General features: G+C 71.0%; 47 protein-coding genes and 1 tRNA gene (1 of these 48 only partly in view). 24 read left to right on the forward strand and 24 right to left on the reverse strand.

Annotation, left to right across the window (positions count from 1 at the left end; all coding sequences use genetic code 11):
• Together ACK4UM_RS03040 and ACK4UM_RS03045 are read left to right on the forward strand one after the other, a co-directional pair.
• A protein-coding gene (locus ACK4UM_RS03040) for a hypothetical protein (RefSeq protein WP_409795442.1) crosses the window boundary here: on the forward strand, positions 1-1,274 show its 3' portion. 553 nt of this gene lie to the left of the window's left edge; 1,274 of the gene's 1,827 nt are visible here — the last part of the coding sequence; its start codon lies beyond the left edge, outside the window; the stop codon is at positions 1,272-1,274.
• Positions 1,271-3,919 (forward strand): helicase-related protein, encoded by a 2,649-nt coding sequence (locus tag ACK4UM_RS03045; RefSeq protein WP_409795444.1) that lies wholly within the window; start codon positions 1,271-1,273, stop codon positions 3,917-3,919. The genes ACK4UM_RS03040 and ACK4UM_RS03045 overlap by 4 nt, the downstream gene beginning before the upstream one ends.
• A gap of 161 nt (positions 3,920-4,080) precedes the next feature.
• On the opposite strand, the gene ACK4UM_RS03050 is transcribed toward ACK4UM_RS03045, so the two are convergent.
• The 6 genes from ACK4UM_RS03050 to ACK4UM_RS03075 all read right to left on the reverse strand — a co-directional run bounded on the left by ACK4UM_RS03050 (position 4,081) and on the right by ACK4UM_RS03075 (position 11,190).
• Positions 4,081-5,142 (reverse strand): LacI family DNA-binding transcriptional regulator, encoded by a 1,062-nt coding sequence (locus tag ACK4UM_RS03050; RefSeq protein ID WP_409795447.1) that lies wholly within the window; start codon positions 5,140-5,142, stop codon positions 4,081-4,083.
• Positions 5,139-6,317 carry a carbohydrate ABC transporter permease gene (locus tag ACK4UM_RS03055; RefSeq protein ID WP_409795449.1) on the reverse strand — a complete coding sequence of 393 codons (1,179 nt, stop codon included), beginning with the start codon at positions 6,315-6,317 and terminating at the stop codon, positions 5,139-5,141. Before ACK4UM_RS03055 ends, ACK4UM_RS03050 begins: the two co-directional genes overlap by 4 nt.
• Positions 6,318-6,321: 4 nt before the next feature.
• The gene (locus tag ACK4UM_RS03060; protein ID WP_409795452.1) at positions 6,322-7,350 is read right to left on the reverse strand and encodes a carbohydrate ABC transporter permease; all 1,029 of its coding nucleotides are present in this window, start codon (positions 7,348-7,350) and stop codon (positions 6,322-6,324) included.
• Positions 7,351-7,669: 319 nt separating this feature from the next.
• Positions 7,670-8,884, reverse strand: a complete 1,215-nt coding sequence (locus ACK4UM_RS03065; RefSeq protein ID WP_409795455.1) for an ABC transporter substrate-binding protein — start codon at positions 8,882-8,884, stop codon at positions 7,670-7,672.
• 19 nt (positions 8,885-8,903) lie between these two features.
• Entirely contained in the window at positions 8,904-10,004 is a 1,101-nt protein-coding gene (locus ACK4UM_RS03070; protein WP_409795458.1) for an ABC transporter ATP-binding protein, read from the reverse strand.
• Positions 10,005-10,107: 103 nt separating this feature from the next.
• Positions 10,108-11,190 carry an ester cyclase gene (locus ACK4UM_RS03075; RefSeq protein ID WP_409795461.1) on the reverse strand — a complete coding sequence of 361 codons (1,083 nt, stop codon included), beginning with the start codon at positions 11,188-11,190 and terminating at the stop codon, positions 10,108-10,110.
• Between the two features lie 146 nt (positions 11,191-11,336).
• On the opposite strand from ACK4UM_RS03075, the gene ACK4UM_RS03080 reads away from it, so the two are divergent.
• The 5 genes from ACK4UM_RS03080 (at position 11,337) to ACK4UM_RS03100 (ending at position 15,136) form a co-directional block, all read left to right on the forward strand.
• Positions 11,337-11,831 carry an ester cyclase gene (locus ACK4UM_RS03080; RefSeq protein WP_409795464.1) on the forward strand — a complete coding sequence of 165 codons (495 nt, stop codon included), beginning with the start codon at positions 11,337-11,339 and terminating at the stop codon, positions 11,829-11,831.
• A gap of 281 nt (positions 11,832-12,112) precedes the next feature.
• A complete protein-coding gene (locus tag ACK4UM_RS03085) occupies positions 12,113-13,102 on the forward strand; it encodes an ester cyclase (protein WP_409795467.1) in 990 nt (329 codons plus the stop codon).
• Entirely contained in the window at positions 13,099-14,079 is a 981-nt protein-coding gene (locus ACK4UM_RS03090) for a cupin domain-containing protein (RefSeq protein ID WP_409795470.1), read from the forward strand. Before ACK4UM_RS03085 ends, ACK4UM_RS03090 begins: the two co-directional genes overlap by 4 nt.
• Before the next feature lie 13 nt (positions 14,080-14,092).
• Positions 14,093-14,812: an alpha/beta fold hydrolase gene (locus ACK4UM_RS03095; protein WP_409795473.1), complete on the forward strand. Its 720-nt coding sequence runs from the start codon at positions 14,093-14,095 to the stop codon at positions 14,810-14,812.
• A gap of 42 nt (positions 14,813-14,854) precedes the next feature.
• A complete protein-coding gene (locus ACK4UM_RS03100) occupies positions 14,855-15,136 on the forward strand; it encodes a hypothetical protein (protein ID WP_409795476.1) in 282 nt (93 codons plus the stop codon).
• A 205-nt stretch (positions 15,137-15,341) separates the two neighbouring features.
• Here ACK4UM_RS03100 and ACK4UM_RS03105 read toward each other — a convergent pair whose 3' ends face one another.
• Positions 15,342-16,652: an HlyD family type I secretion periplasmic adaptor subunit gene (locus ACK4UM_RS03105; RefSeq protein ID WP_409795479.1), complete on the reverse strand. Its 1,311-nt coding sequence runs from the start codon at positions 16,650-16,652 to the stop codon at positions 15,342-15,344.
• A complete protein-coding gene (locus ACK4UM_RS03110) occupies positions 16,649-17,170 on the reverse strand; it encodes an ATP-binding cassette domain-containing protein (RefSeq protein ID WP_409795482.1) in 522 nt (173 codons plus the stop codon). Before ACK4UM_RS03110 ends, ACK4UM_RS03105 begins: the two co-directional genes overlap by 4 nt.
• A gap of 876 nt (positions 17,171-18,046) precedes the next feature.
• Between ACK4UM_RS03110 and ACK4UM_RS03115 the strand changes: the two genes are divergently transcribed.
• The 4 genes from ACK4UM_RS03115 (at position 18,047) to ACK4UM_RS03130 (ending at position 19,127) form a co-directional block, all read left to right on the forward strand.
• Entirely contained in the window at positions 18,047-18,238 is a 192-nt protein-coding gene (locus ACK4UM_RS03115) for a hypothetical protein (RefSeq protein ID WP_409795485.1), read from the forward strand.
• 72 nt (positions 18,239-18,310) lie between these two features.
• Positions 18,311-18,703: a hypothetical protein gene (locus ACK4UM_RS03120; protein ID WP_409795488.1), complete on the forward strand. Its 393-nt coding sequence runs from the start codon at positions 18,311-18,313 to the stop codon at positions 18,701-18,703.
• The gene (locus tag ACK4UM_RS03125; RefSeq protein WP_409795491.1) at positions 18,700-18,885 is read left to right on the forward strand and encodes a hypothetical protein; all 186 of its coding nucleotides are present in this window, start codon (positions 18,700-18,702) and stop codon (positions 18,883-18,885) included. Before ACK4UM_RS03120 ends, ACK4UM_RS03125 begins: the two co-directional genes overlap by 4 nt.
• Positions 18,882-19,127, forward strand: a complete 246-nt coding sequence (locus ACK4UM_RS03130; protein ID WP_409795494.1) for a hypothetical protein — start codon at positions 18,882-18,884, stop codon at positions 19,125-19,127. Before ACK4UM_RS03125 ends, ACK4UM_RS03130 begins: the two co-directional genes overlap by 4 nt.
• On the opposite strand, the gene aac(3) is transcribed toward ACK4UM_RS03130, so the two are convergent.
• Positions 19,076-19,903, reverse strand: coding sequence for an aminoglycoside 3-N-acetyltransferase (gene aac(3), locus ACK4UM_RS03135; RefSeq protein ID WP_409795497.1), 828 nt, complete (start codon positions 19,901-19,903; stop codon positions 19,076-19,078). The two genes, ACK4UM_RS03130 and aac(3), sit on opposite strands and share 52 nt — an antisense overlap.
• 167 nt (positions 19,904-20,070) lie before the next feature.
• Entirely contained in the window at positions 20,071-20,952 is an 882-nt protein-coding gene (locus tag ACK4UM_RS03140; RefSeq protein ID WP_409795500.1) for an NAD(P)H-binding protein, read from the reverse strand.
• Positions 20,953-21,048: 96 nt separating this feature from the next.
• Here ACK4UM_RS03140 and ACK4UM_RS03145 point away from each other — a divergent pair, with 96 nt between their 5' ends.
• A complete protein-coding gene (locus ACK4UM_RS03145) occupies positions 21,049-22,002 on the forward strand; it encodes a LysR family transcriptional regulator (protein WP_409795503.1) in 954 nt (317 codons plus the stop codon).
• Between the two features lie 253 nt (positions 22,003-22,255).
• On the opposite strand, the gene ACK4UM_RS03150 is transcribed toward ACK4UM_RS03145, so the two are convergent.
• Positions 22,256-22,471, reverse strand: a complete 216-nt coding sequence (locus ACK4UM_RS03150; protein WP_409795506.1) for a hypothetical protein — start codon at positions 22,469-22,471, stop codon at positions 22,256-22,258.
• 302 nt (positions 22,472-22,773) lie between these two features.
• Here ACK4UM_RS03150 and ACK4UM_RS03155 point away from each other — a divergent pair, with 302 nt between their 5' ends.
• Entirely contained in the window at positions 22,774-23,343 is a 570-nt protein-coding gene (locus ACK4UM_RS03155; protein ID WP_409795509.1) for a GNAT family N-acetyltransferase, read from the forward strand.
• Between the two features lie 35 nt (positions 23,344-23,378).
• Here ACK4UM_RS03155 and ACK4UM_RS03160 read toward each other — a convergent pair whose 3' ends face one another.
• The 3 genes from ACK4UM_RS03160 to ACK4UM_RS03170 all read right to left on the reverse strand — a co-directional run bounded on the left by ACK4UM_RS03160 (position 23,379) and on the right by ACK4UM_RS03170 (position 24,694).
• A complete protein-coding gene (locus tag ACK4UM_RS03160; protein ID WP_409795512.1) occupies positions 23,379-23,594 on the reverse strand; it encodes a hypothetical protein in 216 nt (71 codons plus the stop codon).
• A gap of 10 nt (positions 23,595-23,604) precedes the next feature.
• Entirely contained in the window at positions 23,605-24,462 is an 858-nt protein-coding gene (locus tag ACK4UM_RS03165) for an endonuclease/exonuclease/phosphatase family protein (RefSeq protein ID WP_409795515.1), read from the reverse strand.
• 61 nt (positions 24,463-24,523) lie between these two features.
• Positions 24,524-24,694 (reverse strand): hypothetical protein, encoded by a 171-nt coding sequence (locus ACK4UM_RS03170; RefSeq protein ID WP_409795518.1) that lies wholly within the window; start codon positions 24,692-24,694, stop codon positions 24,524-24,526.
• Between the two features lie 230 nt (positions 24,695-24,924).
• Here ACK4UM_RS03170 and ACK4UM_RS03175 point away from each other — a divergent pair, with 230 nt between their 5' ends.
• Together ACK4UM_RS03175 and ACK4UM_RS03180 are read left to right on the forward strand one after the other, a co-directional pair.
• Complete coding sequence (locus ACK4UM_RS03175) at positions 24,925-25,416, forward strand: MarR family winged helix-turn-helix transcriptional regulator (protein ID WP_409795521.1); 492 nt, start codon at positions 24,925-24,927, stop codon at positions 25,414-25,416.
• Between the two features lie 115 nt (positions 25,417-25,531).
• On the forward strand, positions 25,532-26,449 hold the full coding sequence (locus tag ACK4UM_RS03180; RefSeq protein ID WP_409795524.1) for an alpha/beta fold hydrolase: 918 nt from the start codon (positions 25,532-25,534) through the stop codon (positions 26,447-26,449).
• A 51-nt stretch (positions 26,450-26,500) separates the two neighbouring features.
• Here the strand turns inward: ACK4UM_RS03180 and ACK4UM_RS03185 are convergent, their stop codons facing one another.
• Positions 26,501-27,337, reverse strand: coding sequence for a helix-turn-helix transcriptional regulator (locus ACK4UM_RS03185; RefSeq protein WP_409795527.1), 837 nt, complete (start codon positions 27,335-27,337; stop codon positions 26,501-26,503).
• An 86-nt stretch (positions 27,338-27,423) separates the two neighbouring features.
• Between ACK4UM_RS03185 and ACK4UM_RS03190 the strand changes: the two genes are divergently transcribed.
• The 6 genes from ACK4UM_RS03190 to ACK4UM_RS03215 all read left to right on the forward strand — a co-directional run bounded on the left by ACK4UM_RS03190 (position 27,424) and on the right by ACK4UM_RS03215 (position 34,310).
• Positions 27,424-29,061: an MFS transporter gene (locus ACK4UM_RS03190; protein ID WP_409795530.1), complete on the forward strand. Its 1,638-nt coding sequence runs from the start codon at positions 27,424-27,426 to the stop codon at positions 29,059-29,061.
• Positions 29,062-29,079: 18 nt separating this feature from the next.
• A complete protein-coding gene (locus ACK4UM_RS03195) occupies positions 29,080-29,400 on the forward strand; it encodes an ArsR/SmtB family transcription factor (protein WP_409795533.1) in 321 nt (106 codons plus the stop codon).
• Positions 29,401-29,482: 82 nt separating this feature from the next.
• Entirely contained in the window at positions 29,483-30,211 is a 729-nt protein-coding gene (gene arsH / locus ACK4UM_RS03200) for an arsenical resistance protein ArsH (protein WP_409795536.1), read from the forward strand.
• An 88-nt stretch (positions 30,212-30,299) separates the two neighbouring features.
• Positions 30,300-31,610 (forward strand): serine hydrolase domain-containing protein, encoded by a 1,311-nt coding sequence (locus ACK4UM_RS03205; RefSeq protein WP_409795539.1) that lies wholly within the window; start codon positions 30,300-30,302, stop codon positions 31,608-31,610.
• Positions 31,611-31,789: 179 nt separating this feature from the next.
• A complete protein-coding gene (locus tag ACK4UM_RS03210; protein WP_409795542.1) occupies positions 31,790-33,097 on the forward strand; it encodes a hypothetical protein in 1,308 nt (435 codons plus the stop codon).
• A 79-nt stretch (positions 33,098-33,176) separates the two neighbouring features.
• Positions 33,177-34,310, forward strand: a complete 1,134-nt coding sequence (locus ACK4UM_RS03215) for an autotransporter outer membrane beta-barrel domain-containing protein (RefSeq protein WP_409795545.1) — start codon at positions 33,177-33,179, stop codon at positions 34,308-34,310.
• Between the two features lie 99 nt (positions 34,311-34,409).
• On the opposite strand, the gene ACK4UM_RS03220 is transcribed toward ACK4UM_RS03215, so the two are convergent.
• The 3 genes from ACK4UM_RS03220 to ACK4UM_RS03230 form a co-directional block, all read right to left on the reverse strand.
• Positions 34,410-35,597 carry a S8 family serine peptidase gene (locus tag ACK4UM_RS03220; protein ID WP_409795548.1) on the reverse strand — a complete coding sequence of 396 codons (1,188 nt, stop codon included), beginning with the start codon at positions 35,595-35,597 and terminating at the stop codon, positions 34,410-34,412.
• Between the two features lie 390 nt (positions 35,598-35,987).
• Entirely contained in the window at positions 35,988-36,653 is a 666-nt protein-coding gene (locus tag ACK4UM_RS03225) for a hypothetical protein (RefSeq protein WP_409795551.1), read from the reverse strand.
• Positions 36,650-37,210 (reverse strand): sigma-70 family RNA polymerase sigma factor, encoded by a 561-nt coding sequence (locus ACK4UM_RS03230; protein WP_409795554.1) that lies wholly within the window; start codon positions 37,208-37,210, stop codon positions 36,650-36,652. Before ACK4UM_RS03230 ends, ACK4UM_RS03225 begins: the two co-directional genes overlap by 4 nt.
• A 195-nt stretch (positions 37,211-37,405) precedes the next feature.
• On the opposite strand from ACK4UM_RS03230, the gene ACK4UM_RS03235 reads away from it, so the two are divergent.
• The gene (locus ACK4UM_RS03235) at positions 37,406-39,520 is read left to right on the forward strand and encodes a hypothetical protein (RefSeq protein ID WP_409795557.1); all 2,115 of its coding nucleotides are present in this window, start codon (positions 37,406-37,408) and stop codon (positions 39,518-39,520) included.
• A 147-nt stretch (positions 39,521-39,667) separates the two neighbouring features.
• On the opposite strand, the gene ACK4UM_RS03240 is transcribed toward ACK4UM_RS03235, so the two are convergent.
• The 3 genes from ACK4UM_RS03240 to ACK4UM_RS03250 all read right to left on the reverse strand — a co-directional run bounded on the left by ACK4UM_RS03240 (position 39,668) and on the right by ACK4UM_RS03250 (position 41,628).
• A tRNA-Gly gene (locus tag ACK4UM_RS03240) sits at positions 39,668-39,742 on the reverse strand.
• Between the two features lie 53 nt (positions 39,743-39,795).
• Positions 39,796-40,887, reverse strand: a complete 1,092-nt coding sequence (locus ACK4UM_RS03245; protein WP_409795560.1) for a 2'-deoxycytidine 5'-triphosphate deaminase — start codon at positions 40,885-40,887, stop codon at positions 39,796-39,798.
• A gap of 72 nt (positions 40,888-40,959) precedes the next feature.
• On the reverse strand, positions 40,960-41,628 hold the full coding sequence (locus ACK4UM_RS03250; RefSeq protein ID WP_409795562.1) for a CDP-alcohol phosphatidyltransferase family protein: 669 nt from the start codon (positions 41,626-41,628) through the stop codon (positions 40,960-40,962).
• A gap of 125 nt (positions 41,629-41,753) precedes the next feature.
• Here ACK4UM_RS03250 and apaG point away from each other — a divergent pair, with 125 nt between their 5' ends.
• Complete coding sequence (gene apaG, locus ACK4UM_RS03255; RefSeq protein ID WP_409795565.1) at positions 41,754-42,146, forward strand: Co2+/Mg2+ efflux protein ApaG; 393 nt, start codon at positions 41,754-41,756, stop codon at positions 42,144-42,146.
• Between the two features lie 42 nt (positions 42,147-42,188).
• Entirely contained in the window at positions 42,189-43,349 is a 1,161-nt protein-coding gene (gene argE / locus ACK4UM_RS03260; RefSeq protein ID WP_409795567.1) for an acetylornithine deacetylase, read from the forward strand.
• Between the two features lie 12 nt (positions 43,350-43,361).
• On the opposite strand, the gene ACK4UM_RS03265 is transcribed toward argE, so the two are convergent.
• From ACK4UM_RS03265 to ACK4UM_RS03275, 3 genes are all read right to left on the reverse strand, one after another.
• Entirely contained in the window at positions 43,362-44,099 is a 738-nt protein-coding gene (locus ACK4UM_RS03265) for a pyridoxine 5'-phosphate synthase (protein WP_409795570.1), read from the reverse strand.
• 344 nt (positions 44,100-44,443) lie between these two features.
• Positions 44,444-45,796: a sigma-54-dependent transcriptional regulator gene (locus tag ACK4UM_RS03270; protein WP_409795573.1), complete on the reverse strand. Its 1,353-nt coding sequence runs from the start codon at positions 45,794-45,796 to the stop codon at positions 44,444-44,446.
• Positions 45,797-45,823: 27 nt separating this feature from the next.
• The gene (locus ACK4UM_RS03275) at positions 45,824-47,290 is read right to left on the reverse strand and encodes a sensor histidine kinase (RefSeq protein ID WP_409795575.1); all 1,467 of its coding nucleotides are present in this window, start codon (positions 47,288-47,290) and stop codon (positions 45,824-45,826) included.
• Positions 47,291-47,558: the final 268 nt, after the last annotated feature.

The raw sequence follows: 47,558 nt of genomic DNA on the forward strand, positions 1-47,558 counted from the left end.
GCACGCCGCGCTTCGTCGACACGCGCACGCAGACGATGCGCCGCCAGCTCCTCGCGCGGCTCCCGCGCAGCGAGATGGCCTATCTCGCGATCGGATCGGGCTATTGGGAGGCGAGCGAGGAAGACGCCGAGGCGGGGCTTCTGGAGCGCCTGCGCAAGGATCTCGTTCGCGAGCGCAGGCTCGCCAAGGGAGCCGATCGCGATCTCGTTGTCGACCCCGACAATTGCCAGGGGCTGTATGCGCAGGCGGCCGCGCTGGACAAGAAACGGTGGCGGTTCCGGAAACCGGCGTCCAAACTTCATGGGGACGCGAATGTCCGCCTCCACGCCAAGTTCCTCTTCATTTCCGAGCAAGCGGGGTCGGGGGCGATCGGCGAGTCGCGCCTCTATATCGGCTCGGCCAATTTCAGCCGCGCGGGCTTCGAGAGTACCGCCGAGGCCCGGGGCAACCTCGAGGCCGGCATCGTTCTCGCGCCCGATCCCGAGCTGAGCTGGCGTGGCAACGCCGTCAAGCCGATCTCGAAGCTTCTTCCGGGCGATTTCGGGAGCACGGTCGAGATCGGGGATCTCGCTCCAGGCGAGCCCTTCGTCGCGCCTCTCCCGCCGCCGCCGCCGCCTCCCGTCACCTTTCTCGAATGGGCGGACGGCGAGCTCTTCGCCCCGGCCGCATGCAAGGTGCCGATCGACGTCCTCGCAGAATCAGGCGCGATCGCGAGGCTTCCCTGCCCGTGGCCGGCGCCGCCGCCCGCCTTCGTCACGCTCCGTCCGAGCGGCTGGCGCGTGCCGGTGCGCGCGGACGGGGCGCTCGTCGTGCCGAAGCGCGGGCCGGTCGGGCTCGAGGACATCCTCGCCGGCCTCGGCCGCTTCCCCGCCGCCCCCATCGCGGCGGGGGAGGACGAGGAAGAGCCGGACGCCGAAATCGTGGGCGAGATGGACGACGTCGGCGCGGACGGAACCGATCCGGCGCGCGCCTATCCGGTGCGGCAGATGATGCGCCTCGTCGTGCGTCTCGCCGAGCGCCAGAAGGATCTCGACCCGCGCGATTGGCAGCGCTGGTGCCGCGAGCTCGGCCAGGATCTCCCACGCCTCGTCGAGACGGAGGCCGCCATGATCGCCCCCTTCGTCGCCGCGCGCGCGAACCCCCTGACCGCGCTCGCCGACCCGGAGTTCCTGCCGGAAGGCGTCAACGAGGGTGCGCTCGCCGTCGCGCTCGACAGAATCGCGGCGGCATGGGGGCTCGACGCCGCGGAGGATTTGTGGGAGCGCAGGGCATGACCGGGTTCGAAGGATGGTCGCGGGTCGCCGAGTGCCTCGAGGCGCAGGCCGATGAGGCCGATGCGGCGGAGCGCGCGGGAGTGGGGAGCGCGCTCCTCGACGAGGGCCAACGCGCCAGCGTCCGCGTGATCGCCGAGCGCCTGCGCGAGGGCTGCCGGGCGCAGCTCGTCGCCGACGAGGTCGGCATGGGCAAGACGCGGATCGCGGTCGCGCTGATCGTCGCCGTGCGGCGCTCGGGCGGGCGCGCGGCGATCGTCGTGCCCGGCGGCCTCGGCGCGCAATGGCAGGCGGAGCTGCGCCGCTTCGACCGGGACGACAGGACCCTCCTGCCGCTGCGAAGCTACGAGAGCTTCGTGATGGGCTACGCCCGGCCTGGCGAGGGCAATCTCGCCGATGGGTGGCAGGCGCGGCGCGACGCGCAGCTCCGCGATCGGCGCCAGCAGCGGGAGCTGCCCGAGGGCGATTGGCGCGACGAGACGACCGTGATGATCTCGCATGCCTTCGCGCGCATGCGGTTTCCGATGTCCGCGGACGGCGAGCCCTCGTGGCGCCGAGCGCTCATGCCGGCGATCGTGGGCATGATCGACGAGAACCTGCGCGGCCGCGACGAGGCCGAGCGCCCGGCGACCTACAGGGTCGCCAGAGCCGCCTACGAGACGCGGCACATCGAGCCGCTCGAGATCGAGTCCGTCCGCGACTGGCGCGATCCAACCTCCGACGAATATCGGCGCGCCGTCCTGCCGGTGATCGGCCGGGCGCTCGGGCGTTTCGATCTCGTCGTGGTCGACGAGGCGCACAAGGCCCGCGGCGAGGACAGCAGCCTCTCGCGTATCCTCGGGCCGGTGATCTGGGAGAGCGCGGATCCCTTCCGGCTCGGTCTCACCGCGACGCCCGTCGAGCTCGACGCCGACCAGTGGCGCAACACGCTCGCGCGCCTCTTCGGCCGCGACGACGACGCCGAGGCGGCCGCGAAGGCGGTGGCGACGCTCGCGGAGCCGATCTCCGCCTATGCGGAGGCGGCGCGCAAGCTGCGGGCGGAGCCGCTCGGCGAGGCGGTCGTCGCCGCGTTCGAGGCGGCGGCCGCCCGGTTCACGCAGGCGCTCGCGCCCTATGTGATCCGCCGCGACAAGCGCTCGGACCAGGAGCTGCACGCCTTCGAGCAACAGCACGGCTCCTACCGGCGCGTCGCGCCGGTTTCGGTCTTGCCCGAAGACATGGAGCGCGATTGGCTGCGCGCGTTTTGCGCGGCCGAGGCGCTCTCGCTCCTCCCGCAGAGCGATCGCTCCGTCAAGCGCCTGAGGCTCACGGTCGAGAAGGGGCACGGCCTCGACAAGCTGATCGTCGAGAATGCGGCCGAGCCTGCGGGGGCCGAGCGAGATTTCTGGTCCCGCAACGTCCGGCCGGGCGCCGGCGCGACGCTCTTCGAGCATCCGGCGATCCTCGCGGCGGTGCGGACGATCGAGGACGCGGTCGCGAAGGGTCGCAAGGTTCTGGTGTTCGGCACGCTCGTCGCCCCGTTGCGGGCGCTGACCCGGCTCCTCGACGCCCGCGCCCTGTTGCGCCATCTCGCCGATGGGCGGCACTGGCCGGCGCGCGGCGTCGGCAAGGATGCCGTCGATGCCGTTCGCGCGGCGCTTCGCGCTCCCGATCGGCCATCGGGCGCGCCGGAGAGTTTGGATGCGGTCGATGCGCTCCTCGCCGAGCGCTACGAGGCCGAGCGCCAGGCGCGCGAAAGAAACCGGGAGCGTATCCACGCCGAGATCCTGGAGCTGCGGGGGCAGGACCCGATCGCGGCGTCGATCGCCGAGATCTGGGAGAAGCCCGACACGCGCGAATCGCCCGACACGAGCCGGATCGGCCTCCTCCTCGAAGCGCTCGAGAGCCGCCTCGCCCGCGGCGCGGACGCGCGCGGGCGCACGCCGTGGACCACAGAGCGGCTGCTCGCCGAGACGCGGGCCTTGATCGCCGAACTCTCCGCCGGCGCAGGCGATCGTTTCGCCGAGGACGATAAGCCCGAGCCCGCGAACGGCGGCGTCCAAACCCGCGACTTGCTCGCGAGCCATCTCGATGAGTATTCCGGCCGCGAGGGCAGCTTCGCACGCCTCCTCTACGGCGCAACGGCGCCGCAGACGCGACGCCTCCTGCAAGCGGCCTTCAACCGCGAGGGCTCGTGGCCGATGGTTCTCGTCGCGCAGTCCACGGTCGGGCGCGAGGGGCTCAACCTGCACGACGAATGCCGCACGGTCGTCCTCCTCCACGCCGAGTGGAATCCCGGCGTCGTCGAGCAGCAGATCGGCCGCGTCGACCGCAAGAACAGCCGCTTCCTGAAGGATTTTCGCGGCAACGCCTGGCGCGAGACGGGCGAGCCGCCGCGCATCGACGTCCATTGCATCCGGGTGGAGGGGGGCTACGACAGCCTGCACTGGTCGATCCTCCTCGACCGCTGGAAGGACCTGCGCGCCCAGCTCCACGGCGACGTCGTCGCCCCCGAGGACCGGGAGCGGGCGAGAACGGATCCCGAGCTCGCGCGCCTCGTCGAGCGGCTCGACGCGGCGGCGCCGGACTTCCATCCCAGACCGAAGTGGGGAGCGCAGCGTCCCGGTTCCGGGGTCGCCGACGACGTGCCGAAGATGGCCGAGGCGTGAGGCTCGGGCAAGCGCACGGCACAGCGCGCCGCTTCCTGGACGAGGAAGCGACGAAGGGTCGGCGACGAGGGAGGCGGCCCGCATCGACATCGAAATCGCTCTCGGTGAACGAGCGCGGGATCGCCGTCGAGCGGTGATCCCCGCCGCTATGGGACGAGCCGCTACCGTCCGGGGGCGGCCCGATGCCTCGGCGCGCGCGTCGCCGTCGAGCCGCGCACGACGAGCGGCGCGTCGATGCGGACCGTGCGGGGCTCCTTGTCCGTGCGGTCCATGTGCGCGACGAGGGTCTCGACCGCGGCCTCGACCATATCCTGCGCCGGTTGGCGGATGCTGGTGAGGTCGTAGGCGGGCCAGGCGGCCATCGGCACGTCGTCGTAGCCGACCAGAGCGACGTCCTCCGGCACGCGCAGGCCGAGCTCGTGGCGCAGCGTGTCCATGACGGCGAAGGCCATGTGGTCCGATCCGACGAAGATCCCGTCGGGCCGCTCCTGCCCCGAGAACAGCGCCCGCGTCGCGGCGATCGCCTTCTCGCGGTCGTATTCGCCGTCGATCACGGCGAAGGGGGCGAGGCCTCGCGCCGCGAGGCCCTCGACGAAGCCCGTCGCGCGGTCGCGCCCGGTCGCGGAGCCCGTCCAGCCGGCGACATGGGCGATGCGGCGGCGCCCGATATCGACGAGATGCTCCGCCGCCCGGCGACCGCCGGCGCGGTTGTCGGAGGTCACCGAGGAGATCGTCTCGTCGTCCTGGTGGCGGTTGAAGAGCACGACGGGCACGCCCGCGAGCGCGCAGCGCCTGGCGAGCCGGTTGGACAGGGAGACCGAGGCGAGGATCGCGCCGTCGACCTGGTAGTCCAGGATGTCGTCGAGCGTCTGGCCGAGCTCCTCGTCGGCGTTCGATGCGAGCACCACGAGGACGTGATAGCCGAGCGCCTGGAAGGCGCGGGAGAAGCGCTCGAGCGCGACGGGATAGAACTGGTTGTCGAGATAGGCGACGACGAGCGCGACGATGCGCGAGCGCCCGGTGATCAGCGAGCGCGCGAGCACGTTCGGGCGGTAGCCGAGCTCCTCGGCGGCGCGCATGACCTTTTCGCGCGTCTCCTTCGAGACGGAGGCGCCGGGCGTGAAGGCGCGGCTCACCGCCGATTGCGAAACGCCGGCGCGGCGGGCGACGTCGAGCGAGGTCGCGGGCGGCTTCGCGGCGGGCGGATCGACGGTCGCGCTCATCCCTTGACCGCCCCCGCGGTGAGGCCGGAGACGATCTGGCGCTGGAAGACCATCACGAGGAGGAAGAGCGGCGCCGTGATGGAGACGGCCGCCGCCACCGCGCGGACCTGATCCGTCGTCGTCGTCTCGCGGTTGAAGAAGCCGGCGATCGCCGGGACCATGGTCTGGCTCTGCGCGTCGAGGAGAAGGGAGGTCACGAGGAAGTCGTTATAGGCGAGCAGGAAGGAGAACAAGCCCGTCGTGATCACCCCCGGCCACATCACCGGCATGATGACGCGCCAGAACGCCTCGAAATGCGAGCACCCGTCGACGCGCGCCGCCTCGTCGAGCTCGGCCGGCACGTTCATGAAGAACGAGCGCAGCATCCAGATCGTGAAGGGCTGGTTGATCGCCACCAAGACCAGGATGACGGCGAGCGGCTGTCCGTAGAGCGTCGGCGCCGCGTCACCCAGGATCGGCCGCAACCATTCGGCCGAATTCACGAAGGGCGGCAGATAGCCCGAGACGAGCACCGAATGCGGCAGGGCGCGGAAGATCAGGGCCGAGATCAGGATCCAATAGGCGAGCGAGGAGCGCGTGCGCGCGAGCGCGTAGCCGGCGAGCGTGCCCACCGTCAGCGAGATCGTGACGACGCCGCCGGTGACGATCAGCGAGTTGACGAAGTTCCGGTAGAAGGCCTGATCGACCCAGACGTTGCGGTAATGGGCGAGCGTGAGGCCGATCACGGGCTCGGCGAGGAGGCCGAGCAGCGGGACCGGCGCGAGCGCGCCCCCCGCGGCGCCGGCGAGCGCCGGCAGGGCGATCGCGAGCCAGGCGAGGCAGGCCGCGCCGAAGGCGATCCCGCCCACGAGCCAGCCGACGGGCAGCCAGGGCTCGGGCGCGATCCGCTCGATCGCCGCCCCGAGCCGGCGCGTCGCAAGGTGCCAGATCGCGGCGAGGCTCGCGATCCCGAGCGCGAGATCGAGGACGGAGAGGCCCTGCCCGGTGGTGCGCGTCGCCGGACCGAAGATCACCGCGAGCGGGTTGGCCGAGAAGGCGTCCACGGGGAGCTTGAAGCTCATCACCGCGATCCAGAACAGGGGGAAGGCGGCGATCAGGCACCAGAGGGCCACGAACGCGCGGGTCGTCCAGGCGAGGGCGGGCGAGGGGCGCAAGGTCTTCGCGGTCGTCTCCACGGCGTCACCCCCTCGGCCGGTAGTCGCGCCGCGCCCGGATCAGGAGCGGCACGAGCAGGATCACGATGCCCACCATCGTCAGCATCGACGAGGCGGAGGCGCGCGAGATCGATCGATTGCCGGAATCGTCCGGCATCAGGAAATCGTAGGTGAGGAACTGCAGCGAGATCACGTGTGCCTGCGATGAGAAGCCGATCACCTCCTCGAAGACGCGATAGGCGTCCATCAGGTGGATCAGCGACACGAACACCACGAGCGGCATCAGGTGGGGCACGATCACGTAGCGCAGCCGCTCGAAGCGCGAGGCGCCGTCGACGATTGCGCTCTCGAGCGTGTCGCGGTTGAGCGTCTGGAGGCCGGCGTAGAACACGACGAAGGCGAAGGGCGCCACGTGCCAGACGCGGTAGAACAGCATCAGAAGCTCGATCGTCCAGCCCTGCGCGAACATCGCGATCGGCCGCCCGGTGAGCGCGACGAGCGCCTGCGTGAGGATCCCGTCGCCGATGAACAGCCACCGGATCGACAGAGCCCCGATCACCGGCGTGATGATGAAGGGCAGGAGCGAGACGAAGATGATCGGCCCGCGCACCGACCGCGCGAGCTTGTCGACGGCGAGCGCGATGGCGAGCCCCAGCCCGATCACGAAGGGAAGCGTGATCAGCGTGAAGGTGAGCGTGAAGCGCAGGGCCTTGTAGAAGTCGATGTTCTGCAGCCGCGCCCAGACGCCTTCCCCGGCGGCGAAGGCGGCGGCGACCGCCTCGGGCTGCAGGAGCGCGCGGTAGGTGTCGAGCCCGACGAAGACGGTCTGCGTCACCGGGCGCCCGCGCTCGTCGAGCACCGGCCGCGTACGCACCTCCGTACGGCAGACCGGTGCGGGAAAGCCCGGCGCGCAGGCCTCCACCTCGACCCGCTCGAAGACGGTCTGCGTCGCTTGGAAGCTCTGCACGAAGACGGTGACGAGCGGGATCGCGATGAAGAGGATCATCATCACGAGCGAGGGCGCAACGAAGGCGTAGAACGTCCGCGGCTTCACGTGTCTGTCTCCTCGGTCGGTCTGCTTTCCTGTGCTGCGGGTGCTGCCGCTCTCCTTGCCCTGAGAGTCGGTTGAATCTCTCGTAGGCTGTCATCCCGGGCCGCGAAGCGGACCCGGGACCCATACGCTCCAATGATCGTCCGAGCGCGCATGCCGCGCTCGCTCCGCACCCTCGCAGCATCGATCGCCGGAGATACGCAGCCTACAGGCTGCGACTGACACGTCGTGGTTATGGGTCCCGGATCGCCTTCGGCGTCCGGGATGACACCGCAGCGAAAGACTTTCAGATCTAGGGCTGGCGCGCCCCTCTCCGCACGCCTCAGCGCAGGACGCCGGCCTCGCGGGCGGCGGCGAGGTAGGCCTCTTCCGCGTCGGCGAGCGATTGCTCGGCGCTCTCGCGGCCGGTCAGGAAATCGGCGATGTTGTTGCCGATCGCGGTGTGCAGGAGCCCCATCTCGACGCTCGACGGGTAGGCGATCGGCCCGAGCATCGCGGTCGCGATCGCGCCCTCGGCGAGGCGGCCGGGCTCGAAGCCGTCGATCAGCCAGACCGCCGCGTCGTTGTTGGCCTCGACCATGCGCGGGGTGAGGCCCTCGAGCGCCACGCGGAAGGCGGTCTCGGCCTCCTCGTCGGTGATGTTCGCCGCGATCACGATGCCGTCCCACCAGATGGTGGAGGCCGGCGGGCCGCCCTCGACGGCGCGGGGAGCGGCCGCCATGCCGACCTTGCCCACGACCTGCGATTCGCTCTCGTCGTCCATCGCCGCCGCCCGCGTCGCCCAGAGATTGGCCATGGCGATGCGGCCCTGCTGGAATTGCTGCTGGACGTAGGTGGAATCCGAGACCAGGAACTCGGGATCCATGAATTCCGTCTTGGCCTTCATCATCTCGAGCGCGCGCACGCCCGCTTCCGAATTGATGCCGGGCCGCCCGTCGGCGTCGATCAACGTGCCTCCGAAGCCGGCGAACATGTTGATGAAGTCCTGCGCGAGGTTCCAGCCGGTCTGCATGGTGGCGCCGATCGGATGCTCGACGAGCCCCGCCTCGCGGATCTTGGCCGCCGCGGCGAGCACCTCGTCCCAGGTCTCGGGGACGGGGATGTCGAGCTCCTCGAGGATGTCCTGGCGGTACATCAGGTGTTGGTTGTTGACCATCATCGCGATCGCCATGATGCGCCCGTCGATGCGGATGAGCTGGTTCTCGCTCAAATTCTCACCGAAGCGCGCGACGAGGTCGTCGAGCGGGCGGATGGTGCCGGCGTTGAGGAGCGGCGTGAGCGTGCCGTTGGCCACCCCGCCGATATGGTAGAGCGAGGGCTGGGCGGCGAAGGCGGTGGGCTGCTTCGTGCGGAATTCCTGATCGAGCTCCGCCTGGAGGTTGGGCGCGCATTCGCGCATCGCCTCCGTCACCGCCACCCAGGCCGGAAAGGCGGCGGAGAGATGGCGGACGGTCGCGTCCGTGGTGAAGCCGCAGGCGAGCGCGGGCCCGGAGACGAGCCCGAGCGCGGCGGCGAGCGCGAATGTGCGTGACGACATGGTTCGTTCCCTTCTTGCGTTATCGTGTGGCGGCAGAGCGCAGCTGCGCCGCGGATCGGTCGGCGCGGGCGGGCGTCGTGCGAGCGCCCGTGCGCGCGTCGAACAGGTGGCAGAGCGCGGCGTCGATCCGGATCGCGACGCTCTGCCCGATCTCCGCGCGGTAATCCTTGTGGGCCTTCACGGAGACGAAGCTGCGGCCGGCGCGGACCGTGACCATCGTCGCGTCGCCCAACAGCTCGCGCGTGTAGATCGGCGCACGGATCTCGGCCGTGCCCTCGCCGGCGAGCCGCGCGTCCTCCGCCCGGAAGCCGAGGACGGCGGGCCCGTCCGCTGCGGCGAGCCCCGCGACGCGCACCCCGTCGGCGACGAAGACGCCGCCCGCGACCGTTCCCTCGACGAGGTTCATCGCCGGCGAGCCGATGAAGCCCGCGACGAAGGCGTTCGCCGGGTCGTCGTAGATCTGGGTCGGGGTGCCGACCTGCTGGATCTCGCCCTTGTTCATCACCACCACGCGATCGGCGAGCGTCATCGCCTCGATCTGGTCGTGGGTGACGTAGATGGTCGTGACCTTCAATTCGTGCTGGAGGTTCTTGATCTGCGCGCGCGTCGAGACGCGCAGCTTCGCGTCGAGGTTCGACAGGGGCTCGTCCATGAGGAAGACGGTCGGCTCGCGCACGATGGCGCGGGCGAGCGCGACGCGCTGGCGCTGGCCGCCGGAGAGCTCGGCGGGCTTGCGGTGGAGGAAGTCGTCGAGCTCGACCATGGCGGCGGCGCGCCGCACGCGCGCGTCGTGCTCGGCCTTGGGCACGCGCCGCACCTTCAAGGGAAAGCGGATGTTCTCGTAGACGTTCAGGTTCGGATAGAGCCCGTAGCTCTGGAACACCATCGCGACGTCGCGATCCTTCGGCTCGAGATCGTTGACCCGTCGCCCGCCGATCAGGATCGAGCCCGAGGTGGCGTCCTCGAGCCCCGCGATCATGCGCATCGTCGTCGTCTTGCCGCAGCCGGAGGGTCCGAGCAGGACCAGGAACTCGCGATCGGCGATGGTGAGGTCGAAATCGGCGACGCCCACGAAGGAGCCCCACCGTTTCGTCACGTGCTCGAGCCGAACCTCGGCCATGCCCCGCGCTCCCGTAGACGTGTTGCATACCTATGCAAGCAACAGAGTGACGCCTGCCTTCCCGATTGGCAAGCCCAAAGGCGCGCCATCGCGCGCCGCGAATTCAGCCGTGTCGCAGGACCTCGCGCAGCCGCGCGAGGGGATCGACGCCCATCTGGCGCAGGAGGTGGAGCATGTCGAGCGGCACCCAGTTCTCGCGGATCAGCCCCTCGTCGTGGAGATAGAAGTCCATCACCCGCATGAAGACCGGCCGTCCCGTGGGCGGCAGCCCGCAGAAGCCGCCGCCGGCGTGGATCGCATAGACCGAGGGCCAGCCGCCGGTGACCGAATAGGGTCCGTCGCCGATGCGGATGTAATGGCCCGCGCCGTGGCGCGCGCGCTCGGCCGTCACCGCCTCGAAGGTGCCCTGCGGCCGGTGGAAGGCGATGCGGAAGGGCAGTTGGTGTCCGTCGACGAAGCCGTCGAGCCCGCGCGTCGTGCCGATGCCGGCGGGGCCGTACCACATCATCAGCGGGTGCCAGTGCTCGCGCTGCGGCATCGCGATCAGGCCCTCGCGGGTGAGGCTCGCGCGGTCGTCGTGCTCGGCGAGCGTGCGATGCATGGCGAGCGTCTGGGCGAGGCTCGCCCGCGAGGTTTCCGGGTCGGAGGGCTCGAGCCGCACGCCGTCGGCCGTGATCGGACCCGACCACGCCTCCGCGCTGCCGAGCGGGGGCGCGAGCGGCCAGACGCCGGCCTGGCGCATCAGGTCGAGGACGTCCCAGAGGAGCGTCGCCTCGATCGCGCGCCCGTCGGGGCCGATGCGCCAGACCTCGCCGTAGCGCAGGAAGACCGGCCGGCGCGTCGCCGGGATGCCGAGCCAATCGCCGCGCATCGTCCCGCAATAATGCCCGACCGCCGCGAGATAGGTGCGACCCTCGTAGGTGCCGCCGACGAAGATCGCGTCGCGCCGTTCGAGATCGGGCATCGCGGCCTTCAGCGGCCGGAACACGCGCGCGAGCGCCTCTGCGCGCCCCCTCGCTTCGTCGATCGGATGGGCGACGCGCCAGGACGCGTCATCGGTCGCGACGGCGGAGAGCGCCTCGTCCAGACGGTCCGGCGGCGCCTCGGCGAGCGCGCGCAACGCGGCGTGGAAGCGGCGGCGCGAAGCGGCGGACGGGGTCGCGTGGGGGTCGAAGCCGGATGTCACCGAACGCCTCCTTGGGCGGGCTCGGGCGGGGGATGAGCCCATGCTGAGCCGGCGCGCGGCGGAAGGCAAGTTTTTCTTGCATACGAATGCAAGCCGCGCGACGATGATCTCGCCGCCGACGCGACGCGGCCTCCCGGAGCCGTCCAATGACAGACGCGCAAGCCCTTCTCGCCCGCTCGCAAGAGACGCTTTCGGCCATCCAACGGATGGAGGCGGCGCTCGCCGCCGGCTCCGACGACATGGCGGCTCATTTCCACGAGGATTTCGTCTGGCGCGGCAATCGCGGCTGCGGCACGAAGCACGGGCTCGCGGCGTTCCGGCGCGATTGGCAGCTGCCGCTGCGCGCGGCCTTCCACGATCGCGTCTACGTCACCGAGCGCTTCCTCGCCGATGGCGAATGGGCCGCCTGCTTCGGCCATATCGAGGCGACCCATGCCGGGACCTTCATGGGAATCGCGCCGACGGGCAAGCGGGTCACCATCCCCTACATGGATTTCTGGCGCGTCGAAGACGGGCGGATCGCCGACAACCCGGTCTTCGTCGATTTCGCGAGCGTGCTGCACCAGCTCGGGCGCGACGTCTTCGCCGGAGAGGGCTGGGAGGCCTTCGACCGCGGCGAGCGCACCCCGCCCCGTCCCTGATCGACACCCGCAGCCGCGCTCGGCGCCGGCCTCGCGCTTCTTCCTGCCGCCTCTCGTTCGGAGCCTGTCGTGACCGTCGTCCATCTCAAGTCCGGAAAGCCCGCCCAAAGCCGCGCGGCGGACGACGCCAAGGTCGTCGAGACCGTCTCCCGCATGCTCCGGGATGACGGGCACCCATCTCGTCGTCGACGGCGGCTGGATCGCCGAATGAACGCCATGCCGCTCCGCACGCGCGCCGGGACGCGTCGCGCCCGGCCCGGCCACGAAGAAGGATCGGCCGCATGAAGGGTTTTTCCGAGCGCTGGCGCGACTTTCCCGACTACATCCTCGGGATCACGCGCGAAATCTGGGAAGGGCGCGACGTCGCCGCCCTCGAGCGCTGGTACGCGCCCGACATCCCCGTGCGCACGCCGATGGGCGTCTCGCGCGGCAATGCGGGGGTGATCGCCTCCACGATGGCGACGCTGCACGAGTTCCCCGATCGCGAGCTCCTCGGCGAGGACGTGATCTGGTCCGGCGACGAGGCGGGCGGCTATCTCTCCTCGCACCGCATCCTCTCGACGGGTACCCACGCGCGCGACGGCTGGTTCGGACCCGCCACCGGGCGGCGCTTCCAGGTCCGTGTGATCGCCGATTGCGCGGCCAAGGCCGACGTCATCTTCGACGAATGGCTCGTGCGCGACAACGGCGGCATCGTCCGCCAGCTCGGCGGCGACCCCCTCGCCTTCGCCCGCGCGCTGATCGCCCGCGAGGGCGGACCCGAGCGGGCGTCGCGGCCGTTCGTGCCCGAGAGCGACGTCTCCGGCGATTATCGCGGCACCGGCAACGACGATCCCTGGGGGCGGCGTTACGCGGACACGCTCGCGGCGATCATGCGCGGCGATCTCGCTCACGTGCTCCGCGCCTACGATCGCGCCGCGATCGGCGAGCACGCGGGCGGGCGCACCCTCGTCGGCGCGCGGGCGATCGCCGATTCGTGGCTGTCGCTGCGCGCCGCCTTCCCCTCCGCGACCTTCGCGATCCATCACCGGATCGGCATGGAGGGCGGGATGATGCCGCCGCGCGCGGCCCTTCGCTGGTCGCTCGACGGCACCCACGACGGCTGGGGTCTGTTCGGCCGCCCGACCGGCGCGCGGGTGCACGTGATGGGCATGGCGCACGCCGAATACGGCCCCTTCGGCCCGGACGGCGTGGGGTTGCGGCGCGAATGCGCGCTCTTCGACGAGATCGCCATCTGGAAACAGATCCTCCTGCACAAGGGTGACCTATGACCCCCATCGAGATGGAAGCGCGCATCGTCCGCTACGGCGAGCTGCGCCCCTGCCGGACGGCCTTCATCGACGCGCACACGCCGGGCTCCGATCGGAAGGAGAACTTCACGATCATCGGCGCAGGGGTGAGCGAGAGCGCGGACCAGCACGTCCACATCCGCGAGACGCCGGGCTTCAACATCGGCGCCGCCGGCCAGCCGCCCAAATGCCGCAACTCGCTCCATTCCCACCGCACGGCCGAGGTCTTCTTCGTGCTCAAGGGCCGCTGGCGCTTCTTCTGGGGGCGCTTCGGCGATGCGGGGGAGGTCGTGCTCGAGGAAGGGGACATCTTCAACATCCCCACCGGCATCTTCCGCGGCTTCGAGAATGTCGGCACGGATTACGGGATGATCATGGCGATCCTCGGCGGGGACGATGCCGGGGGCGGCGTGATCTGGGCGCCGCAGGTGATCGAGGAGGCGCGGGCCCACGGCCTCGTGCTCGGCGCCAACGGTCGCCTCTACGACACGAAGCGCGGCGAGCGCCTGCCCGACGGCGTCGCGCCGATGCCGCTCCTTACCGAGGACGAGCTCGCCCACTTTCCCGAGCCGACGACGCGCGAGGTCGTCCCGAAGAGCGTCGCCCGCTACTGGGACCTGATGGCGCTCTCCGATCGGCAGCCGGCGACGGTGATCGGCGCCGACGGCGTGCTGCGCGACCGCCCCGGCTTCGAGGTCGAGTTCCTGTCGCGCGGATCGATCCCGCCGACGCCCTACGCGATCGACGCGCACGAGGTGCTGATGCCGATGCGCGGCCATTGGCGGCTCTCCTGGGCGCAGGGCTCGACCGTGCTCAATCCCGGCGACACGGCGGCGATCCCGCCGGGCCTCTCGCACGCGCTCGCGCCGTCGATGACCGGCGAGGCGAGCCTCTATCGCGTGCGCGCGACCGAGGACCCGCCCGGCCCCACGGGCCGCCTCCTCGGCGATCTGCGGTGAGGGGGCGCGTCGGATGATCCCCGTCGTCCTCCTGCCAGGGATGATGTGCGATGCGCGCCTGTTCGGGCCGGTGATGGGCGCCTTCGCCGGCCATCCGGTGCTGCACGTGCCGCTCGTCGCGGGAGACGACGTCGACGCTCTCGCGCGGGAGGTGCTCGCGCTCGCCCCGCCCCGCTTCGCGCTCGCCGGCCTGTCCATGGGCGGCATCGTCGCGATGGCGGTTCTCGCGGCCGCGCCCGAGCGGGTCGAGCGGCTCGCGCTCCTCGACACGAATCCTCGTGCGGAGCTGCCGGAGGTGCGCGCCCGGCGCGCCGGTCAGATCGCGCGGGCGCGGTCGGGCGATCTCGCGGGCCTGATGCGCGAGGAGGTGATGCCGCATTACCTCGCCCCCGGCGCGCGGCGCGACGATATCCTCGACCTGTGCCTCGAGATGGCGCTCGGCCTCGGCCCGGAGGTCTTCGCCCGCCAATCGGCGGCCTTGCGCGACCGTCCGGACCGGCAGGAGGTGCTCGCCGCCTATGACGGACCCGCTCTCGTGCTCACGGGCGCGCACGACCGACTGTGCCCCATGGACCGGCACGACGTCATGCACAGGCTGCTGCGGAACGCTCGCCTCGCCGTGCTCGACGGTGCAGGCCACCTCCCGCCGCTCGAAGCGCCGGAGGAGACGGCGGCTCATCTGCGCCGGTGGCTGAACCGTTCCAGGGAAGGCCGGAAAGGCGCGGAAGGTTGAGGCAGCGCTCGCGTCTTTATTCGGCAGTCGGCAGCCGCGCTCATGGCTGGCGGAGCCAATCCTTGGCTCGTTTCCAATCGAGGCGCGCTGCCTGCGGCATCGTTGATGCGCCCTGCCACGGACGAAATCCAGGACGCGATTCGCGAGGCGCTGCTCGAAGAGGCGAGGCTGTCGGCGCCGTTCTGGCCGCCTCCGTCGCGAGACGAGATCGTCGCCAACTTCGCCTCGGGCGAATGGCCGACCCCTTCCATGGAAGCCGCGGGTTTCGTTGCATCACCGGCCGCGCTCAGAACGATCCGTCAGGTTGCCGAACAGGCGCGTTGAGGCGCCTCATCGCCACGAGGCCTGGAAGGTCTGAAGCCTCGTGCCGAGGCCCTCGCCCGTCGCCGCGCTCGGCCGACGACATTCAGCCTGGGAAGCGCTGCGGTCGAGGCGCGTGACCGAGGATGGAACTACTTTTCGCACAGTGGTTTCGAAGGCTATCGCGCGATCGGTCCGACGATCGATCCCATCGCGTCCGGTCCGACACTCACCGCTCGCCGAGGCTTTCCTGGAGTGCCCGGACGATCGGCTCGAAGAAGTAGCCGATCAGGCGTCGATCGCCCGTGACGACATCGACCTGCGCGGTCATGCCGGCGCGCAGGCGGTGGGATCCCGAAGGGGTGACGAGCGCGGGGGCGTCGGGCACGACGCGCGCCACGAAGACGAAACGGCCGTCCGGCGTCTCGACGGCGTCGGCCGAGACGGCCGCGACGCGCCCTGCGACATGGCCGAAGCGCTCGGCCGGGAACGCGTCGAGGCGGATGACGGCCTTCTGTCCCGGCTCGAGGAAGCCGGCATCGAAATTGGCGAACCGCACCTCGAGCTCCGGGAGATCCTCGTCCGGCACGACGCGCATCAACTCGGCTCCCGCCTGCTCCACGCCCCCGATCGTGAAGACTCGCAGGCGGTCGACGGTGCCGTCGACGGGCGCGACGAGAACGGTGCCGGCGAGGCGTCTGCGGGCCTGGACGAGCTCCTCGGCGAGTTCGGCGTGCCGCGCGTCGATGTCGGCGCGGCGCTCCACAAGGCGCGCGCGCGTACTCGCGACGAGAAGCGCGCGCTCGGCCGCAAGTTCGTCCGCATCGGCGAGCGCGCGCTCGATCTCGCGCTCCAGCGTGCGCCGCTCCATCTCCAGGCGGTTGGCCTCGTCGACGACGTCGAGATGGGCGAGCCGGCTGCGGGTGCCGCGCTCGAGCAGCTCCTGCGAGGCGACGAGGCGCTCGTCCTGGCTCTCGAGCGCGGCCTCGATGCGGCCGATGCCGGCGCGGGTGACCGCACGCGCGCGCTCGTTGGCGAGGAGGCGGGCATCGATGCGGGCGGCGGCGCCGCGCAGCTCCGCGAGCTCGGCCGCGAGCAGATCCCGCTCGTCGGAGCGCACGCGCGTCGCGTCGCTCGCCAAGGCGGCGAGGCCAGCCTCGACGAAGTCGGGCTCGCTCGGATCGCGGGCGAGGGCCGCGAGGAACGCCTCGAGGCGCGCGCGCTCGGAGATCAGCCGCGCCTCCTCGGCCTCGCGCCGCGCGAGCTCGGCGCGGGCGTCGGTCGGGTCGAGGAGGACGAGCGGGTCCCCGGCGGCGACGCGCGCGCCGTTCTCGACGCGGATCTCGTGGATGCGGCCGCCGAATTCCGGCTGCACGACCTGAACGCGCGAGAGCGGCACCACGCGCCCCTCGCCGCGCGCCACGATCTCGACGCGCATGACGATCGAGAGGGCGAGCGCGCTCGCGAAGAGGAGCACGAGCACGGCGAGCGTGAGGTGGAGGGTCGGTGATCCGACCGGCGGGCGAGGGGAGGGGATCATCGCAGCGCCTCGAAATCGACGACGAGGGCCGGATCGGGAAACGCGTCGGGCCGGTGCGTGACCACGACGACCGTCACCCTGCGGGAGAGCGCGGCAAGGCGCTCGGCGAGCTGCGCTTGCGACGCGTGGTCGAGCGCGCTCGTCGGCTCGTCGAGGACGAGGATCGCGGGCGCGCGCACGAGGGCGCGGGCGATCGCGAGGCGCTGACGCTGGCCGCCGGAGAGGGCGCCGCCGCGTTCGCCGACCTGGCTGTCGAGGCCCGCCGGCATGCGCGCGACCATCTCGTCCGCGGCTGCATTCGCCAGCGCCGACGCGATCGCCGCGTCGTCGATGCGCGGGTCGCCGAGCGTGAGATTGTCGCGGATGGTGCCGGCGAAGAGGAACGGCTCCTGCGGCACGTAGGCGACGCGCCGGCGCACCTCCTGCGGATCGTGGGCGGCGATGTCCTCGCCGCCGACGAGAATGCGCCCGCTCGTAGGTACTTCGAGCCCGCAGACGAGGCGCGCGAGATCTAACACGTCCAGATTGCGCTAGCCCAAGGCATCGGGTGGCGCAAGAGCGTACCGCATGAGAATCGACACGTTATAACATTTCTTGACTCGGAGGTTCTTGGGCTCTAGCTATCATGCTAGATTGAGTATGATGTTTAGATGGCGCACAAGATTGTGTGCCCGTTATGCAATCCTGTGGTGGGTGACGCATGGATCGCTTGCGCGATTGGCTTGCCTTGCACGAACTGACGGTAACGCAGGCCTTTTCGATTCTGTCGGCTGTGCGGCGCGGCTCCGCTCGGATTCCGCATCGCTGGTCCAAGCTTGTCGGCGAGCGAATGCGGTCGTCGGCGGCTGCTGACGTGGACGGGACGCAGGCGGCATTCCATGGTCGCGTCGCTGAGGTCCGTTCCGTGTAGCCCGCAGAAGCGGGCTGCACCCTTGAAGCGAGAGACCAAGGAGAAGGACGATGCCGAGGTCGTTGCGAGATTGGACGAAGATCGCAGTGTTCTGTGCTGTCTTCGCCGTCTTATCCGGAGCGCTCCAGATGGCCGTCGGCGCGGAAGTGCCGCAGATGCTGGCGGGAGTCGCGGTCGCCACGGCGATCATGGCTTTCGTTGCAATCAAGACGAATTGGATCATCCGCTGAGCATTCGCGTGCCCTCGCGGTCTTCGCGCCGCGCCTCCGGGCGTGGGCGAAGACGGGTGAAGGGGTGGTCGAGACGCCTTCACCCGGCGACGCTGCCGGGCGGGAAAGCCCGGCAGACGTCGGCGCATTCGGCGGACCGAAAGGAGCGGCTGTCGGTGGCGTCGCGGGAGCCGTCGGAGGAGGCGTCAATGCCTTCGGCGAAAACGTCGGCTGGTGGTGAGCGAACAATCACATCTCCCTGAAGGGAAATCGCCATGATGCGCTACGTCATCGACAGTCTCTGGATGGTGCCGGCCACCGCAATCGGCTATGCGGTGAAGCTTCTGTTGTTCGGCTATGACGAGGGCGACTGGCGTCTGATCTTGATCATTCATGCCGTCGCGACTTGGATTGCGATAAGCTTCGCGCCACCGTTCTACAGGCGCTGGTTCAACAGCGGCGGGTGAACGACCATCGCGCAGCCCGTTCCGACGGGCTGCGTCATCTCAATGCCGACCACGACCGCGATACCTGATGCGATGCGCTTTCGCGACTGCCTGCCTTACGCGTTGTTGCTGACGATCAACACCATTTACATCGTCCTGCGCACCCAGAATTGGAAGCCGGCTGCCATGGTCGCCTCGCTCGCAGCGTTCGCGCTCGTTGGGGCAGCGGTCATGACGCTCGCAGAGCGCTATCGTGCCTACAGAATGGGACCGGAGGGCTTGCGCGCCATCCCCGCCCACCGCTGCCTCGTCTACGCGCTCGCCATCGTGGCGATCGCATCGGCGCTGACGACGACCGCCTTCGTGCTGCCGCCGCTCGTCTTCGCGATCGTGCTGATGGCCGGCGGTCTCGCCATGACCTGGGCAATGGCAGCGCTCGAACGACGCAATCTTCCCCTGCCCCTCGAAGGTGAGGGCGGGTCATGAGGCTGCTTCGCACCAAGGCCGCCCTGCGGATCGCCGTCGGCGCGACGGCAGCGGTGGCGATCCTCCTGCCGACGCTCGCCGCATCGCTCGCCCCCGCCTTGCAGCCGGCCGCTATTCTCGCAGGCGGTGCCGCCGCAGTCGCGCTCTTCATCGTCCTGATGCGAGCCGATCCGCCACCATGACCCGCCACCGCCTTCTCGCCCCCATCGCCCTCCTCGCCGCCGCGCTCGCCTGGCTTCTCCTCGCCGATTCGCATGCCGGCGACCCGCCCGTTCGGCTCTTCGTCCTCCCGAGCGAGGGCCCCGTCGTCGCCCATCTCGTCCTGCCCGTTTGCCCGCACGGCGCCTGCCCCGGCTCGACGGCTCTGATGCACTACACGGAGCATCTGGCCTGGCTCTCGGCGGTGGGGAGGGAGGCGCCATAGGCGACGAGGTCGACGGCGTCGAAGAGGCGGCACGTCGCCCCGCCGATCCGCGCCTCGCGATGACGGCCGAGTGCGACGTAGTCCGTCGCGATGGCCTCGACCGCGTCGGGGCCAGCTTCGTCGGCGAAGCAGTCGAGAATGCCGTTCGAGTCGAATTCCTCGACGCGTTCCCAGCGCGAGGCGCCGTCCGCGCCGCACACCGGCACCTCGTACACGACCCGGCGCTTGCCCGGGATCTCCGCGAGCGCCTCGGCATAGTGGAGGGCGGTGATCGCATCGAGCGGCGCGCCGAGGAGGAGAACCTTTCCGCCGGCGAGGACGAAGCGCTCGATGGGGGAGCCGGGACCGTAGCCGGTGCCGAGCGGATGCACGTCGACGAGCGCGCCGGCCCGGCGCCCGACAGCGGCCATCGAAGCGTCGGGATGGGGACTGCGCCGCACGCCCGGCAGCCGGAGGATGAAGCGGTTGAGCGCGCCGAAGCCGGAATAGGGCTGCGCGGTCGCGGGGTCGAAGGCCGGCCACGCGGCGCGCTGGGCCGGCGGCAGCGCGCGCCCGCCCAGCGTCGCCTCGTAGGGCGAGCGGTCCCACGAGACGTAGGCCATGAGCGTTCCGTCCGCCCCGACCGCATCGAGGAGCGCCCGCGCCACGCCCGCCGGACCGCCCTCGACGGGTCCGAGCGCGCGCAGCGAGGCGTGCACCATCACGACGTCCCCCTCGCGGATCCCCAACGCGCGCAGCGCGCCGATCAGATCCGCGCGCTTCATTGCGACCGTCATCGCCGTCCGACCTTCGTGGCTTGCCGAGGCGAGGACGTGTCGGGATGACGCGAGCCGACGGGCGAACGGCGACGCGACGATGCTCGACTGCCCGGCGCATCTGCCGGCCTGCCAACGAGGGTATAGACCTCACCGAAGAACGACCATCCCCTCCGCGGCACGTCGCCCTATGTCGCGGCCGCCGCCGTTTTCGCGACCCATTCCGCGACGACCTCGTCGAGCGTGGTCTCGCCGCTCCGGGACGCTCCCTCGCCGGAGAAGCGCACGTGCCCGGACGTGATCGCGTCGTACATCGACGCGAGGAGCGTGGCGTAGGCCTCGCCGATTCCGGCTCCCACGAGGGTGGGGACCCAGGTCTCGCGCGGCGGCGCGATCGGAGCGACCGGGCGGCCGAGCGCGGCGCCGATGCGATCGGCGACCTCCGCCGGGCTGTAGTCGCGCGGGCCGGCGAGCTCGACGATCGCGGGCGGGGCGGGGTCGAGAAGGAGTGACGCGGCCATGCGCCCGATGTCGCGCGTCGCGACCATGCGCCGAGGGGCGTCGAGACGCGCGAGCATGCTCGGCAGCACGCCCTCGGCCACCGCGACAGGCAGGACCTCGCGCCAATTGTCCATGAAATAGGTGGCGCGCAGGAAGGTGAGCGTCGGCGTCGAGCCGGCGAGCGTCCGCTCGAGATGGTGGAGCGCCTCGATGATGCCCGTGCCGCCCTCGAGATGGGCGCCCTCCGAGGAGAGCACGACGAGGCGCTGCAATCCCGCCGCCTGCGCCGCCCGCGCCACAGCGCGACCGACGTCGCGATAGCGGCCGATCGGGTCGGCATCGCCGAGGAAAGGCGGCGCGAGCACGTAGGCGCCGCGCGCGCCCTCGAAGGCGCGGGCGAGTGCGTCGGCGTCGGTCAGATCCGCCTCGACGAGGTCGATCGCCTTCGGCACGCGTCCGGCCGCCGCCGCGCTGTCGCGGACGATGCCGCGCACGCGCGCGCCCGTCTCGAGGAGCGTCGCGGCGGCCGCGCCTCCCGTGTTTCCCGTCACGCCGGCGATCGCGAACATGATGTCCTCCCGTCTCTGACAGCGCCCCGGTCGGGGCTCGACAGAGGTGTAGGGGACGGATCATCATGCGTGAAATGCATTCTCGATATCGTCATCATGCGTGAGGTGAAAATGCGCGAGGTCAATCTGCGCGGCATCGATCTCAACCTCCTCGTCGTGCTCGACCTCCTCCTCGAGCACCGCAACGTGACGCGTGCGGCCGAGGCGGCGGGGATGAGCCAGCCGGCGACGAGCCGCGCGCTCGGGCGGCTGCGGGCGCTTCTGCGGGACCCGATCCTCGCGCGGGGCGTCGACGGCTTCGTACCGACGCCCCGCGCGCTCGCGCTGCGGCCGGCGCTGGCGCGGGCGCTCGCCGAGATCCGGGCCGTCGTGACGATCGAGGATTTCGATCCCGCTCATTGGCGCGGCGCGATCACGATCGCGACGACCGACCACCAGTCGATCCTCCTGCTTCCGGCCGTGCTCGCGCGGCTCGCGCGCGAGGCGCCCGGCGTCGACGTCGCGGTCGTGCCGTTCTCGTCCGACGCGCTTGCTTCTCTGCGCGAGGGGCGGCTCGCGTTGAGCTTCGCGATCGACGAGGTGCCCTTGCCGCCGGGCCTGCGCGCGGAGCGCCTCCACCGCGACAGCTTCGTGACCATGCTGCGCGAAGGTCATCCGGCCACGGGCGCGCCCTGGACGCCGGAGAGCTTCGCGGCGCTCGACCACGTGCTCGTCACCGTGACCGGCGAGGGCGGCGGCGCGATCGACGCGGAGCTCGCCCGCCTCGGTCTCACGCGCCGCGTCGCCCTGCGCCTGCCCCATTTCCTCGCGGCTTTCGCGGTCGTCGCCGAAAGCGACCTCGTGGTGACGCTGCCGCTGTCGCTCGCCGAGCGCTTCGCCCCGGTCTTCGGCCTCGTCCGCCGCAAGCCGCCGGTTCCCCGGCCGCCCTTCACCGCAACGATGATCTGGCCCGAGATGCTCGACGACGACCCCGCCTGCCGCTGGTTCCGCGAGGTGGTCCGCGAGGAGGCGACGCGTCTCGCCGGCCCCGACGCTCACCCGGACCGGTGAGCCATCAGCGCCATCAGGAGTGAGAGCGCCGCCAACGCGATCTGCTCGCGCGTCCCTGCCCGTAGGGGAAGGGTGGACGCCGGAGCGCAAGCGACGGCGGCCGGGTGGGGACCGGGGGAGATCGAGTGTCGGGCGTCGCGCCCCACCCGACCTGCGTCGCCTTCGGCTCGCAGGCCACCCTCCCCTCCGGGGAGGGATGCGGGCGGGTCGAGGGCGCGCCGAGACGGACGTCGCGCGGCTGGCGGCTCGTCGCTCAAAGCTTGTGACCCCGCATCCACAGGCCGGCGAGCTCGCGGCCCGAGAGACGCCAGCGGGAGGGCAGCTCCGTGCGCTCGGGGAGGCCGATATCCCGGCGGATGTCGTCCGCGAGAGCGTCGACGTCGATCGCGTCGACCGCGCTGGTGCTCCGGCGCCCGATCCGGTGCGCCGCTTGTCGCCGCATATCGGCGAGCGTCCGTACGAGCGACATCGTGAGATCCTCCGCCGATGGCCTCGGAGGACGCCTCCGCCGAGCGGACGCCGAAACCGCGCGCGAACCATCGCTGCGTGTCGGCGGGGCCGCCGCGCCTGCGTCCTCGGCGGGCGAGGAGGGTTCGCCCATGCCCGCGCGACGCGAGGCGAGAGCGTCCGCCGCGCGGCGTGCACCTCGACCGATCTGCGCGGTGCCCACGGCTGGATGCTCGTGCGGCATCGGCAGACGGCTCTCCGGCACGGGTCGAGCAAGGAAGCCTTTTTCCGATCTACGAGAGAGGCATTCGGAGAATCGAAGGAATGAAGACGGAATTGCCGGTGGAGCCGATCTCGACCGATCGTCTTTCGCTCAGACGCTTTCAGGCGGCAGATTATGGCGCATATGCCACCTACCACACCAACGCGGACGTCTATCGGTACCTCTATAGCGCGCCCCCGGACGCCATGGCGTTGAAGAAGCAGTTCGCGGCCGCCATCGACGACCGGTTCGTGGAAGATGGCGATGCGGTTCGATTGGCCGTTACGCGGCAGGACGATGGCGCGGTCGTCGGAGAGGTCCTGCTCAAGATCGCATCGACATCGGCTCGACAAGGTGAGGTCGGATACATCTTCAATCCGGCCTTCGCAGGGCATGGTTATGCCACCGAGGCCACCGGCGCGATTCTCGATTTCGGCTTCTCCCGGATCGGGTTCCATCGGATCTTCGCCCGCCTCGACACCAAGAACTCGGCTTCCATCGGAGTCGTCGAGAGGTTGGGAATGCGCCGCGAAGCTCATTTCATTGAAAACGATTGCTTCGACGGGGTTTGGGGCGACGAATACGTTTACGCGCTTCTGCGGTCGGAGTGGATATGCCGGGGTCGGTCGTGACATCTAGGACGATCGCGCCCGATCATTCGGCGTCATCATGACGCGTCCGATCGCGCGGCGCCCGTCGAGGAGGGCCGGTCGAGGAGAGCGGCCTCCACGACGCGGCGCGTGACCAGGCCGAGGACGCGCTCCTTCGTCTCCGCGAACGGGCCGTCGAGGACGAGCCCCGGAACGGGTTCGAGCCCGTGCGGTCTCGACGGCGGTCCGCTCGAACCGGCCTGCCGCCGCTTGCGATTGCGACGATCGTCCATGCATGCGCTCCTATGGCCTCGCCGGCCGATTTCCGTTGTCCTTGCCTCCGCCGAATGTCGGGCCTCCTCTGACCTCGAGCAGCAACGGGCGATGGTCCGAGACCTCCGGCGCATCGACGACGGTGAAGGTTTCGACGCGCGCCTCGTCGTCGACCAGCAGGTAATCCGCGAAACGGCCGGGCTTACGATAGAGGGACGTCCTCGTCCCGTCGAAGCCTCGCTGCGTGACGAGCTCGACGAAGCCGCGCGCCTCGAACAGGCGCAGGGTCTCGCTGTCGGGCTCGACGTTGAAATCTCCGCAGACGATTCGCAGGTCGCCCGCTCGCGAGACACGGCTCGAGGCCTCGAGCAGACGGCGCGCCTGGGCTGCGCGTTCCGGCGTATCCGCCTTGCCCCGCGGATCGCGCAAGCCGTGCACGTGGGTGACGGAGACGACGAGGTCGCGTGAAGCGTCGCGGAGCCGGACACCATGAGCGTTGCGCGGACGGGGATGCTCTCCGAACCCGTCTTGCGAGAATTCCTTGTGCACGAAGGTCTCGACCGAGCTCAGGATCGTGAGCGAGCGGTGGACCAGCGTGGCCAAGCCGAAGCGCGACGGCACGGCGACGTCGTCTCTCCAGAGCACGCCCTCCGCCGCCGGGAAGAAGCCCGCGACGTGATCGGGAAATGCGTCGACGAGCTCGCGAAACAGATTGGCGCGCTGCGGTAGGACGAGATCGCCGTCGCGATAGGCGAGCCAGCGCGCGTCCGACGCGGGCGTGTCCACCACCTCCTGGAGGCAGAGGACATCGGGGGCTTGCGACACGAGATAGGGGATCAGCGCGTCGGCGAGCGTGCCGCCCCAGGCGTTCAGGCACAGCACTCTCATGCCGAAGAACTCCCCGCGCCGCTGCGCACCGTCCGCAGCCCACATCGCTTCCGCATGGCGCTCATTGGAAGCCGATCAGCGCCAGGCGCAGGAGGACGGCTGCGATGCCGATCGAGATCGCCAGGATCCCGAGCCCGACCGGGGATCCGAAGCCGAACCATCGCAGCGCCAGACGGCTGTGATCCTCGTCGAGGCGCGCGTGCGGCACATTCCGGTGATCGATGTCTTGCATGGCTGTTCCTTTCGCTCGGTGGTCAGACGAGATGGCCAAAGTGGCTGCGCTCGGGAGCGAGAGCGGCGATCGCGGTGCATTCGACAGAACGCGCTCGCCGCACCTGCTCCGTGGCCCCGCCTCCGCGGCGGGCATTGCGTTACCCGGCTCGGTCCGCTTTGGATGTGGACGATCCCGACGGCAGGGCATATATTTAGTTCGATCTAACGAAATATCTGGAGAATGACCCGATGTCAACATGCGAGGACGAGCGCGCCGAGGCGATCCGACGTCTCACGCTTGCCGGGCGGCGGCTCAGCGACGCGACCGTCCTCTTCCACACGAAGATGGCGGACGGCTTCGGGCTCGGTGCGAGCGAGACGAAGGCGCTCGGATTCGTCCAGCGCTTCGGGCCCATGACGCATGGCGAGCTCACCGAACGCGTCGGCCTCAAGCCCGCCTCCGTCACCAACATCATCGACCGCCTGGAGGAGAAGGGCTGGCTCGTTCGCCGACGTTCGCAGCAGGATGCTCGGCGCGTGCTCCTGTCGGTCGTGCCCGAGAAGGTGGAAACCCTGCATCGGGAGATCTTCGCGCCGTTCATGGAGCGGCTCGACGGCGTCTATGCCGAGTTCGGCACCGACGAGCTGCGCACGATCGCGAGAGCCTTCGACGCGATCGCCGCGGCGCAGGAGGACGCCGCCCGCGACCTGCCGGAGCGCGACGCCGGCGGCTCCCGTTGACCGGCATTCATCCGCCGCCGTGCTCTGCGAGAGCCGCTGCGAAACCCAGAGCTGTCACCATATAGCCACCTTTCTTTGGCCGTTGGCGAGGTAGTCTCAGCAAGGAGAAGCACCGATGCTCGACATCCACAAGATCAAGAGCAGGCGCTTGACAGCGAACGGCGTCGAACTTCACTACCGTGAGGCAGGTTCAACCGAGAATCCGACAATCGTTCTGCTTCACGGCTATCCAAGCTCGTCGTTCATGTTCCGGAACATCATGGAGCCCCTCGCCGAAAGCACGCACGTGCTGGCGTTCGACATGCCGGGCTTTGGCCTGTCCGAGGCCCCGCCGCTCGACGAGTTCGAGTACACCTTCGCGTCGATCGCCCGTACGCTGCAGCAGGCCCTGACACAAAAAGGCGTTCAATCATACTATCTCTACATGCACGACTGGGGCGCGATCGTCGGTTACCTCATGGCTCTGTCCGCGCCTGAGAAAGTGAGGGGCCTCGTGGTGCAGAACGGAGCGGCGCACGCAGAGGGGTTCGGGCCGGATTGGGACGCGCCCAGGGCGTTCTGGAAGAACCCGACGCGTGAGAACCGCGCGGCGCTGGGCGAGTGGATGAACGAGGAGGGCGTGCGCAACGAGTACTACGCGGGCCTCGACGACGCGCTGGCCGCGCTCGTTGCCCCGGAGTGCTGGCGCTACGATTGGGAGCGCCTCTCCCGGCCGGGGGCGATCGATCGGATCTTCGCGCTCTATTGCGACGTCGGGAGCCACCTCGAGCGATTCGAGGCCATCTCCGCCTACCACCGCGAGCACCAGCCCCCTTGTCTGATCCTCTGGGGCCGGCGTGACGTCTTCTTCGAAATCGACGAGATCTCGGCCTATGCCCGCGAGCTCGATCCGGTCGAGAGCCACGTGTTCGACGGTGGACATTTTCTCCTCGAGTCCCACCATCGCGAATGCTCGGCGCTGATCGAGCGATTCGTGGCCGAAACCGCCGGCCGGACGAGCGCTTCGGTCGCAGGGCCGATGATGAGAACCTGAAGCCGTCTCCCGACGCCCGTTCGCCGGACCCGCCGCATCCGCCCCGCCTCGTCACCGCCGGCCGGATGCGTCGCCGTCGCGCGCGTTTCCCGACGGGGCGTCGTCCTCGAAGTAGACCACGAGCCTCAGGTGGCGATCCGCGTCTGCGACCAGCATCTCGTGCGAGAACCGCAGCGGACGTCCGGCTCTCGTGACGAGGCTCGCGATGCCGCGCCTGGCGCGCTCCATGGAGGGCTTCGCCATCCAACGCCGGAAATCGGGAGAGAGCCGTTCCAGATCGGCGATCAAATCGAGCACCCCTTCATCCTCGGGAGCCGCCGCGAGGTCGTGGCGAAACTGCGCGAGCAGTCTCGGCGCGTCTTCCGACCAATCGGGGAGACGTCGGCGGAAATCCGCGTCGGCGAACACCATGCGCAGCAGGTTGCGCTCGTACGGCTCGCGATCGGAGAACCCGAACAGCGCATCGGCGGCAGGGCTCCAGGCGAGGACATCCCAATACAGGTTCGTGACGTAGGCCGGCCGCGCGAGATCGGCCAACAGCGCCTGCACCCGGAGAGAAACCGCCATCGGCCGCCGCGCCTCGGCAGGGGGCGGGCGGCGGTGGGCCAGGAGGAACAGACGCGTGCACTCGGCATCGCTCAGGGCGAGTGCCTTGGCCACGGACAGCAGAAACGCCTCGGATACGCGGATGTCGCGCCCCTGTTCGAACCAGGTGTACCAGGTGAGCCCCACGCCCGCGAGCGCGGCGACCTCCTCGCGGCGAAGGCCCGGCGTCCGTCGTCGTCCGGTCGTCGCGAGCCCCACGTCTGCCGGCTTCAGGCGACGTCGATGATGGGTCAGGAACGCCGAGAGCTCGTCGCGTCTGCGGGCGAGCGTCCGTGCGGCCATGGTGTCACTCCTTGTAACAGGATAACTTCCTACATTGTAACAGGATTGCGCCCATTCGACACTCCGCCTCCTAACTCGGAGGCATCATGGGCGGACAGGACGACATCATCGACGGCCGCGACGAGCGGGCAGCTTCGGACGAATCGCGGCGCAGCGGGCGTGCGGGTCCTCGCGAATGGGCGGGCTTGGCGCTTCTGGCACTGCCGACCGTTCTGCTGGGGCTCGACCTGACCGTCCTGCATCTCGCCCTGCCGGCGCTTGCGGCCGACCTGCGACCGACGAGCACGCAAGCGCTCTGGATCATGGATGCGTACGGATTCATGGTCGCTGGCTTTCTCGTCACGATGGGGACCCTCGGAGACCGGATCGGGCGGCGCAAGCTCCTGATGATCGGCGCCGTCGCGTTCGCCGTCACGTCGGTCGCCGCGGCCTACGCCGTCAATTCGGAGATGCTGATCCTCGCGCGCGCAGCGCTCGGGGTCGCGGGCGCGACGCTGATGCCCTCGACGCTGGCGCTCATCGGCGTGCTGTTCACGAACCCGCGGGAGCGCGCGCTCGGCTTCGGCATCTGGGCGACGATGTTCGCCCTCGGCATGGCGCTCGGCCCGATCGTGGGCGGTCTCGTCCTCGAGCGTTTCTGGTGGGGAGCGGCGTTTCTCGTCGCGGTCCCGATCACCGGCCTCCTCCTCGTTCTCGGTCCCGTTCTCCTCCCGGAATACCGGGCGGCGCATGCGGGGCGCTTGGATCTCGTGAGCGTCGCCCTCTCCCTTCTCGCGATGCTTCCGGCCGTCTACGGCCTGAAGCGTCTCGGCAGCGACGGCGTGACGGCTCCGGCGATCGGCGCGGCCGCGGTCGGCGTCTTCTTCGCGATCCTGTTCGTGCGTCGGCAGCGTCGTCTCGCCGATCCGCTGCTCGACATGGCATTGTTCCGGGAGCGGGCGTTCGCCGCTGCTCTTGCGGTTCTCCTTTTCGGCCTCGTCGCCATCGGCGGAACCATGCTTCTCGTGACGCAGTACCTTCAATTGGTGGTCGGACTGACGCCGATCGTCGCCGGCCTCTGGATGGGTCCGCCCGCGCTCGCGATGGTCCTCGCCGGCGTGACGGCTCCACTCCTTGCGAGGCGTATCCGACCCGGCACCGTCGTGTCCGGTGCGCTCGCGCTGTCCGTCGTCGGCTATCTCGTGCTCGCCCGTCCGGTCGCCGAACCTGCGTCGATCCTCGTCGGCTTCTCCTTCGCGTATCTGGGTCTCGGCGCGATCGCCGCGCTCGGAACCGAGCTCGTCGTGGGCTCGGCGCCCGCGGACAAGGCGGGATCGGCCTCGGCGATGTCCGAGACGGCGCAGGAACTCGGCGTCTCGCTCGGCATCGCGCTGCTCGGAAGCGTCGCGACGCGCGTCTATCGCAGCGCGATCTCGGACGAGGCGACCGCGGGGCTCACCGAGGGCCTCGCAAGCGCCGTCCATGACAGCCTCTGGTCGGCGATCTCGGTCGCCCCTCGCTTACCGGAGGGGGTGATCGCGGAGGCCCGAATCGCATTCGCGGACGGTTTCGCCAGCGCGGCCCTCCTCAGCGCGGCGGGCGTCGCGATCCTCGCGGCGCTGGCGGCCGTGGCGCTGCGACACGTCGAGAGCCCGTCGAAGGCGGGAGAGCCGAAGGACGCGGGAGCCGCGTGTGCATCGCAATCGCCGGCCGGGACGCGAGCACCGGTTGACGGTGCCCATTAATTCGACAATATTGGAAATATGGAAAAACGTGACGTCATCGCCGCCCTCGCCGCCCTCGCTCACGAGACCCGGCTCGACATCTATCGCTACCTCGTGGCCGCGGGGCCGGGCGGCGCTGCCGCGGGGAGCATCGGAACGGCGCTGGGCATTCCGGCTCCGACCCTGTCCTTCCACCTGAAGGAGCTCAGGAATGCCGGCCTCGTCACGCAGAGGCGGGTCGGTCGATCCCTCGAATACTCGGCGTGCTTCGCCTCGATGATCGATCTGATCGGCTACCTCACCCGGAATTGCTGCGCCGCCCCGCAGGCGGCCCGCCCCCCGCACGGCGACTGCGCGTGACGTCCGCGGCCTCCGGCGCCCGCGGAGCGCGCCGACGGCGCGCGCGAGCGATCGCACCCTCCACGAAAAGACGGTGATCCCCATGACTGCAATCCCCCTCGGCGAAGACGTCCCGAACGTCGATCCGGCGAAGTTCAGGCCCGTCGACGCATCCGCGTTGACGACGTCCGACGCGCCTCTTCATCCGCCGCGAATCCTGCTTCTGCACGGGTCGCTTCGGGAGCGCTCCTATTCCCGCCTGGCGTCAGAGGAGGCGGCGCGGCTCTTGCGGCGCTTCGGGGCGGAGACCCGCGCGTTCGATCCCTCCGGCCTCCCGGTCCCGGACGCGGCGCCGGCGGACCACCCGAAGGTCGCGGAGCTGCGGTCCCTCGCCGATTGGGCGGAGGGCATGGTCTGGTGCTCGCCCGAGCGTCATGGCGCCATGACGGGCATCATGAAGACGCAGATCGATTGGCTGCCGCTGTCGCTCGGCGGCGTTCGCCCGACGCAAGGCAAGACGCTCGCTCTGATGCAGGTGAACGGAGGCTCGCAGAGCTTCAACACCGTCAATCAGATGCGCATCCTCGGTCGCTGGATGCGCATGATCACGATCCCGAACCAATCCTCGATTCCGAAAGCCTACCAGGAATTCGACGAGGCGGGTCGGATGCGCCCGTCGCCGCTCTACGATCGGATCGTCGACGTCATGGAAGAGCTCGTGCGCTTCACCTTTCTCACGCGCGGGCATTCCTCGCTCCTGTCCGACCGCTATTCGGAACGGATCGAGTCTGTCGCCGAGGCGGCGCGCCGTGTGGCGCAGCCCTCGATCTGATCACGGCGACCCGAGCCCTCGTGCGGCGGCCTGTCGGATGGGGCCCCTGGCTGCCGTCCTCGCCTCGACACGAGAGGAGGCCCTCGTCATGGCTGGAGACGAACGCACGATCGAGGCCGGGGACGGACGGGTGTCGCGGCGCGACGCGATGGCGCTCGGCGCCGCGGCAATGGTCGCGAGCGGCGTCGGCCGCTCCGCACAGGCGAGGCAGTCCCGCCTCGGCGACCTGCGCGCGCAGCTCGACCGCGCGGTGGCGCGAGACGACGTGCCTGGCCTGGTTCCTGGCCTCGTTCCTGGCCTGGTGGCGGGAATCGAGCGTCGCGGCGAGGTCTGGACGCATGCCGCCGGCCTGCGCGATCGGGAGAGCGGCGCGCCGATGACCCGCGACACCGTGTTCGCGGTCGCCTCGATCGGCAAACCGCTCACGGCGGTCGCGGCGCTGATGCTCGTCGACGACGGGGTCGTTCGTCTCGACGAGCCCATCGACGAATGGCTCCCGGAACTCGCGGAGCGGCGCGTGCTGCGGCGTCCGGATGCCGATCTCGACGACACCGTGCCGGCGGCGCGGCCGGTCACGCTGCGCGATCTCCTCACGATGCGCATGGGGCTCGGCCTCGTCGTCGCCGATCCCGCCGAGAGCCCGATCGCCGCGCGCATGCACGCGCTCGGCGTGGCGCCGGGGCCGCAGATCTTCGGCGGCGACGAACGGACCTTCCTCGACCGGCTCGGATCGCTGCCGCTCGTCCACCATCCCGGCGAGCGATGGCTCTACCACACCGGCATCGACGTCGCCGGCATCCTCGTCGCGCGCGCGAGCGGCATCTCGCTCGCGCAGTTTCAGCGGGAGCGGATCTTCGAGCCGCTCGGCATGGGCGACACCGGCTTCGTCGCTCCCGCCGAACGGCTCGCGACAGCCTATCGACGTGATCCGGAAACCGGGGCGCTCGAGACCTGGAGCCCGGCTGGAGGCGCGTCGTTCGCGCAGCCGCCGCCCTTCGAGGCCGGCGGCAGCGGACACGTCTCCACGGTCGACGATTTCCTCGTCTTCGGCCGTTTCCTCCTCGATGGGGGCAGGCGCGCGGACGGGCGGCGCATGTTGTCCGCCGATCTCGTGGCCGAGATGCTGACGGACCAGATCTCGCCGAAGCAGAAGGCCGCCTCGCCCTGGTTTCCCGAAGATTTCTGGACGACGCATGGCTGGGGCCTCGGCGTCGCCGTCCGGACCGCCCCGGCGGACGCGCGCGGGCGGTTCGGTTGGTGGGGAGGGTTCGGCACCGCCTTCTGGTGCGATCCGGCGACCGACACCGTCGCGGCGCTCTTCACGCAGCGGATGATGGGCGGCCCCGACGACACCGAGCTGGCGGACCGCTTCCTCGCAGCCGCCTTCGCGCCGGAGTGAGGATCGCGGCTCGACGCGGAGGCCGGCCGCCTCGCGTCGATCCACATCCGTCGCCCGAGCGCGTGAACGATTGCGGGATGGCGTGTGAAATAAATCGCCGACCTTCGAACCTGCCAGGCTTCGACGACGACGAAGGTGTGTCGGGTCGCCATGCCCAAGCCTTGTCGGAGGACAGCACCATGAACCTGCGCAGCATCCGTCGCATCCGCCTCGCCCTGGTCGGCGGGATCGCCGTCGCCGCCGTCTTGCAGGCGCTCGCGCCCGCGCCGGCCGCGGCTCAAATCGCCGTGATGCACAAGATCACACCGCAGGTGACGCCGCAGGCCTTGCCGCAGGCGACGCCTCGGATCGCACCGCCGGTCGCACCGCAGGTGTCGCCGCCGCGGGCGCCGATCGTGCGTCCGGATCTGCCGCGGGTGCGGATCGACGCCGATGTCGCCGAGCGGCTGCGCGATCGAACGCAGAGCGCCGGCGCCTCTGCGAGCGCGTCGGGATCGGAGGCCGTGGACGGAGCTGTCGCCCGCACCGAGTCGCGCCGCACGCGCAACGGGTTCGCCGCCCTGCCGCCGCCCCGCCCACGCGATCTCGGAGCTTTCGCCGCGCAGATCGAGGAGGCGCAGGCCGCGCGCGATCTGCGCGAGACCGCCGCGGCGCTCGGCGGCCTCTCCGCCGATCTGGCGCGCGCCGATTTCGGAGGGCTCGGCGATCCGCTCGCCGGCACCCGCACCGACAACCGCGACGACGCGCGCCGCGCCCGCGTCGAGCGCAGCGCCGATGCTCTCCTCGGCCGCGGCCGCGAACCCGATCCCATGGGCAATCTCGGCCTGCCGCAGAATTCCCGCTCGCGTGCCGAAGCGCCGGGCCTGCGGCCGGACCCGACTTCCGTGTCTCCCGGCAACATCGCCGGCAACGATTTCGAGAGCACGACCTATCACTATGAAGGTACCAGCGTGACGCAGAAGACCGTCTTCGCGAATGGCGGCGTGCTGATAACGCACACGAAGTCCGATGATCATGGCAGTCACGTCAACGAGGTCAATTACGACGCCTCCGGCAACGTCGTCTACACCTACGACAGCATCCAAACCCCGAGCGGATTGCGGCGCGACATCATGGTTTTCGGTAACGGAGAGGGTTTCGTCCAGGATTACGACCGCTCGGGGCGTATCGTTTCGGTTCGGCCTTGGCAGCCCGGCGACCTCGCGCGGCTCGAGACCGGCGACGAGATGCGCGGCGGCGGCTGGTGCCCGCCTTCCGGTTGGGGCTGCTCGGCGCCGAGCGCGAACAGCGACGCGCTGCTCGCCGGCAGCCGGCGCGAGCGTCCCGCCGGCGACGCCGACCCGGTCGGGCCCGCGCCTTCGCTCGCGGTCGATCGCGGCGGCCTCGTCGTCAATCCGGACCCGGAGCGGATGCAGGGAGGCGGCGGCTCGCGCGCGGCGCGCAGCTTCGACGGCGGCAAGCTCGTCAATCCCGGCGGCCCCCGATGAAGGTGGCGCGCCGCTGCGCGGAACACTCGCGGAGCGGCGCGCGCTCTGGTATTCTCCAGCGACCGAGGGGGGCAGCCGCATGTCTTGGATACGCACCCGGGTGCAGGCGCCGCTCGCCTGCGGCATGATCGCGCTCGCCACGAGCCTAGCCACGGGCCTCGGTGCGCCTGCGGCGGCACAGCAACAACAACAACAGCAGCAGCAGCAGCAGGAACCGCAAGAACCCGAGCAGGCGCAAGTCCCGCCGTCGCCGGTGCTCGACCCTGCCCGGCGCGCGGCGATCGCGCGTGTCGTCCACCGGACGCGGGTCGACGGCCTCGCCGCTCAGGTGCGCGATCTCGTGGGGCAGCGCCTCGGGCCGGGATACCTGCCGCCGCTCGCGTCGCTCGGAGACGACGGCCTGCCGCCCGCGCGCTACGCCACGCTCATGCCGCCGCCGAGCCCGCTCCGCAATGTCTGGCTCTCGACGAGTGTGACCGCGGCGGAGCGGCGCCATCCCGTCTTCGGATACGACGGTGGCCAGGTCGCCCTCACCGCCGGCATCGACACGATGCTCCAGGAATACGGCTCGGGTCTCGTCGGGATCATCGGCCTGCACGAGGAGGCGCGCTACGACCTGCCGGCCGATGCGCGGCTGCGCACGCGCTCGACGGGCGGCGGGCTCTATGCCGGCTACGCGCTGACCGAGACGATCGTCGTCGATGCGATGGCGCTCTGGCAGGGCGGTCGCTCGCAGATCGCGCAAGGGGCCGCGGCAGGACGCTTCACGACGAGCCGCCTTTCGCTCTCCGCCAATCTCACCGCCTATCTGCCGCTCGACGCCTTCCAGATCGCGCCGAGCATCGGCCTCTCCTACGTGGACGATCGCCAGGGCGGCTACGTGGACAGTCTCGGCGCCGTCTCGCCGGCGCAGCGGATCGCCACGACGACCATGCGCGCAGGGGTGGAACTCTCGCGCGGATTCACGAGCGCGGGAGGCGCGACCCTCACGCCCTTCGCCTCGATCGGCGCCACCTACGACATCGCACGCCGACAAAGCCCCACATCCGCGCCGGTCGATCCCCGCGCGCGCGGGGATCTCGCCGTCGGCGCCGGCTTGCGCGCGGACGCCGCCAATGGCGCCAGGCTGTCGCTGCGCGTGGACGTCTCGGGCCTCGCCGATCGGCGAGGGCGGACGGTCACCGCGGCAGGGCAGGTCGGCTTTTCTTTCTAGTTCCTCCGCTGCCGTCATCCTGCGCATCACCGCTTGCGACGGAATGTCGGCGACGCTTGGGAGAGCGGCCGACGGCGCGGCCACGACCCGGCCTCGAGCCTACCGTGATCTCGTCGCCGTCGCGCCTCCGATCTGCTCCAGGCGCACGATGGCGCCCAGCGGCGCGGCGAGGCCGTAGCCGAAGGTCGGATCGCGTCCGGGCGCGCCGAGATCGTCGGATGTCCGGGCGAGGGCCTCGCGGACGGTGCGGGCGTCCGAGATCGGATGCGCCGCGCGCGCGAGGGCGGCGGCCGCCGCGACGTAAGCGGTGGCGAGCGAGGTGCCCGATCCGATGACGTAACGCCGGCCCGTTGCCGGTGCAGGCAGGTCTACTCCCGGAGCCGCCAATTCGACATGCACCCCGCGCCCGGCCTGTTCGTAGGCACGGTCCCGATGGTCCGTCGCCGTCACGCCGATGACGTCGGGATGAGCCGCGGGATGCGCGGGAGGCGCGTCCGGACCGCCGTTCCCCACTGCCGCGACGAGCAGGGCGTCCCGCTCGGCGAGCGCGGAGAGAGCGCGCGCGACGAGCGCGTCCTCCCCGCCGGCGAAGCTCATCGAGACGATCCCGGCGCCCGCGGCCGCGGCTGCGTCGAGCGCGGCGACGAGGGTGAACGTCGCGCTGCGCGGCTGCGCGTCGTCGCGCGTCGATGCGAAGGCCGCGATGGCGACGATCGAGGCGCCCGGCGCGGCGCCGGGGAGCGGGGCGCCTCCCGCGATGAGGCCGACCATCTGCGTGCCGTGATCCTCCGCCATCGGCGTCGGCGCGTCGAGGACGCTCTCCAGGCGGATGTCGGCCGCGCGCAGCATCGGATGACCGAGATCCGGCGCCGTGTCGATCACGGCGACGACCACGCCGCCCCCGTCGGCGTGCGCGTCCCGGTCCGCGCCCCTCTCCGCGAGCCCCAGGCGCTGCAGGGCGAACGGCGTCGCGCCCCCTTGCGCCCGGTAGACCCGGCTCGGGCCTGCGAGCGCCACCCGCGCATCGCCCGACAGCGCGACCAGAACGTCCGCGACCCCGCGTCCGTCCGGAATGCGCAGGCGCAGCACCACGGCGTCGAGGAGCGCGCTGCGTCGCGCTGCGTCCGAGACGAGTCTGAGCGCATCGGCGAGGGCCGTCCCGTCCGCCTCGTCGAGACCCGGAGCGAGGACGACGACGACGAGGTCGGCTTCCTGCTCGACCGGATCGAAGCCCGCCGAGAGCCGGGGCTCGGGCGCGGCCAGCGAGCCGATTCGGGGCGGCGGCAAGGGTGGCAGCCTCGCGGAAGACGCGGCGGGCGATGCCGTCGCGCGCGCGGCAGGGCGCGCCCGGCGCTGTGAATCGCCGTCCCGGCCCACTTCTGCGCCGGAGGACCCGGCTCCACGCGGCGGCGTGGCGGCGGGCGGGCGGCTCGTGGTTCGCGGGCGCGGATCGACGATCGGAGGGACGATCCGCAGGATCGGCGTCGGCCTCTGCAGCGGTGTCGGCGCGACCTGCCGTGGGACGGTCGCGGGGGGCGGCGGACGCGGCGCGGCCTGCTGCGGCATGATGGCGGGCGGCGGCGAGGGCCTCGTCTGGGACACGGCCGACACGCTTGCTGCCGCAAGGGCGGCGAGGGCGAGCAGGACGCAGGCGAAGCCGTCACCGAGGCGCATCGGTCAACCTCCCGGCAGGACGAGCGTCACGAGATCCGGGCGCGCGGCGAGTCGCTCCTCCACCGCGCGCGCGTCGAGCGGTCCGTCGAGGGCGAGCGCGAACAAGCCGCCGGCACGCGGACCGTCGACGATGCGCGCCTCGAGCGCGTCGAGCAGTCCGGCGATCTCGGCGAACGGCGCATCCGGCGCGAAGGCGACGAGGAGCACGGGCGCGGGCGCTCGAGCGTCCGGTGCGGTCGCGGTGCGATAGGTCTCTTCCGGCGTGTCGAGGCGGTTCGAGACGAGCACGCCCGCCTGCACCAGAACGAGCAGCGCGAGCGCGGCGAACGCGGCGCCGCGCACGGGCGGCGACAGCGCGTCGAGAGCGCCGGCGATCGCCCCGAGGAGGCGTGCGCCGAGGCCGCGGGATGGGGTGCGTCGCGGCATTCTGCGCGTCTCGGCGAGGATCGCGGCGAGCGACCCGGCGCTCGGGACCGGGCCTGCCTCGCCGCTCGCGCGCGTTGCGCGGCCCTCCTCCGCGATCGCATCGAGGTGCGCGCGCCCCTGCGGGTCCTGCGCGAGCCACCGCTCGACGCGCTCGCGCTCCTCTTGCGTGACCCGTCCGGTCTCGTACCAGGGCAGCAGGAGGGCGGGATCGTTCGGATCCGGGTGATCGTCCGGGCGCGTCATGGCCATCCCCTGTCGATGCCGGCCTCCTCGAAGAGGCGCCGAAGCTCCTTGCGCGCATAGAACATGCGCGTCTTCACGGTCGCCTCCGGGATGTCGAGGATCGTCGAGGCCTCCGCGACCGAGCGCTCGTGATAATAGACGAGATCGACGATTTCGCGGTGGATCGGCGTCAGCCGATCGATCATGCGCCTCATGAGTGCCCCCTTGTCGCTCTTGGCGAGGATCGTCTCGGGGTCGTCGCTCTCGTCCTCGAGACGCTCGGCGGCGCCGTCCTCGAGCGGCTCCTCGCCGCGCCGGCGCAAGCGGTCGACCGCCTTGTTGCGCGCCACCGCCATGAGCCAGGTCGAGACGGACGCGCCGCCGCGGAAGCGCTCTGCGTTGCGCCATACGTCCACGAACGTCTCATTGACCACTTCCTCCGCCACGGCTTCGTTGCGAACGAGACGCAGGACGAAGCGCAAGAGCCTCGTCGCGTGGCGCGCGTGCAGGGCACGCAGGCCACTCTCGCGCTGTTTGGCGACATCCGCGAGAGCGTCGAGATCGGCCGCATCCGACATCAGCCTCTCCTTGCCGTGTTGGTCGCGCCGTCCGCGCAGAAGGTTCGACGACATCGTCCTTCACGGCGCAGGCCGGACGCACCGCCACGCCTTGCGGCCAACGCCTCGCGCATCGAGCGATGAACCGAAACCCGACCCGGCTCGACCAAGGAAGCGGCCCCGATGCAGGGGGCGTAACGAGGAAAGGTCCCGGTCATGATCAAGCATGCCATTCTCGCGACCGTCGCGGCGTTCGCTCTCCACTGGGGTTCCACCCCGTCGCAGGCTGGACAGGTCGAAACGCGGCACGTCCTATTGCCGCAATCCTCCCTCGCCCAACTCTTCGACGCGGCACTCGGCGGGACGCAGCTTACGCTCAACAACCATGGTAGTCAGCAGGGCAGCGGCCAGGCGATCCACTGGACGAACAATACCAGCTTCGTCGCGCCTCCCGGAGGGGCGCCGTCGTTTTTCGACCTGCCGACACCGACCGTCTCGATCCAGACGGCGGGTATCGGGCACCGGATCTACAAGATCTACGTCAACGACGTGAATTCGGCCTCCGTGCAGGCGCAGCCCGACGGGAGCCGCATCGCGCTCGCCCTCGCGTTCGAGAGCGAGGGCCCCGAAATCAAGATCCGCTGCATCCGCCGCAAGATCATCAACGGTCGATGGGAGGTCTGCCAGAGTGCCGATGTGCACCTGGACGATCTGGTGCTGCGTCCGCGCTTCGCGCCCGCGATTCGCGACGGCTCGATCTCGTTCGCGACGCTCGGCGCGAGCGACGTCGGGGTCGAGTTCGACCTCTCCCTCTCCGGTCATTGGCTCTGCGCGATCGGGAACCTGTGCAACCGGATCGCAGGGGAGGTGAAGGGCAGGATCGCCGACGAGATCCGCTCCCGGGTGCGCGAGCGTCTGAATCACGATTCTCTTCGGGACCGGGTGGCGGATACGATCCGCGAGGCGCCGGCATTCCAATTCCTCCTCGGCGTCAACGGCGTGACCGGCGAGGGCTGGAGCCTGACGGAGATCGCCGTCGACGGCCAGAATTATCGACTGCGTTACGAGCGCGCGACGGCGATCCAGGAGGTCTCCGCCGCTGCGAGCCAGCTGCCGGGCGCCTGCCCGCTGCCCGCCGGCGACGGCAAGCCGGTCCGGGTGGCAGCTTCTGTCGCGACCGCGGGGGCGATGCAGGTCAGGATGCGCTACCGGCTGCCCGAGCAGGCCTGGTCCGGCTGGCACCAGCAGGTCTCCGTGCCTGCGGGAGGCGGCTCCCATCTCGCCGTCTTCGACGTGACGTCGGCCGCGAAGCTGCCGCCCGGCAACCACATGATCGACATCGACATCGACCGTCACGACGCGCTGCCGCAGCTTCCCGTGACGATCACCTGCCCGTTCACCGTCACGGACGTGCAACTTCTCGCCTTCGATGAGAACAGCTTCAACCCCCATTCCGGCGGGCCGGCCCCGCTGCCGGAGGTCTTGGAGACGACCTGCCCGGCTCAGATCGCGCTGCGGCCGATCTTCACCCACAGCGGCATCGGCACGGTTCGATACAGGTACCGCTTCCTGCCGCAGCATCAGGTGACCACCGAATACCAGGCGAGCTTCATGCGCGAGATGGAGCACCCGCTCTACGAGGCTCCGGAAACCACGAGCGTCTTCCCGCTGCCGCTGCCCGCGCAGCAGGCGCAGCTTGGGCAGACCGGCACGATCGGTGGGTTCCAGTCGGGGTCCGGCTCGACCTCCGGCCAGCCGCAGATGACCGCAGGCCAGTCCGCGCCGAACGTGCACAAGGGTGCGGTGCGGGTCGAGGTCACGGGGCCGGGTGGCACGGCGGCATCCGACTGGATCCCCTACCACATCGTCTGCACGCCGCAGGCGGCGATCCAGAGCCCGGCGGCCATCGCCGTGCCGACGACGCCCACGCGTCCGGTGCCGCCGGCGGCCCTCGTCACGCCGCCGCCGCGCCCGGTGCCGCCGGCAATCTCCGGAACCGCGACGACGCGGGCCGCGACGCCGTCCACGCCCGCGGCGCGCACCGTTCCCGTCCAGCCGCGGACCCGTCCCGGGCCGGGGGCGACCCCGCCGCGCGATGCGAGCAGGGCAGCCGTCCCGGCCATCCGTCAGACGCCCCCTGCGCGCGTGGTCGAGCCGCCCCGTCGTCAGCCCGGCATCCGTCTCGCGCCCGATCAGGCTCGACCAGTCGTCGTCCCGACGCGGGAGAGGCCGTCCGCGTCCGGGCGCGCAACTCCCGGGCGCGCGCTTCCCGGGATCGTGTCCCCCGGCGTCCGCGCCGCGCCGCCGCAGACGGAGCGCCGTCGCCCTTGACCGCCCTCGACCTGTGGCGTCCTCTACCCCGACCCCGAGGCATTGGCCCGCCTGCTGGTCGGGGTAGAGAGGCGCCGTCCTCGGCTACGGGCAAGGGGGCCGAAGGGCCGGGAAAGCCTTTCAAATCCCTGCGATGGTTAAGGAATTTGGAGCGGGCGATCGGGATCGAACCGACGACATTCAGCTTGGGAAGCTGACGTTCTACCACTGAACTACGCCCGCGCGGCCTCATACATAGCCGGGCGCCGCGCCGCCCGCAAGCCTCTCGCGAGGCCTCAGGCGAAGTGCTTGGAGAGCTTGAGCCCTTGCGCCTGATAGTTCGATCCGGCGCCAGCGCCGTAGAGGATCGCGGGGCGCTCGGCCATGCGCTCGTAGACGAGGCGGCCGACCGTCTGGCCGTCCTCGAGGATGAAGGGCACGTCGCGCGAGCGGACCTCGAGCACGGCGCGCGCGCCCGCTCCGTTCGCGCCCGCATGGCCGAAGCCGGGATCGAAGAAGCCGGCGTAATGGACGCGGAACTCGCCCACCAGCGGATCGAAGGGGACCATCTCGGCGGCGTAATCGGGCGGCACGTGGACCGCTTCCTTGGAGGCGAGGATGTAGAACTGCCCCGGATCGAGGATCAGCGAGCCGTCGCTCGAGGCGTGGAGGGGCTCCCAATAATCCTCCGTCGCGTGCGCGCCGGCCGCGTCGACGTCGACGAGGGCGGTGTGGCGCTTGGCGCGGTAGCCGACGAGGCGCTGCGGGCCGAAGCCGGAGAGATCGACCGAGACCGCGACGCCGTTCTGGAAGGAGGGCGTGGCGGCCGCGACCAGCGTCTCGCGCGCGTGGAGCGCGGCGAGTTCCTCGTCGGACAGCCGCACCTCGCCGCGGCGCAGGCGCAGCTGGGACAGACGCGAGCCGGCGCGGACGAGCACGGGAAAGGTGCGCGGCGAGATCTCGGCATAAAGCGGGCCCTCGTAGCCCGCCTCGACGATGTCGAATTCCCGCGCGCGATCCGTGATCACGCGGGTGAACACGTCGATGCGCCCCGTCGAGCTCTTCGGATTGGCGGAGGCCGCGAGATCGTGCGGAAGAGCGAGGCGCTCGGCGAGCTCGGCGATGTAGACGCAGCCGGTTTCCAGAACGACGGGCTTCGTCAGGTCGATCTCGTGCAGCGCGATGCCGGCGAGGCGGTCGGCGACGCGCCGCCCCGGCCCCGGCAGAAAGCTCGCGCGCACGCGCCAGGCGCGGGTGCCGAGCCGCAGGTCGAGCGAGGCGGGCTGCACCTGGTCGGGCGCGAAGGGGAGGGGGGCCGCGATCGCGCCCGCCTGCGCGAGCGCACGGATGCCTTCGGCCGATTGGATGCCTGCGCGCGTCGTCGTCATCGCGTTCGGTCTTTCGTTCCGCCCCCGTGTTCCAAAAAGCACTTAGCCGAGGCGGGCGCGCGTGTCACGACGTCAAGCGCGCGGCGTCGGCGGAGCGGGCGGGTCTTGCGTCTGCGCCGCCTCGTCCTCCGGATCGTCGCGGAAGACGCCCCAGGCGAGCGAGATGCGCGCGAGCGCGGTCATGATCGTCAGCCCCGCGAAGAAATAGGCGATGATCGGAAACCAGGCCGGGACCAGGATCATCAGCGCGAAGGCGACGATCGTCTCGGTCCCCTCCGCGAGCCCGATGGTGAAGTAGATCGACTTGATCCCGCGCACCTTCGATTCGAGGCCGCGTTTCGCCGCCACCGCGGCATAGGCGAGGAAGCTCGCGCCGTTCACGTAGAAGGAGAAGAGCAGCACGGCCGCGGGCAGCGCGAAGGTCTCGGGGTCGCGCAGCGCGAAGGCGAGGGGGACGGCGCCGTAGAAGACGAAGTCGAAGACGATGTCGAGGAAGCCGCCGCGATCGGTCTTGCCGCGGGCCCGCGCGATGGCGCCGTCGAGCCCGTCGCAGAGCCGGCTCGCGGCGAGCAGCGCGAGCGCGAGCGCGTCCGCACGGAAGGCGATCGCCGCCGCGCAGCCGATCCCCGTCGCGAGGCCGAGGAAGGTGACCGCGTCCGCGCCGACGCCGTAACGGGCGAGCGCCGCTCCGGCCCGGGACAGCGGCGGGTCGATGAGGCGGCGCATCAGGCCGTCGAGCATGCGTGTCTCCCTGCCGCCGCGGCGGACGTGTCCTCACCCCGCCGGCGGCGTTGACGGCGCCGCCGACGACGCTTACCACCCATGCGCGGCCGCGCCGAGGCGCGGGGCCGCTTCGGGAGTGAAGCATGTACACGGCGCTCACCAACGGCGTCCGCGTCACCGTGACGCCGCTCTACCTCGAGGACCAGTCGGACCCCGAGGCGGGGCGCTACGTCTTCGCTTACACCGTCGAGATCGTGAATCTCAACACCGGGCGCGTGCGGCTTCGGGACCGTTACTGGAAGATCGTCGACGGGCTCGGCCGCGTGCATGAGGTGCGCGGGGAGGGCGTCGTCGGCCAGCAGCCTGTGCTCGGCCCCGGCGAGAGCTTCACCTATACGAGCGGCTGCCCGCTCGAGACGCCCGACGGCACGATGGAGGGCGTCTACGGCATGGAGCGCGCGGACGGCGCCCGCTTCGAGGCGACGATCCCCGCCTTCTCCCTCGACAGCCCGCATGCGCGCCGCTCGCTGCACTGACCCCTCCCTGCGCTCGAACGCCCCTCGCGAGAGACCCCGCCGATGTCCGCCATCCGCCTCACCGCGCTCGAGATGCTCGAGCGGCTCGTCGCCTTCGACACCGAGAGCCACAAGCCGAACACGCCGCTCGTCGATTTCGTCGCCGCCTATCTCGAGAGCCACGGCCTCGCCCCGGTCCGCTTCCCCGATGCGAGCGGGGAGAAGGAGGCGCTCTTCGTCACGATCGGGCCGATGATCGACGGTGGGATCGTGCTCTCGGGCCATACCGACGTCGTGCCCGTCGCCGGGCAGGACTGGGCGAGCGATCCGTATCGGCTGCGGGTCGAGGGCGGGCGCGCCTATGGCCGCGGCACCGTCGACATGAAGGGCTTCTGCGCCACTGCGCTGGCGCTCGTGCCGGAGATGATCGCGGCGGACCTGCGCCGGCCCGTCCACATCCTCCTCTCCTACGACGAGGAGACGACCTGCCTCGGCGTCGTCGACGCCATCGCGGCGCTCGGGATCGACCTGCCCCGCCCCGACGCGGTGATCGTCGGCGAGCCGACCGGGCTCGAGGTCGCGGACGCGCACAAGGGCGTCGCCATGTGCGAGACGCGCGTCTTCGGCCACGAGGCCCATTCCTCGCGCCCCGAGGAGGGGGCCTCGGCGGTGATGGCGGCGGCGGAGATGGTGTCGCGGCTCATGCGCGTGGGCGACCGCCTCGTCGGCGAGGGCGACGCCTCCGGGCGGTTCGACCCGCCCTACGCGACGCTGCATGTCGGCACGCTGTCGGGCGGGACCGCGCGCAACATCCTCGCCAAGGAGGCGCGCTTCCATTGGGAGGTGCGCTACCTGCCCGATACCGACATGAGCGCCTTGATGGCCGAGGTCGAGGCGATCGCGCGCGCCGTCGAGGCCGAGCGGCTGACGCGGTTCGGCCCCTTCGGGCGCATCGAGAACCATTGGGAGGTCGACGTCCCCGCGCTCGCGCCGCAGCCGGGATCGCCTGCCGAGCTCGTGGCTCTGCGCGCGGCCGGGCGCAACCGGACGGTGAGCGTCGGCTACGGCTCGGAGGCCGGGCGCTTCCAGGGCGCGGGGCTGCCCGTGGTGCTGTGCGGGCCGGGCGACATCGCCCGCGCCCACAAGGCGGACGAGTACGTCACCCTCGACGAGCTCGCCGCCGGCGAGGCCGTCCTGCGCCGGCTCGTCGAGGGGCTGCGGTAGCCCCCGGCGCGTTCACCCCGCGAGCGCCTCCGCATAGGCCCGCACCGCCGGCTCGAAGCCCATCACCAGCGCGTCGGCGGTGAGAACGTGGCCGATCGAGGCCTCGGCGAGGTGCGGGATCGCGGCGACGAGCGGGGGGATGTTGGCAAGCGTCAGATCGTGCCCGGCATTGACCACGAGGCCGTGCTCGCGCGCGACCCGCGCCGCCTGCGCCGCGGCCTCCAGGATCGGCCCGTGCGCGCCCGTCTCGAAGGCCTCCGCATAGGAGCCCGTATAGATCTCGATCCCGGCCGCCCCGATGGCGGCGACCCGCGGCACGACGGCCGGATCGGGATCGACGAACAGGATCACGCGCGTGCCGAGATCGGCGATCTCGGCCATGGCCTCGCGCACGAGCCGCTCCTGGGCGGCGTCGAGGTCGAAACCCTTGTCGGAGGTGAAGACGTCGGGCGCGTCGGGCACGAAGGTCACCTGCTCGGGGCGCGCGGCGCGCACGATCTCGAGGAAGCGCGCATCCGGATAGCCCTCGAGATTGAGCTCGAAGGCGGGGCGGTGAGGCGCCATCTCAGCGGCGATCGCGTCGACGTCTGTGCGGCGCACGTGGCGCTCGTCGGGGCGCGGATGCAGCGTGATCCCCATCGCGCCGGCCGCGCGCGCTCGCGCCACGAAGGAGACCGGATCGGGCACCCCCGTCTTGCGCGAATTGCGCAGGAGGGCGACCTTGTTCAGGTTCACGCTCAATCTCGCCATGCCGACACCCCGTATCGCGCCGCCTCGCCGGGCGGGAGCGGGACGATAGCGCGTGCGGGGGGAATGTCGAGGGAGGGGAGCGGGTCTCCCTTCTCCCGGATGGGAGAGGGGCCGGCGCCACACCGTGTCATCCCCGGCCGGAGCGGCGCAAGCCGCGGAGGGAAAGGGGACCCAGCGCAGAAAGACGCGTGCGCAGCACGCTCTCGTGCCGCCGACGAGGCGGCTGGTCGCCGCCAGCGGAGGCTTGCTTCGCAAGCGTCTTCTTGCGCTGGGTCCCCTTTCCCTGCGCACGCTTCGCGTGCTCCGGCCGGGGATGACACCTCCCTCCCCCCACCACCACCCCCTCACTGCCCCGGCACGGCGATGCCGAGGCGGCGCATCTTCTCCCAGAGCGTCGTACGGGAGATGCCCAGCCGGGTCGCGGTTTCCTGGATGCCGTTGTCGGTGGCGCGCAGGACGGCCTCGATATGCGCCTTCTCGGCGGCCTCGCGCACCTCGGCGAGGGTGCCGCCGCCGGGGCTGGTGCCTGGGGGCTCGCTCGCGGCATGGCGGCCGTCGGGGAAGAGGTCGGCGGCGCCGATCGCCTCGCCGTCCGCGAGCGCCACCGCCCGCTCGACCCGGTTCTTGAGCTCGCGCACGTTGCCCGGCCAATCGTAGCCGAGCGCGGCGGCGACCGCGTCGGCGGCGACGGCGACGCGCGTGCCGCGCAGCCGCGGGCCTGCCTCGGCGACGAGGCGATCGAGCAGATCGGGGATCTCGCTCGCGCGCTCGCGCAGCGCCGGCACGCGCACGCTGACGACGTTGATGCGGTACCAGAGGTCCTCGCGGAAGGCGCGGCGGGCGACCTCCGCCTCGAGGTCGCGATGCGTGGCGCAGACGAGACGCGCCGCGAAGGGGAGCGGGGCGCGGCCGCCGACGCGGATGAGCTCGCGCTCCTGGACGAGGCGCAGGAGCTTGGCCTGGAGGCCTGCGTCGAGCTCGCCGATCTCGTCGAGGAAGAGCGTGCCCTCGCCCGCGGCCTCGGCGAAGCCGGCATGGCGCTCGACGGCGCCGGTGAAGGCGCCGCGCTCGTGGCCGAACAGCGCGCTGTCGACGAGCTCGGGCGCGAGCGCCGCGCAATTGACGGCGACGAAGGGCTTGTCGGCGCGCCGCGAGCGGGCGTGCAGGAAGCGCGCGGCGACCTCCTTGCCGACGCCGGTCTCGCCGAGCAGCAGCACCGGCAGGTCGACGTCGGCGACGCGCTCGAGGGTGCGGCGGGTCGCGGCGGTCGCCGGCGAGAGGCCGAAGCTCGCGAACGGGTCGGCGCGCGACGGCGGGGCGGGCGGGGCGATGGCGCCGGTCGCCGCCTTCAGCTTGTCGACGACCTCGTCCATCTCGAAGGGTTTGGTCACGTAGTCGCGCGCGCCCATGCGCACGAGCCGCACCGCCTGATCGATGCCGCCATAGGCCGTCATGAAGATCGTCGGCACGGCGCCCGCGCGGGCGAAGACGTCGCGCATCAGCGCCTCGCCGTCGCCGTCCGGCAGGCGGATGTCGCACATGATGGCGTCGGGCGTCTGGCGGGCGATCGCCGCGAGCGCCGCACGCGCGCTCGTCGCCCAGCGCACGTGGTAGCCTTCCAGCACGAGCCGCTGCTCGAGCGAGCGGCCCAGGATCTCGTCGTCCTCGATCACGAGGATCAGGGCGCTCGCGCTCATCCGTCCCCCTCCACCCCTCTCCCCGTCTCAGGCCGCCTGCGCGTCGGCGGGCGCGGGGCCGACCGGCAGGCGCACGGTGACGCGGGTGCCCTCGCCCGAGCGGCTCTCGACCTTCATCTGCCCGCCGAGATCGTCGAGAAGCCGCCCGACCATCCAGAGCCCCAGCCCCTTGGCGCGGGCGATCGGCGCCGCCTTGGTGCCGTCGACCACGAAGGCGAGCACGTCCTCGGGCATGCCGGGGCCGGAATCGACCACCTCGAACGCCGTCTCGCCCTCGCTCTGGGCGACGCGCAGCCCGACGCGCCCGCTCTCCCCGCTCGCCTTGCAGGCGTTGAGGAGGAGGTTGAGGAGCGTCTGGCGCAGGGCGTCGGCATCGGCCGCGATCGGGCGCATGGCCTCGACGTCCCAGTCGAGCACGACGTGGCGGCGGCGCGCCTCGGGGGCGACGAGCACCTGGATGTCGGCGAGGTCCTCGCGGGTGAAGCGCATGCGCCCCGGCGCCGGTCGGTACGTGGACAGCATCGCGTCCGCCACCCGCTCGATCGAGCGCAGGCCGCGCTCGATCAGGTCGAGCGTCTCGGTGCGCACCTCCGGCTTGTCGCCGAAGCGGCGCAGCGTCGAGACGGCGTTGAGGAGGCCCGCGAGCGGGTTGCGCACCTCGTGGGCGAGGCCCGCGGCGAGCTTGGCGAGGAGGGCGTCGCGCTCCTTCTCGCCGAGATCGGCGACGGCGCGGGTGCGCGCCTCCTCCTCCTCGAGCCGCGCCTCGATGGCGCGCTTGAGGCGCCCGATCTCGGAGACGCCGCCGCTGCCGAGGCCTCGCCGCGCCAGCAGCCGGCCGGCCCGTCCCTGCGCGGCGAGATCGCGCGCGAGGGCATCGAGGGGGGCGATGGCGCGGCGGGTGAGGCCGAAGGTGAGGAGCGCGGCGGCGGCGCCGAGCAGGATGTCGACGACGAAGGCCCAGCCCTCGTCGCGGCGCGTCCCGGCGACGATCGCGGACGTGTCGAGCGCGGCCGCGAGGTGAAGAGGGCGCCCCTCGACGGCATAGGCGCGGGCGAGCACCACCTGCGCGCGCCCGCTGCCGAGCGCGAAGCTCGAGCGGCCCGGCGGCGCGCCGGCGATCCGGTCGAGCGCGGCCTCGATCGCCGCGCGCTGTCGCTCGGCCCCCTCGCGCCCGCCGACGAGCACGCGGGTCTCGCCCTGCGCGTCCTCGAAGCGCGCGACGAGCGCCTGAGCGACCACGATCTCGCCGTAGGCGAGGGGATCGGCGAGAAGCGGGGCGAGCGCGTCCGGCCCCTCCTCGAGCCGCGGCGCGAGGATCCCCGCGAGCGCGTCGAGGAAGATCGTCGCCTTGGCCTCGATCGCGCGCGTCTCGCGCTCCTGGAGGATGTGCAGGCCGACCTGCGTCGTGCCCACCGCGACGAAGAACATGCCGATCGCCACCCCGAGCGGCAGCACGAGGGTGAGGGGCCAGCGAGGATAGGCGCGCAGCGACATGGCCCGAGACTATCCTCCGCACGCCCCGCACGCGAGCGTTTTGGCGAAACGGGCGCCATCCCTCCCCGTAGGGGAGGGTGGCCCCTGGAGCGTCAGCGACAGGGGTCGGGTGGGGCCCGGGTGGAGATTGTCCTTCAAGCGTCGGGCCCCACCCGACCTCGATCGCTGCGCTCCGAGGCCACCCTCCCCTACGGGGAGGGATTCGCGCGCCCATCCCTCCCCGTAGGGGAGGGTGGACTTTCGAGGCGTGAGCCGAGAAAGGCCGGGT

The sequence above is a fragment of the Salinarimonas sp. genome, from assembly GCF_046292825.1.
GTDB lineage: Bacteria > Pseudomonadota > Alphaproteobacteria > Rhizobiales > Beijerinckiaceae > Salinarimonas.

Excerpts from the sequence above, each read along its gene's own strand:
- ACK4UM_RS03045 (WP_409795444.1), top strand. The coding sequence starts at position 1,271 with ATGACCGGGTTCGAAGGATGGTCGCGGGTCGCCGAGTGCCTCGAGGCG.
- ACK4UM_RS03050 (WP_409795447.1), bottom strand. The coding sequence starts at position 5,142 with ATGAGCGCGACCGTCGATCCGCCCGCCGCGAAGCCGCCCGCGACCTCG.
- ACK4UM_RS03065 (WP_409795455.1), bottom strand. The coding sequence starts at position 8,884 with ATGTCGTCACGCACATTCGCGCTCGCCGCCGCGCTCGGGCTCGTCTCC.
- ACK4UM_RS03070 (WP_409795458.1), bottom strand. The coding sequence starts at position 10,004 with ATGGCCGAGGTTCGGCTCGAGCACGTGACGAAACGGTGGGGCTCCTTC.
- ACK4UM_RS03080 (WP_409795464.1), top strand. The coding sequence starts at position 11,337 with ATGACAGACGCGCAAGCCCTTCTCGCCCGCTCGCAAGAGACGCTTTCG.
- ACK4UM_RS03085 (WP_409795467.1), top strand. The coding sequence starts at position 12,113 with ATGAAGGGTTTTTCCGAGCGCTGGCGCGACTTTCCCGACTACATCCTC.
- ACK4UM_RS03090 (WP_409795470.1), top strand. The coding sequence starts at position 13,099 with ATGACCCCCATCGAGATGGAAGCGCGCATCGTCCGCTACGGCGAGCTG.
- ACK4UM_RS03095 (WP_409795473.1), top strand. The coding sequence starts at position 14,093 with ATGATCCCCGTCGTCCTCCTGCCAGGGATGATGTGCGATGCGCGCCTG.
- ACK4UM_RS03100 (WP_409795476.1), top strand. The coding sequence starts at position 14,855 with ATGGCTGGCGGAGCCAATCCTTGGCTCGTTTCCAATCGAGGCGCGCTG.
- ACK4UM_RS03105 (WP_409795479.1), bottom strand. The coding sequence starts at position 16,652 with ATGATCCCCTCCCCTCGCCCGCCGGTCGGATCACCGACCCTCCACCTC.
- ACK4UM_RS03115 (WP_409795485.1), top strand. The coding sequence starts at position 18,047 with ATGATGCGCTACGTCATCGACAGTCTCTGGATGGTGCCGGCCACCGCA.
- ACK4UM_RS03120 (WP_409795488.1), top strand. The coding sequence starts at position 18,311 with ATGCGCTTTCGCGACTGCCTGCCTTACGCGTTGTTGCTGACGATCAAC.
- ACK4UM_RS03125 (WP_409795491.1), top strand. The coding sequence starts at position 18,700 with ATGAGGCTGCTTCGCACCAAGGCCGCCCTGCGGATCGCCGTCGGCGCG.
- ACK4UM_RS03130 (WP_409795494.1), top strand. The coding sequence starts at position 18,882 with ATGACCCGCCACCGCCTTCTCGCCCCCATCGCCCTCCTCGCCGCCGCG.
- ACK4UM_RS03140 (WP_409795500.1), bottom strand. The coding sequence starts at position 20,952 with ATGTTCGCGATCGCCGGCGTGACGGGAAACACGGGAGGCGCGGCCGCC.
- ACK4UM_RS03145 (WP_409795503.1), top strand. The coding sequence starts at position 21,049 with ATGCGTGAGGTGAAAATGCGCGAGGTCAATCTGCGCGGCATCGATCTC.
- ACK4UM_RS03150 (WP_409795506.1), bottom strand. The coding sequence starts at position 22,471 with ATGTCGCTCGTACGGACGCTCGCCGATATGCGGCGACAAGCGGCGCAC.
- ACK4UM_RS03155 (WP_409795509.1), top strand. The coding sequence starts at position 22,774 with ATGAAGACGGAATTGCCGGTGGAGCCGATCTCGACCGATCGTCTTTCG.
- ACK4UM_RS03160 (WP_409795512.1), bottom strand. The coding sequence starts at position 23,594 with ATGGACGATCGTCGCAATCGCAAGCGGCGGCAGGCCGGTTCGAGCGGA.
- ACK4UM_RS03165 (WP_409795515.1), bottom strand. The coding sequence starts at position 24,462 with ATGAGAGTGCTGTGCCTGAACGCCTGGGGCGGCACGCTCGCCGACGCG.
- ACK4UM_RS03170 (WP_409795518.1), bottom strand. The coding sequence starts at position 24,694 with ATGCAAGACATCGATCACCGGAATGTGCCGCACGCGCGCCTCGACGAG.
- ACK4UM_RS03175 (WP_409795521.1), top strand. The coding sequence starts at position 24,925 with ATGTCAACATGCGAGGACGAGCGCGCCGAGGCGATCCGACGTCTCACG.
- ACK4UM_RS03180 (WP_409795524.1), top strand. The coding sequence starts at position 25,532 with ATGCTCGACATCCACAAGATCAAGAGCAGGCGCTTGACAGCGAACGGC.
- ACK4UM_RS03185 (WP_409795527.1), bottom strand. The coding sequence starts at position 27,337 with ATGGCCGCACGGACGCTCGCCCGCAGACGCGACGAGCTCTCGGCGTTC.
- ACK4UM_RS03190 (WP_409795530.1), top strand. The coding sequence starts at position 27,424 with ATGGGCGGACAGGACGACATCATCGACGGCCGCGACGAGCGGGCAGCT.
- ACK4UM_RS03195 (WP_409795533.1), top strand. The coding sequence starts at position 29,080 with ATGGAAAAACGTGACGTCATCGCCGCCCTCGCCGCCCTCGCTCACGAG.
- arsH (WP_409795536.1), top strand. The coding sequence starts at position 29,483 with ATGACTGCAATCCCCCTCGGCGAAGACGTCCCGAACGTCGATCCGGCG.
- ACK4UM_RS03205 (WP_409795539.1), top strand. The coding sequence starts at position 30,300 with ATGGCTGGAGACGAACGCACGATCGAGGCCGGGGACGGACGGGTGTCG.
- ACK4UM_RS03210 (WP_409795542.1), top strand. The coding sequence starts at position 31,790 with ATGAACCTGCGCAGCATCCGTCGCATCCGCCTCGCCCTGGTCGGCGGG.
- ACK4UM_RS03215 (WP_409795545.1), top strand. The coding sequence starts at position 33,177 with ATGTCTTGGATACGCACCCGGGTGCAGGCGCCGCTCGCCTGCGGCATG.
- ACK4UM_RS03225 (WP_409795551.1), bottom strand. The coding sequence starts at position 36,653 with ATGACGCGCCCGGACGATCACCCGGATCCGAACGATCCCGCCCTCCTG.
- ACK4UM_RS03230 (WP_409795554.1), bottom strand. The coding sequence starts at position 37,210 with ATGTCGGATGCGGCCGATCTCGACGCTCTCGCGGATGTCGCCAAACAG.
- ACK4UM_RS03235 (WP_409795557.1), top strand. The coding sequence starts at position 37,406 with ATGATCAAGCATGCCATTCTCGCGACCGTCGCGGCGTTCGCTCTCCAC.
- ACK4UM_RS03245 (WP_409795560.1), bottom strand. The coding sequence starts at position 40,887 with ATGACGACGACGCGCGCAGGCATCCAATCGGCCGAAGGCATCCGTGCG.
- ACK4UM_RS03250 (WP_409795562.1), bottom strand. The coding sequence starts at position 41,628 with ATGCTCGACGGCCTGATGCGCCGCCTCATCGACCCGCCGCTGTCCCGG.
- apaG (WP_409795565.1), top strand. The coding sequence starts at position 41,754 with ATGTACACGGCGCTCACCAACGGCGTCCGCGTCACCGTGACGCCGCTC.
- argE (WP_409795567.1), top strand. The coding sequence starts at position 42,189 with ATGTCCGCCATCCGCCTCACCGCGCTCGAGATGCTCGAGCGGCTCGTC.
- ACK4UM_RS03265 (WP_409795570.1), bottom strand. The coding sequence starts at position 44,099 with ATGGCGAGATTGAGCGTGAACCTGAACAAGGTCGCCCTCCTGCGCAAT.
- ACK4UM_RS03270 (WP_409795573.1), bottom strand. The coding sequence starts at position 45,796 with ATGAGCGCGAGCGCCCTGATCCTCGTGATCGAGGACGACGAGATCCTG.
- ACK4UM_RS03275 (WP_409795575.1), bottom strand. The coding sequence starts at position 47,290 with ATGTCGCTGCGCGCCTATCCTCGCTGGCCCCTCACCCTCGTGCTGCCG.